The 57,671-nt window shown below is 41.0% G+C and carries 59 protein-coding genes, 1 other RNA gene and 2 other annotated features; of the genes, 11 read left to right on the top strand and 49 right to left on the bottom strand.

The genetic code is table 11. The features are described from left to right. Positions 1 to 227: hypothetical protein (locus FN960_RS23020; RefSeq protein ID WP_221936808.1), on the top strand; the 227-nt coding region annotated here is incomplete at its 5' end. A gap of 431 nt (positions 228 to 658) precedes the next feature. Here FN960_RS23020 and FN960_RS14255 read toward each other — a convergent pair. Both FN960_RS14255 and FN960_RS14260 read right to left on the bottom strand, forming a co-directional pair. Further along, positions 659 to 1,120, bottom strand: a complete 462-nt coding sequence (locus tag FN960_RS14255) for a hypothetical protein (RefSeq protein ID WP_143849415.1) — start codon at positions 1,118 to 1,120, stop codon at positions 659 to 661. 13 nt (positions 1,121 to 1,133) lie between these two features. After that, complete coding sequence (locus FN960_RS14260) at positions 1,134 to 2,165, bottom strand: phosphotransferase enzyme family protein (RefSeq protein WP_143849416.1); 1,032 nt, start codon at positions 2,163 to 2,165, stop codon at positions 1,134 to 1,136. A 167-nt stretch (positions 2,166 to 2,332) separates the two neighbouring features. Between FN960_RS14260 and lplA the strand changes: the two genes are divergently transcribed. Both lplA and FN960_RS14270 read left to right on the top strand, forming a co-directional pair. Continuing rightward, the gene (gene lplA, locus FN960_RS14265; RefSeq protein WP_143849700.1) at positions 2,333 to 3,325 is read left to right on the top strand and encodes a lipoate--protein ligase; all 993 of its coding nucleotides are present in this window, start codon (positions 2,333 to 2,335) and stop codon (positions 3,323 to 3,325) included. A 188-nt stretch (positions 3,326 to 3,513) separates the two neighbouring features. Next, positions 3,514 to 4,131, top strand: coding sequence for an NUDIX hydrolase (locus FN960_RS14270; RefSeq protein WP_143849417.1), 618 nt, complete (start codon positions 3,514 to 3,516; stop codon positions 4,129 to 4,131). 114 nt (positions 4,132 to 4,245) lie between these two features. Here the strand turns inward: FN960_RS14270 and FN960_RS14275 are convergent, their stop codons facing one another. The 3 genes from FN960_RS14275 to ku form a co-directional block, all read right to left on the bottom strand. Continuing rightward, entirely contained in the window at positions 4,246 to 4,485 is a 240-nt protein-coding gene (locus FN960_RS14275; RefSeq protein ID WP_185971044.1) for a YrhC family protein, read from the bottom strand. A gap of 86 nt (positions 4,486 to 4,571) precedes the next feature. Continuing rightward, a complete protein-coding gene (gene mtnN, locus FN960_RS14280; protein ID WP_143849419.1) occupies positions 4,572 to 5,270 on the bottom strand; it encodes a 5'-methylthioadenosine/S-adenosylhomocysteine nucleosidase in 699 nt (232 codons plus the stop codon). 64 nt (positions 5,271 to 5,334) lie between these two features. Continuing rightward, on the bottom strand, positions 5,335 to 6,162 hold the full coding sequence (gene ku / locus FN960_RS14285; RefSeq protein ID WP_143849420.1) for a non-homologous end joining protein Ku: 828 nt from the start codon (positions 6,160 to 6,162) through the stop codon (positions 5,335 to 5,337). Between the two features lie 109 nt (positions 6,163 to 6,271). Between ku and FN960_RS14290 the strand changes: the two genes are divergently transcribed. Continuing rightward, the gene (locus FN960_RS14290; protein ID WP_143849421.1) at positions 6,272 to 8,086 is read left to right on the top strand and encodes a DNA ligase D; all 1,815 of its coding nucleotides are present in this window, start codon (positions 6,272 to 6,274) and stop codon (positions 8,084 to 8,086) included. A 62-nt stretch (positions 8,087 to 8,148) separates the two neighbouring features. Here the strand turns inward: FN960_RS14290 and FN960_RS14295 are convergent, their stop codons facing one another. From FN960_RS14295 to mltG, 5 genes are all read right to left on the bottom strand, one after another. Beyond that, positions 8,149 to 8,814: a YrrS family protein gene (locus FN960_RS14295; RefSeq protein ID WP_143849422.1), complete on the bottom strand. Its 666-nt coding sequence runs from the start codon at positions 8,812 to 8,814 to the stop codon at positions 8,149 to 8,151. Between the two features lie 276 nt (positions 8,815 to 9,090). Continuing rightward, the gene (greA, locus tag FN960_RS14300) at positions 9,091 to 9,567 is read right to left on the bottom strand and encodes a transcription elongation factor GreA (protein ID WP_143849423.1); all 477 of its coding nucleotides are present in this window, start codon (positions 9,565 to 9,567) and stop codon (positions 9,091 to 9,093) included. A gap of 71 nt (positions 9,568 to 9,638) precedes the next feature. Beyond that, the gene (udk, locus tag FN960_RS14305) at positions 9,639 to 10,277 is read right to left on the bottom strand and encodes a uridine kinase (protein WP_143849424.1); all 639 of its coding nucleotides are present in this window, start codon (positions 10,275 to 10,277) and stop codon (positions 9,639 to 9,641) included. Positions 10,278 to 10,356: 79 nt separating this feature from the next. Beyond that, positions 10,357 to 10,995, bottom strand: a complete 639-nt coding sequence (locus FN960_RS14310) for an O-methyltransferase (RefSeq protein WP_143849425.1) — start codon at positions 10,993 to 10,995, stop codon at positions 10,357 to 10,359. A 68-nt stretch (positions 10,996 to 11,063) separates the two neighbouring features. After that, positions 11,064 to 12,209, bottom strand: a complete 1,146-nt coding sequence (gene mltG / locus FN960_RS14315) for an endolytic transglycosylase MltG (RefSeq protein ID WP_143849426.1) — start codon at positions 12,207 to 12,209, stop codon at positions 11,064 to 11,066. A gap of 243 nt (positions 12,210 to 12,452) precedes the next feature. Between mltG and FN960_RS14320 the strand changes: the two genes are divergently transcribed. Then, on the top strand, positions 12,453 to 12,770 hold the full coding sequence (locus FN960_RS14320) for a PadR family transcriptional regulator (protein WP_143849701.1): 318 nt from the start codon (positions 12,453 to 12,455) through the stop codon (positions 12,768 to 12,770). A gap of 4 nt (positions 12,771 to 12,774) precedes the next feature. After that, positions 12,775 to 13,551: a DUF1129 family protein gene (locus FN960_RS14325; protein ID WP_143849427.1), complete on the top strand. Its 777-nt coding sequence runs from the start codon at positions 12,775 to 12,777 to the stop codon at positions 13,549 to 13,551. A 524-nt stretch (positions 13,552 to 14,075) separates the two neighbouring features. On the opposite strand, the gene FN960_RS14330 is transcribed toward FN960_RS14325, so the two are convergent. The 14 genes from FN960_RS14330 to FN960_RS14395 form a co-directional block, all read right to left on the bottom strand. Then, positions 14,076 to 14,381 carry a DUF1292 domain-containing protein gene (locus tag FN960_RS14330; RefSeq protein ID WP_143849428.1) on the bottom strand — a complete coding sequence of 102 codons (306 nt, stop codon included), beginning with the start codon at positions 14,379 to 14,381 and terminating at the stop codon, positions 14,076 to 14,078. An 18-nt stretch (positions 14,382 to 14,399) separates the two neighbouring features. Beyond that, complete coding sequence (gene ruvX / locus FN960_RS14335; protein ID WP_143849429.1) at positions 14,400 to 14,825, bottom strand: Holliday junction resolvase RuvX; 426 nt, start codon at positions 14,823 to 14,825, stop codon at positions 14,400 to 14,402. Beyond that, positions 14,822 to 15,094: an IreB family regulatory phosphoprotein gene (locus tag FN960_RS14340; protein WP_143849430.1), complete on the bottom strand. Its 273-nt coding sequence runs from the start codon at positions 15,092 to 15,094 to the stop codon at positions 14,822 to 14,824. Before FN960_RS14340 ends, ruvX begins: the two co-directional genes overlap by 4 nt. An 84-nt stretch (positions 15,095 to 15,178) precedes the next feature. Further along, positions 15,179 to 17,818, bottom strand: a complete 2,640-nt coding sequence (gene alaS / locus FN960_RS14345) for an alanine--tRNA ligase (RefSeq protein WP_143849431.1) — start codon at positions 17,816 to 17,818, stop codon at positions 15,179 to 15,181. A 51-nt stretch (positions 17,819 to 17,869) separates the two neighbouring features. Beyond that, positions 17,870 to 18,069: a binding site (T-box leader), on the bottom strand. Positions 18,070 to 18,113: 44 nt separating this feature from the next. After that, positions 18,114 to 19,178, bottom strand: a complete 1,065-nt coding sequence (locus FN960_RS14350) for an AI-2E family transporter (RefSeq protein WP_260682020.1) — start codon at positions 19,176 to 19,178, stop codon at positions 18,114 to 18,116. 55 nt (positions 19,179 to 19,233) lie between these two features. Then, positions 19,234 to 19,422 (bottom strand): DUF3918 family protein, encoded by a 189-nt coding sequence (locus FN960_RS14355; protein ID WP_143849432.1) that lies wholly within the window; start codon positions 19,420 to 19,422, stop codon positions 19,234 to 19,236. Between the two features lie 15 nt (positions 19,423 to 19,437). Further along, positions 19,438 to 19,626, bottom strand: coding sequence for a YrzR-like zinc ribbon domain (locus tag FN960_RS14360; protein ID WP_143849433.1), 189 nt, complete (start codon positions 19,624 to 19,626; stop codon positions 19,438 to 19,440). A gap of 17 nt (positions 19,627 to 19,643) precedes the next feature. Beyond that, positions 19,644 to 20,117, bottom strand: coding sequence for a PRC-barrel domain-containing protein (locus tag FN960_RS14365; RefSeq protein ID WP_185971045.1), 474 nt, complete (start codon positions 20,115 to 20,117; stop codon positions 19,644 to 19,646). Between the two features lie 761 nt (positions 20,118 to 20,878). After that, a complete protein-coding gene (recD2, locus tag FN960_RS14370; RefSeq protein ID WP_143849435.1) occupies positions 20,879 to 23,182 on the bottom strand; it encodes an SF1B family DNA helicase RecD2 in 2,304 nt (767 codons plus the stop codon). A 9-nt stretch (positions 23,183 to 23,191) separates the two neighbouring features. Further along, positions 23,192 to 23,851, bottom strand: a complete 660-nt coding sequence (locus tag FN960_RS14375) for a tetratricopeptide repeat protein (RefSeq protein ID WP_143849436.1) — start codon at positions 23,849 to 23,851, stop codon at positions 23,192 to 23,194. 39 nt (positions 23,852 to 23,890) lie between these two features. Continuing rightward, entirely contained in the window at positions 23,891 to 24,958 is a 1,068-nt protein-coding gene (gene mnmA / locus FN960_RS14380; RefSeq protein ID WP_438799891.1) for a tRNA 2-thiouridine(34) synthase MnmA, read from the bottom strand. 63 nt (positions 24,959 to 25,021) lie between these two features. After that, positions 25,022 to 26,182 carry a cysteine desulfurase family protein gene (locus FN960_RS14385; protein ID WP_143849438.1) on the bottom strand — a complete coding sequence of 387 codons (1,161 nt, stop codon included), beginning with the start codon at positions 26,180 to 26,182 and terminating at the stop codon, positions 25,022 to 25,024. A gap of 35 nt (positions 26,183 to 26,217) precedes the next feature. After that, a complete protein-coding gene (gene cymR / locus FN960_RS14390) occupies positions 26,218 to 26,637 on the bottom strand; it encodes a cysteine metabolism transcriptional regulator CymR (protein ID WP_143849439.1) in 420 nt (139 codons plus the stop codon). Further along, a complete protein-coding gene (locus FN960_RS14395) occupies positions 26,570 to 27,274 on the bottom strand; it encodes a YczE/YyaS/YitT family protein (RefSeq protein WP_260682021.1) in 705 nt (234 codons plus the stop codon). Before FN960_RS14395 ends, cymR begins: the two co-directional genes overlap by 68 nt. 665 nt (positions 27,275 to 27,939) lie before the next feature. Between FN960_RS14395 and FN960_RS14400 the strand changes: the two genes are divergently transcribed. Continuing rightward, positions 27,940 to 29,211 (top strand): replication-associated recombination protein A, encoded by a 1,272-nt coding sequence (locus FN960_RS14400; RefSeq protein WP_143849440.1) that lies wholly within the window; start codon positions 27,940 to 27,942, stop codon positions 29,209 to 29,211. A 53-nt stretch (positions 29,212 to 29,264) separates the two neighbouring features. Here FN960_RS14400 and FN960_RS14405 read toward each other — a convergent pair whose 3' ends face one another. Then, on the bottom strand, positions 29,265 to 31,391 hold the full coding sequence (locus tag FN960_RS14405; RefSeq protein WP_143849441.1) for a sensor histidine kinase: 2,127 nt from the start codon (positions 31,389 to 31,391) through the stop codon (positions 29,265 to 29,267). A 238-nt stretch (positions 31,392 to 31,629) separates the two neighbouring features. Here FN960_RS14405 and FN960_RS14410 point away from each other — a divergent pair, with 238 nt between their 5' ends. After that, positions 31,630 to 32,265 carry an RsfA family transcriptional regulator gene (locus FN960_RS14410; RefSeq protein ID WP_143849442.1) on the top strand — a complete coding sequence of 212 codons (636 nt, stop codon included), beginning with the start codon at positions 31,630 to 31,632 and terminating at the stop codon, positions 32,263 to 32,265. Positions 32,266 to 32,317: 52 nt separating this feature from the next. Here the strand turns inward: FN960_RS14410 and FN960_RS14415 are convergent, their stop codons facing one another. Together FN960_RS14415 and ssrS are read right to left on the bottom strand one after the other, a co-directional pair. Beyond that, positions 32,318 to 33,088 carry a tRNA threonylcarbamoyladenosine dehydratase gene (locus FN960_RS14415; RefSeq protein WP_143849443.1) on the bottom strand — a complete coding sequence of 257 codons (771 nt, stop codon included), beginning with the start codon at positions 33,086 to 33,088 and terminating at the stop codon, positions 32,318 to 32,320. A 153-nt stretch (positions 33,089 to 33,241) separates the two neighbouring features. Further along, a non-coding RNA gene (gene ssrS / locus FN960_RS14420) (6S RNA) lies at positions 33,242 to 33,425 on the bottom strand. Between the two features lie 142 nt (positions 33,426 to 33,567). Here ssrS and FN960_RS14425 point away from each other — a divergent pair. Continuing rightward, on the top strand, positions 33,568 to 33,867 hold the full coding sequence (locus FN960_RS14425) for a hypothetical protein (protein ID WP_143849444.1): 300 nt from the start codon (positions 33,568 to 33,570) through the stop codon (positions 33,865 to 33,867). Between the two features lie 679 nt (positions 33,868 to 34,546). Here the strand turns inward: FN960_RS14425 and aspS are convergent. From aspS to FN960_RS14490, 14 genes are all read right to left on the bottom strand, one after another. Next, positions 34,547 to 36,334 carry an aspartate--tRNA ligase gene (aspS, locus tag FN960_RS14430; RefSeq protein WP_143849445.1) on the bottom strand — a complete coding sequence of 596 codons (1,788 nt, stop codon included), beginning with the start codon at positions 36,332 to 36,334 and terminating at the stop codon, positions 34,547 to 34,549. After that, complete coding sequence (gene hisS / locus FN960_RS14435) at positions 36,331 to 37,617, bottom strand: histidine--tRNA ligase (protein WP_143849446.1); 1,287 nt, start codon at positions 37,615 to 37,617, stop codon at positions 36,331 to 36,333. The genes aspS and hisS overlap by 4 nt, the downstream gene beginning before the upstream one ends. 58 nt (positions 37,618 to 37,675) lie before the next feature. Continuing rightward, positions 37,676 to 37,910: a binding site (T-box leader), on the bottom strand. Positions 37,911 to 37,964: 54 nt separating this feature from the next. Then, complete coding sequence (locus tag FN960_RS22855) at positions 37,965 to 38,138, bottom strand: hypothetical protein (RefSeq protein WP_185971046.1); 174 nt, start codon at positions 38,136 to 38,138, stop codon at positions 37,965 to 37,967. Positions 38,139 to 38,207: 69 nt separating this feature from the next. Beyond that, complete coding sequence (locus FN960_RS14440; RefSeq protein ID WP_143849447.1) at positions 38,208 to 39,230, bottom strand: Gfo/Idh/MocA family protein; 1,023 nt, start codon at positions 39,228 to 39,230, stop codon at positions 38,208 to 38,210. Between the two features lie 23 nt (positions 39,231 to 39,253). After that, positions 39,254 to 39,973, bottom strand: coding sequence for a ThuA domain-containing protein (locus FN960_RS14445; RefSeq protein ID WP_143849448.1), 720 nt, complete (start codon positions 39,971 to 39,973; stop codon positions 39,254 to 39,256). A 70-nt stretch (positions 39,974 to 40,043) separates the two neighbouring features. Then, positions 40,044 to 41,036 (bottom strand): LacI family DNA-binding transcriptional regulator, encoded by a 993-nt coding sequence (locus FN960_RS14450; RefSeq protein ID WP_143849449.1) that lies wholly within the window; start codon positions 41,034 to 41,036, stop codon positions 40,044 to 40,046. A 199-nt stretch (positions 41,037 to 41,235) separates the two neighbouring features. Next, positions 41,236 to 41,673, bottom strand: a complete 438-nt coding sequence (gene dtd / locus FN960_RS14455) for a D-aminoacyl-tRNA deacylase (RefSeq protein WP_143849450.1) — start codon at positions 41,671 to 41,673, stop codon at positions 41,236 to 41,238. A 12-nt stretch (positions 41,674 to 41,685) separates the two neighbouring features. Next, positions 41,686 to 43,869 (bottom strand): RelA/SpoT family protein, encoded by a 2,184-nt coding sequence (locus FN960_RS14460; protein WP_143849451.1) that lies wholly within the window; start codon positions 43,867 to 43,869, stop codon positions 41,686 to 41,688. A 198-nt stretch (positions 43,870 to 44,067) separates the two neighbouring features. Further along, on the bottom strand, positions 44,068 to 44,580 hold the full coding sequence (locus FN960_RS14465) for an adenine phosphoribosyltransferase (protein ID WP_143849452.1): 513 nt from the start codon (positions 44,578 to 44,580) through the stop codon (positions 44,068 to 44,070). Next, positions 44,580 to 46,949 (bottom strand): single-stranded-DNA-specific exonuclease RecJ, encoded by a 2,370-nt coding sequence (gene recJ / locus FN960_RS14470; protein WP_143849453.1) that lies wholly within the window; start codon positions 46,947 to 46,949, stop codon positions 44,580 to 44,582. The genes FN960_RS14465 and recJ overlap by 1 nt, the downstream gene beginning before the upstream one ends. Before the next feature lie 60 nt (positions 46,950 to 47,009). Continuing rightward, the gene (locus FN960_RS14475; RefSeq protein WP_143849454.1) at positions 47,010 to 47,327 is read right to left on the bottom strand and encodes a LapA family protein; all 318 of its coding nucleotides are present in this window, start codon (positions 47,325 to 47,327) and stop codon (positions 47,010 to 47,012) included. Positions 47,328 to 47,514: 187 nt separating this feature from the next. Beyond that, complete coding sequence (gene secF, locus FN960_RS14480) at positions 47,515 to 48,456, bottom strand: protein translocase subunit SecF (protein ID WP_143849455.1); 942 nt, start codon at positions 48,454 to 48,456, stop codon at positions 47,515 to 47,517. Then, complete coding sequence (secD, locus tag FN960_RS14485; protein WP_143849456.1) at positions 48,443 to 49,744, bottom strand: protein translocase subunit SecD; 1,302 nt, start codon at positions 49,742 to 49,744, stop codon at positions 48,443 to 48,445. The genes secF and secD overlap by 14 nt, the downstream gene beginning before the upstream one ends. Before the next feature lie 73 nt (positions 49,745 to 49,817). Next, complete coding sequence (locus FN960_RS14490) at positions 49,818 to 50,138, bottom strand: post-transcriptional regulator (RefSeq protein WP_260682022.1); 321 nt, start codon at positions 50,136 to 50,138, stop codon at positions 49,818 to 49,820. Between the two features lie 107 nt (positions 50,139 to 50,245). On the opposite strand from FN960_RS14490, the gene spoVB reads away from it, so the two are divergent. Beyond that, the gene (gene spoVB, locus FN960_RS14495; RefSeq protein WP_143849458.1) at positions 50,246 to 51,802 is read left to right on the top strand and encodes a stage V sporulation protein B; all 1,557 of its coding nucleotides are present in this window, start codon (positions 50,246 to 50,248) and stop codon (positions 51,800 to 51,802) included. A 43-nt stretch (positions 51,803 to 51,845) separates the two neighbouring features. On the opposite strand, the gene FN960_RS14500 is transcribed toward spoVB, so the two are convergent. From FN960_RS14500 to FN960_RS14510, 3 genes are all read right to left on the bottom strand, one after another. After that, positions 51,846 to 52,223, bottom strand: a complete 378-nt coding sequence (locus FN960_RS14500) for a hypothetical protein (RefSeq protein WP_143849460.1) — start codon at positions 52,221 to 52,223, stop codon at positions 51,846 to 51,848. A 248-nt stretch (positions 52,224 to 52,471) separates the two neighbouring features. Beyond that, positions 52,472 to 52,735: a hypothetical protein gene (locus FN960_RS14505; RefSeq protein WP_143849461.1), complete on the bottom strand. Its 264-nt coding sequence runs from the start codon at positions 52,733 to 52,735 to the stop codon at positions 52,472 to 52,474. An 88-nt stretch (positions 52,736 to 52,823) separates the two neighbouring features. Then, positions 52,824 to 53,270, bottom strand: coding sequence for a YetF domain-containing protein (locus FN960_RS14510; RefSeq protein WP_260682026.1), 447 nt, complete (start codon positions 53,268 to 53,270; stop codon positions 52,824 to 52,826). A 144-nt stretch (positions 53,271 to 53,414) separates the two neighbouring features. Between FN960_RS14510 and FN960_RS14515 the strand changes: the two genes are divergently transcribed. Then, positions 53,415 to 53,789, top strand: coding sequence for a TIGR04086 family membrane protein (locus FN960_RS14515; RefSeq protein ID WP_143849465.1), 375 nt, complete (start codon positions 53,415 to 53,417; stop codon positions 53,787 to 53,789). Between the two features lie 48 nt (positions 53,790 to 53,837). Here the strand turns inward: FN960_RS14515 and yajC are convergent, their stop codons facing one another. The 5 genes from yajC to ruvB all read right to left on the bottom strand — a co-directional run bounded on the left by yajC (position 53,838) and on the right by ruvB (position 57,665). Further along, the gene (gene yajC / locus FN960_RS14520; RefSeq protein WP_143849467.1) at positions 53,838 to 54,098 is read right to left on the bottom strand and encodes a preprotein translocase subunit YajC; all 261 of its coding nucleotides are present in this window, start codon (positions 54,096 to 54,098) and stop codon (positions 53,838 to 53,840) included. A 95-nt stretch (positions 54,099 to 54,193) separates the two neighbouring features. Then, positions 54,194 to 55,333, bottom strand: a complete 1,140-nt coding sequence (tgt, locus tag FN960_RS14525) for a tRNA guanosine(34) transglycosylase Tgt (protein WP_143849469.1) — start codon at positions 55,331 to 55,333, stop codon at positions 54,194 to 54,196. An 18-nt stretch (positions 55,334 to 55,351) separates the two neighbouring features. Beyond that, positions 55,352 to 56,377 (bottom strand): tRNA preQ1(34) S-adenosylmethionine ribosyltransferase-isomerase QueA, encoded by a 1,026-nt coding sequence (queA, locus tag FN960_RS14530; RefSeq protein ID WP_143849471.1) that lies wholly within the window; start codon positions 56,375 to 56,377, stop codon positions 55,352 to 55,354. 77 nt (positions 56,378 to 56,454) lie between these two features. Continuing rightward, a complete protein-coding gene (locus tag FN960_RS14535) occupies positions 56,455 to 56,667 on the bottom strand; it encodes a DUF2905 domain-containing protein (RefSeq protein WP_143849472.1) in 213 nt (70 codons plus the stop codon). Then, positions 56,664 to 57,665 (bottom strand): Holliday junction branch migration DNA helicase RuvB, encoded by a 1,002-nt coding sequence (ruvB, locus tag FN960_RS14540; RefSeq protein WP_143849474.1) that lies wholly within the window; start codon positions 57,663 to 57,665, stop codon positions 56,664 to 56,666. Before ruvB ends, FN960_RS14535 begins: the two co-directional genes overlap by 4 nt. Positions 57,666 to 57,671: the final 6 nt, after the last annotated feature.

Genomic DNA, 57,671 nt, shown 5'->3' on the forward strand with positions numbered 1-57,671 from the left:
AATTCCTCACTATATTTACTCATATAAAAACACCCCAAACGTTAGATTTGTCCTCTAACTTTTGGGGTGCACCACCTTTTCGCGCATTTTCGTTTTTATCGCGCACTGGCTTGATATTTCCGCGCATGATCCGATGTTTTTCGCGCATTTTAATTTTTATCGCGCGTCCCCGATCTATTTCGCGCATTTTCCATCCGTGGGGTAAGGATGGTGACTGGATTGGCTAAGCTTACCGACTTGCGCAATCGAGTGTAGATCGTCTTCCGAGGTATTCTCTGCACTTTGCGATGGATTCACTTTCCACCCGATGTATCTACCTCTCATCCCGATATTCCTTGTGACAAGAGCGACCTTGTTCATTTTTCACGTCACTAAACTATTATATTTAAGGTAAAACGTCTTCTTTTCAGTTACCTCGATGAAAAGGTTCATTGAGCTAAATCGACGTAGTCGGGTTAGCTCAGGTACCTCCCCGCGGAAAGCGTGCCCCCATTTTCGGGAGCGGCAGCCGAAGAAACCATACTCAGATACCCTCCCATTCCTTTATCGACGCAAGCGAAGTGTACTTTTGGAACGACAACATAAAAAAAGCTGAACAATGGAATGGATTTACTCCAACATTGTCAGCTTTTCTATTTAGTCTCAGGCTTTATATAAATCAATTCGTCTGATGAGTCTGAATTAATCTTTTTAGTCTGTTATTATCAACTACAACGTATAAATTAATAAGCAGAGCCATCACTACAACCATACCAATAAATATAGGATACGGTGTAGTAGAAAATGGATTCCCTCCTCCTATGATTGCACTAATAAGATAGAGCCCGCCTAATATAAACCATCCGTAAATGGAAAAAATATGACGATCCCACTTCTTCCATTCTGATTTACCAAGCTTCCTCTGTTTGTACTGGAGAATTTGCTTGGACCAATTAGTAAGAAAGAATTGAAAATGATGCTTAAGAAGTTGATTCACTCCAACTATAATTAGTAAAATACCCACCAACGCATGAAAATGCCATTCAAAAGGTCCAATCATTACTAAAGATAGTATAGCAAAGCAAATAAAAAGATAAGCGTTAACCAAAATTAACTTTCTACTTATTAATTGCCTTGGCATAAAAAACCGCTCCTTATTTAATGTTATTCCATACATTAGTATCCTTTACCCGATCATCCATTTCCAAAACAGATGCCCTTATTTTTTCCAAAAAATTTTCAGATAGATGAACAATCGGTTTCTGATGTAAGATCTCTTTTTTCATCTTTTCGAGTATAGGTTGTAGACTATTTTTCATTTCATTTGATAGGTTCAACTGTAAGTATACATACGAGTACAAATGACGGTATGACAAAAATTTAGGAAGCTGCTCCTTCCAATCGCCAAATTGATCAAGAGATACATGTTCGGATTCATAGCCACGAAAAAAATGAGGTAAAAATTCTAAAAGAAAGTCTAATTTATTAGCTTTTGTTTTGATCACTTGAACGGCATGATAAATAGAAACAGCAAGATCATAAAAGAAATGACTATACTGTGCATCATCAAAATCTATTGGAATGACCTGTTGTCTATGAATGAAAAAGTTCTCATGATGATAGTCATTATGAGTAATGCCAAATGTTTTTGTTGAAATTGGCAGTGATGCTGAATAGTCAACCATCTCTTGAAATTGCTGGAGCACTGATTGATCAAAATCGTCATGTGAAAATTGGACCAAAGGATTGGTGCTCCAATGGGGTAATTCAAATTCCTCATCAGGTGGGTTAAACGTTGAAGCCACTGCGTGCATCTTTCCAAGTGACTGTCCCCATAAGTAGTATAATTGCTTGTTCCATTGTTCTGGATGAACAATGGAGCCCTTCACCTTAGAAAAGGCCACAAAGTAGTATTTTTCAGATCCGGCTTCTCTCTCTAAAATAGGTTTTTCATCCTGCGTCATGATATGTAAAGGTAACAACATTCCTTTCTCTCTTAAAGCTTGCATCCATACATTTTTGGAGTGTAACTGCCTATAAGAGATTTGGTCAGCTCTATATGCTTTTAGTACAAGCTCTGTTTGACCCTGTTGTAATAAATATACTTGATTCGTGAATCCTCCCAAGCATTTTATTAGCTCTGCTCCATAGCAAGAAGCTGCGTCTTTGATTACTTTTTCTTTCAAGCGCTTCTCCCCCCCTACCCCATTATACGACCACTTTTAGCTTCGGTAGCAGGTTTTCGAAAAAAAAACGCGCATTGCGTTCTAAAAAAGTCATTCAACTCGACCATTATTAAAATTATCGCTATACTTAAAGGAAGATTTACTATATAAAGGAGATTGTTTATATGATGAAATTCATTGATAATTCAGGAATTACTGATCCAGAAATAAATTTAGCAATTGAGGAATACGCCTTAAAAAATCTGGACCCCAAGGATACATACCTACTTTTTTATGTCAATCGACCTTCAATTATTATTGGAAAAAATCAAAACACATATGAAGAAATTAACCTTGATTATGTTAAAGCACAGAACCTTTATGTCGTACGTCGCCTTTCAGGTGGAGGAGCTGTCTATCATGATGAAGGGAATCTAAATTTTAGTTTTATCACGGAGGATGATGGACACTCCTTTCATAATTTCAAAAAGTTCACAGAGCCCGTTGTTCAAGCCTTAGCTAAATTAGGGGTTACAGCTGAGCTTAGTGGACGAAATGATATTCATGTAGGTGAGCGTAAGATTTCAGGGAATGCACAATTCACGACTAAGGGACGGATGTTCAGTCACGGAACACTAATGCTTGATTCTGAAGTTGAAAATGTTGTATCTGCACTCAATGTAAAGGATGAGAAGATTCGCTCAAAAGGAATTAAATCCATTCGTAGTCGTGTTGCTAATGTGAATGAATTTCTTGAACAGCCTATTCAAATGGATGAGTTTAAACAATTGCTTCTTCGTTTTATTTTTGATTCTGAGGATGGAGAAATCCCTACGTATCATCTAAGTGAAAAGGATTGGGAAGGTATTCATGAGCTCTCTAAGCAACGCTATCAAAACTGGGATTGGAATTACGGAAAGTCACCAGCCTTTGATATTCAACGAAGCAAACGCTTTGCAGGTGGTAGTGTAGATGTTCGAATGAATGTACGACGTGGAACAATTGAATCAAGCAAAATTTACGGTGATTTCTTTGGAGTAAATGATGTAAGTGAATTAGAGGACGTTCTTAACGGAACGAAGTATGACTATGCCGCATTAGAAGAAGCTCTTAAGGATGTAAACATCTCCTCCTATTTTGGTAAAGTAACAACGGAAGAATTTCTTGAATTGATCTATTAATAAAAAAGTTGGCGGTCCGCTAAGCGAACCGCCACAATGGGGGAGAGTAGAGAGAACATTTTGGAAGCTAGGTCAATGACCTTTCCTACGTCTTACTTTAAATGAATTCATTCGAAGTTACAGTTTTTTTGTCATAAATTCTCACACCTTTTCTTCAAATATGAAAAAAGGCATTAGAAAGGACTGTTATGAAAGATATAAATCGAATTCAAACCATTTTAGAAAACCATACTCCATCCAACCATCATCATGCTGCTGTTATGTTACCTCTAATGTACGATGAACATAATAATCTGTCTCTATTATTTCAGGTTCGTTCTACAACCTTACGAAGCCAGCCAGGTGAAATATGTTTTCCAGGCGGTCGAATGGATAAAGAAGACATTAGTCCCGAGTATACAGCCGTAAGAGAGCTCTGCGAAGAATTAGGGGTAACAGCCCAGGATGTGAGCGTGTTATCTGCATTGGAACCCCGTATGAGTCCAAGAAGGGGAGCTGTTTATCCGTTTGTGTGCCATCTTTTACATCCTGAAAAACTCTCACCCAATCAAGATGAGGTCTCGTCTATTTTTACCATTCCATTAGACTTTCTGTTAGAGAATAAACACCACGAGTACCAGTCCGCTTTGCGGTTATCCTTCGCAGAGGATTTTCCGGTGAAGCAAATTGCAAACAGCGCTGCCTATACGAATCAGAGCTTTACTCGGACTGAATACGTATTTCAATATAAGGAACATACTGTTTGGGGACTAACTGCTCAGATTTTAGTTGATTTTATTGATATTTTAAAAAAGAACTCGGTCTAGAATTCATCCTATAAAGATTTCTCACTATCAAGAACCATGCAAAAAGCAGCGCAAACATTAGAAAATGTTTGCGCTGCTTTACTTTATCGTTCGGTCTATCTATCTATTTAACACTTATTCATCCTCATATAACAGGCGTGTGGCTTTTGCAGCTAATCGGTTATAGACGATTGCAATGAAAAGCGCAACACAAATTGCTGGGATCATAAACTCTGGTGGTCTTGTCGTTTGTGCCCAGCTCTCTGGTATCACTAATCCTACGTATAAAAAGGCAGCTAATGACCACAGAACAAAACTAAATCGACGATAGTCCTCTTGTTTGCCAAGTAGATTCTTCTCTCTATTACTCTCCACGAAATCAGCCTCCCTCACTACCAATCATTCTATCATCCTTTTTAGCAAATAAATGATGTAATAGTAGGATGCGAAGGAAAATGTTTCTATTTTGATTTTAAATCTTCAAGCATTAATAATACCTGCTTCGCTGAATTGACTGAGGCAGTCTCAAGAAATTGATCGTATGACATCTTAGCATCACTGCCTGCAATATCTGATAATGCACGTATAATGACAAATGGAACGGCAAATTGCTGACATACTTGGGCAATAGCACCTGCTTCCATTTCTGCACAGTAGGGTTCATTAAATAATTGCTTTATCTCTTCTACTCTTGCTTCGTCACTCATAAACGAATCACCAGAGACAATCAAGCCTTTTTCAGAGTGAATGCCTACGTTCTCGGCTGCATCCGCTGCGACTTTAATTAGGGTAGCATCTGGCTGATAGAATGCAGGCATTTGTGGCACCTGTCCGTACTCATATCCAAAGACAGTAGCATCAACGTCGTGATAACGTACTTCTGTAGAAATAACGATATCACCGACAGATAGAGATTGATAGAATCCACCTGCCGAGCCGGTATTGATGATCCGGTCCGGTGAAAACAATTGAATAAGCAGAGTTGTTCCTATGGCAGCATTTACTTTTCCTATACCTGATTTTAATAGGACTACCTTAACCCCATCAATAATCCCTTCGTGGAACTCGCAGCCTGCAATTGACAGATCCTTTCGATTCGTCAATTTTTCACGTAATAAAACGACTTCTTCTTCCATTGCACCAATAATTCCAATAACCACGTAAAACGCCCTTTCTATTTAACATATCTCCATTAGTATACACCATTCTAATGGGATAACGGTATTAGGCTTTTTTACGGGTGGTTGATTTACGTTTGACTGCAGCTTTTCTTTTTGGTTTTGTTCTCTCCAATGATTCCTGTAGGGCAGCTGTTAAGTCGGTTACGTTTGTGGCAGCTGGTTTTTTGCTTGATGCTGTAACTGTTGTATCTCCTGTTTTCTTTTTTTCAATTAACGAGAGAAGATCCTCTCTATATTCATCGTGATAGGCTGCGGGGTCAAAGCTCGTTGTTAATTGGTCGATCAGCATGAGGGCTGTTTTTAATTGCTTGCTATCCACTTGATGCTCTGCAGGGATTGAGGGAACATCCTCCACGCTGCGCACTTCATCTGGAAAATGGATGGTTTCCATTAGAAGACACTTTTGATAAACACGTACGATAGCTAGCTGTTCTTTTGATCGAATAATAATCTTGGCAACTCCAATCTTCCCAGATTGCTCTAACGCTTGATGTAAAAGAGAATAGGCTTTATTCCCTCCTTCACCCGGTGCCAGAAAGTAGCTTCGTTCAAAATAGATAGGGTCAATCTCTTCAAGCTTTACAAAATCAAGAATTTCTACTGCTTTATCTTCATTTTCTTTTTTTAGTTGATCCAACTCTTCTTTGTCTAAAACCACGAACTTATCTTTGCTATATTCGTATGCTTTTACAATATCCTCTGCTTTTACTTCCTCCTCACAATTAGGACAATGCTTTTGATACGAAATAGGCGTGTGACATTTTTTGTGAAGCTGACGTAACTTAATATCTTTGTTCTCCGTTGCTGTATGAAGCTTAACAGGGATACTAACTAAACCAAAGCTAATGCTTCCTTTCCAAACTGTATGCATTTCGTCGAGCTCCTCGCATTTTTTCTTCTTAATGTGAGGCGTTATAAAGGATTCTATGTATAGAAAAACAAAACGACGCAAAAATTACGATTAGATGAGGAGGATTTGTATGAACGTTTCGCCCATGCTTATGACACTTACGCATTCTCTGCCAACAACAAGCGACTGGTTATATGAACCCAAGTATGATGGCTTCCGCTGTTTAGTCACATGGTCTAAAGATAACGTCTTGTTGCAAAGTCGAAGAGGCAAGGACTTGTCCGCCTCATTCCCTGAAATTGTTGATTGGTTAAAGAGGCATCCTCCAAAGCACTCAGTTGTACTTGATACGGAGCTTGTTTGTTTAAGCTCAGAATTACATAGTCGCTTCTCGAAAGTGCAAAAGCGTTCTCGTCTGAAAAAACAGGCAACGATCGAGTACTATGCAGAGCAATTCCCATGTCAGCTAATGGTGTTTGATTTGCTTTTATCAGATCGAACAAAACTGACCGAGCTCCCTCTTAGTGAACGCAAGAAAAAATTGGCTGATTTCTTTCAACATATTCATTTGTATTCACACACCTCCTCCCCATTACAACTTATAAACGTTTACCAAGAAATAGATCCGTTATTAAAAGAGCTTTATTTCCAACAGGGAGAAGGGATTGTCGCTAAGCGCAAGAGTAGTTTGTGGCAGCCTGATGTTCGTACGAAACAATGGTTAAAATGGAAGCTCAAACGCCCGAGTAAGGTCCTTTTAAGAGATTATGATCATACCAATGGCTATTTTACGGGTTATGTCTATAAAGAGAATGAATTAATTGAAGTGGTTAGTGTCTCCCATGGATTTTCAACTGAGCAACGCACCGCCCTAATTGATCTGTTCAAAAAAAATGGTAAGAAAAAGACAAATGATCATTGGCAGTTGCCAGCAAGTATCTGTGCAGAAGTGGCATCTATTGGCTTCCACGACGGCAAGCTTCGTGAGCCTGAATTTTCTCATTTCTTACTTGAAACCCATCCAGATATGTGTACATTAAATAAATTACGTAGCGACCTCAGCTTTCCATCTGATTATGTTGATATCACGCATCCAGATAAGCCCATTCTGCCTCTTATAAATAAAGCTGATTATCTCTACTATTTACAGACCATCACACCACACCTGCTTCCATTTTTGCAGGATCGATTATTAACGGTTATTCGCTATCCACACGGTAATCAGGGAGAACGATTCTATCAAAAAAACAAACCTGAGTATGCACCATCCTATGTTCAGTCGACGTTTTTTGAAGGCACACACTATATTCTTTGCAATGAAATGCAAAGTCTACTATGGCTCGGAAACCAATTAGCGTTAGAATTTCATGTCCCTTTTCAAAAGCATTCACACACAGGTCCAAGTGAAATTGTGATTGATCTAGATCCACCCTCTGCATCCGATTTTCAAGCCGCAGTACAAGCGGCCAAGCTTGCAAAAGCGGCACTAGACTATTTTCAATTAACGTCTTTTGTAAAAACCTCAGGAGGCAAAGGGCTACAGCTGTATATCCCTCTGCCCCCCAATCGTTTCTCTTATAAGCAGACAAGAGTTTTCACTCTTTTTCTCTGTCGCTTTCTTACAGAGCAGTATCCTGACTCTTTTACATTAGAACGGTTAAAGAAAAATCGGAAAGGAAAGCTGTACCTAGATTACCTTCAGCACGATAAAGGAAAAACAATCATAGCTCCTTATTCAGTTAGAGGAGAAACGGGGTATGTCGCTACACCTCTTGAATGGGCAGAGCTTACTGAGGAACTGGCTCCCTCCCAATTTACGATCAGTAGTGTTTTAGAGAGATTAGAAAAACAAAAGGATCCATTTAGAGATTACGATATGGCCCGTGTTAAACAGCCTTTCTCTGAATCATTAAAAGCCATACAGAAGCAAACCTTAATTGAGTAAGCATACAAAAACCCGGGCTTCATCTAAAGGATGACCCGGGCTTTTGCAGTGTTATTTACGTTTTATCGATATGGGTTACTATCAAGCTGTTCCATAGAAACAGCCTGCCAGCCTTGTCCATCCTGCCATTCAATTCTTACACGGTAAGGAGTCCCCATTGTGTCACTATCACTAAATGTTCCCACAGCAGAGGTTGGGGAACCACCGTTTTCAAGTCTCCAAAGTGTCATTTCCGAAGAAGAGACGCCTGTCGCAGATTCTAATGCTGTAACCATCTCATTCCAGTTCTGACTACCTTGGGTGAAGTCAGGAGAAAATTCACCTGTTTGCTGCGTACCTACAGGCTCCCATTCGCCGTCCTCTTGGCTATCCTCTTCGTTTTCAGCTTCATCTTCATCCGTTTGTTGCTCATCATCTGTCTCGTCATCTTCGTCTTCTACTCTTGCACTGGAATCCGATTCAGAATCTTGAGCTGGGTCATCCTCTTCAACGGCTTCATTTGAGTCTGATTCATCCCCACCTGTAGCTGGATCACTTACAGAACCAGTGGACTGACCGTTATTATTTGTTGATTGCTCCTGAGGTGTTGTGTTCGCGGTCTCATCATTATCAGAGAATATAATTTGTAGACCAACTCCTACGATCAGAACAAGCACTACCCCAATTGCTATATTTAAAAAACGACTCATTTTTTTACGTCTTCGGCTTTCATATCGTTGCCCTTGCATAACTCTATCATCCCTTCTTGCCAAATGTATCCCTTATTATACATAGGATTATCAGAAATAAAAAGGAACCTTCTTCCCTATTATATCTTCTTAGACTGGAAGATCAACAAAGAACCATAAATCCAAGTAGTAAATAAGAACGAGAGAAAAAACGAGACTGTGAAAGAAAGACCTAGCTACAAAAGAGCCAAACCATTATGTAGTTAGACTCACATCATCGTTTGGCTCTTTATACTATTGAATTAGACTAGCTTCGGTCTGTTTCATCAAAGACAATTATTTAATTTCAAGAATTTCGATTTCCATATCTCCGCCAGGTGTACTTACCGTGACACGATCTTTTACATTACGGCCTAATAAGCTTTGAGCCAAAGGTGAATCATTTGAGATCTTACCTTCAGATGGATTGGACTCTGCACTTCCTACAATAATATACTCTTCTTCATCGCCATCAGGTAGTTCAAGGAATCGAACCGTTTTCCCTAAGGATACAATATCTCCAGGAGCGCTTTCTTCTTCGATAAGAATAGAATCACGAATCATTTTCTCTACTTGAAGGATTCGCCCTTCAACAAATGCTTGTTCTTCTTTAGCGGAATCATACTCAGAGTTCTCAGAAAGATCTCCAAAGCTTCTGGCTACCTTTATACGTTCAACGACTTCTTTACGTCGTTCTGTTTTTAAATAGTCCAATTCCTCTTCAAGCTTTTTCTTACCATCCAATGTCATATAGTGCTTTTTCTCTTCTGCCACTTGACTCACTCCTCATAAGATACAAGTTATAATAAATCCTATACTAGATAAGAGAGGCTAAGCCTTCCTCATTAAGTTAGCAATGATTTAGCTTCAATAATTGCCCGAATCTTAGTGACCATTAAATCTATGGCTACTTTATTCTGACCGCCTTCAGGTACAATTAGATCGGCGTAACGCTTTGTAGGTTCAATGAATTGTAAATGCATGGGTCTTACCACATTTGTGTACTGATCAATAACTGAATCAATAGAGCGACCACGTTCTTTAATATCACGTGATAGCCTACGGATAATTCGAATGTCAGCATCTGTATCAACAAACAATTTAATATCCATTAACTGACGGAGCTTTTCATCCTCTAATATTAAAATCCCTTCAAGGATAATAACATCCTTTGGATCAATTCGAATCACTTCAGCAGATCGGGTATGGTTTGCATAATCATATATCGGCTTATCCACCGGCCTTTTTTCCCGTAGCTCCTGCAGTTGCTGCAGTAACAGATCATTATCAAAAGCAAGTGGGTGATCATAATTCGTATGCAGTCGTTCCTCCATACTCAAATGACCTTGATCCTTATAATATGCATCCTGCTCAATTAAAACAATCGATTGTTCATTAAACTGACGAAATATTTCTTTGGCAACGGTTGTTTTCCCGGAGCCAGTTCCCCCAGCAACACCAATGATGATAGGCCTGTGATTCATAATACTTTCCTCTTTTCAATAAATCTAATCTCTTGTTTCTTCGACTTATCTAACAAAAAACCCTTTTTGCGCACATGATTTATTTCTTCACACTTACGGCTAGACCATCACCAATTGGAAGGATTCGTGTGTGGAAGTCCGGATGATCCATAATATATTGATTATATGTTCGGATTTTGCTTGCAAGCTTTGAAAGTCTTTTACTATCTACATCCTGCTCTGCAACCAGACCTCTAAATAAAACGTTATCAGAAAATACCACGCCACCAGGAGCAACCAATGCTGCGTACTGATCAAAAAAACGCTGGTATTGTCCTTTTGCCGCATCAATAAATAATACATGAAACAAAGGCATTTTTTCAAGTAATTCTACCTTATTTAATGCATCTCCCTCAATGAGATGAATGCGGTCCTCGAGTCTGGCTTGTTTTATGTAGTGTTTGGCTAGTTCAATCCGTTCTGGATCTCGTTCGATAGTAACGATCCCCACATCTGGAAATGCCTCAGCCATACGAATAGCTGAGTAACCAATCGCAGTACCAATTTCAAGTATTCTTTTAGGTGCATAAAGCTTCATAAGCTGAAGTAAGCTTTCCATTCCTACAAGATCCATGATTGGAATCTCATGTTCTGCTGCATATTGTTCCATCTCAGTAAGCAGATCCGTTCGCTTTGGTGTAATCTGTTCCAAGTAGTCCAGCGTCTTTTGATCAAACATGTGCTTTTTAACTCCTCACGATAAAAAGAGGAAGGAATGAGCGATCATCCCTTCCAAACCTTATAATTTTAGCTTTCTGCCTCTTCTCCTGCATCGATCCATTCTTGCCTATACGTCTCTACCACTTCTTGGTGCTCTTCATAAGAGCTATTATATATTACTTCACCATTTACTCGCGCATAGAAAAACAGATAATCTGTCACTTCTGGTTCAACAGCAGCTTTTATGGAATCTTCCCCAGGGCTTGCAATTGGACCAACAGGAATCCCCTCATACATATACGTGTTATAAGGTGAATCTTCTTCTAAGTCCTGTAATGAAGTCATATAAAGATGCGAACCAATCGCATAAGCAACGGTCGGATCAACCTGAAGTCTCATATTATCATCAAGTCGATTGTACAAAACACCTGATATTAAATAACGATCCTCAGATGTCTGTGCCTCTCTTTCAATGATAGATGCAAGTGACAACAACTCATGTACGGTGTAATTACTATTGCCGATCTCAGCCGTATAATTGTCCAAAACAGATTGGGTTCGTTCAAGCATTGACTCAATGATGGTTTCAATAGATGTGTTTTCATCCGTAAAATCATATCTTGCAGGAAATAAATAACCCTCTAATGGATATCGAATATCTTCATCTAATATCTGATTACCAAGCATTGGATACTGCTCAATTAATGACTCAATGTATTCTCTATTTTGTATGGTTTCCATGATTTCTTCTTCACTATGTTGTGTTACTTCCGAAATTCGAGAGACGATATCCTCTAGCCAAAATCCTTCGGGTATCGTAAAAGAAAACACTGGCTCTTGCATGACTTTACCGTCTTTCATAGCATGAATCATTTCTTCCATCGACATTTCTGTCGATAGAGTATAGTCTCCAGCCTGAAAGTTACCTTCATTCAAATAGCGAACATAATATCTAAACACTGTACTATTTGAGATCAACCCTGCTTCCTCCAGTATTTCTCCAATTGTACTAGGTGTTGATCCTATAGGAACGGTGATTTCAATTTCCTCACCATTTTCATTATCCATTGGCTCAAGTGTACTTGATAAATAAGCATATCCGCTTACTGCCATTATAGCACCAATAATGACAATGGCAATCAAGGAAATAAATACCCATTTACGTACAACCTTTGCCTGAGAAACACGATCTTCATACAACGTATTCCGTGGTTTTTCTTTAGAATCAGACATGATTCTCCTCCCTCCGCCGTTCCCATTATACTAATACATCTGGGAAATGTCAGTATTGTTTTTTAAAGCATGGGAAAAAAATGAGAATTTGTTCACAAAATAGTCTTTCCTATTATTTGAATCTAACTACAACTTTGGAAACCATCCTAAATAACTCTTGCATTACAAGGTAGCAAATTGTATGATAATCGTATACCTTGTAATACAAGAGTAATGGGAGGCATCTTTTTGACAAATACACAAATGATGAAAGGCATAATAGACGGTTGCCTGTTATCCATCATAAACGAAAAAGAAGTGTACGGCTATGAGCTCGCTGAACAGCTTGAAGCATATGGTTTTGAAGCTTTTAGCGAAGGCACAATATACCCTCTGCTTTTACGAATGCAGAAGGAAGAGCTTGTTACCTCCACCCTTCGAAAATCAACAGCGGGTCCAAAAAGAAAATATTACTCATTAACAAAAAAGGGGGAAGAAGAATTAGCTCAGTTTAAGAGCAGATGGACATTACTTGAGGCAAACGTAAATCGAGTCCTACAAAAGAAGACAAAAGGAGAATAGAACCATGGTGAATACCGTTTATTCCACTACACTTTCAAAGGAAAGCCAGACATTTTTAGAAAATCTGCGTTTATATTTATTTTCAAGCGGCAAACAATCTGATGAAATTGAATCGATTATTGATGAATTAACTGATCATTTACATGAAGCTGAAAAAGCAGGAAAACCCATCAGTAAGGTTGTAGGTCATTCACCTCGTGAGTATATGGAATCCCTTTCGAATGAAATGAAAATTGATGTAAAGACGTGGATGAAATATATTGTGGTGATTTTGTTTGGGGCGTTTTCGTTTCAAATAATGTTGGACCTTGTTAGCGGGTATATGGCTTATTCTCTTTATAAGATTGTCTCTGATATCGCCATAACGTTAGTATGGCTCATTCTTTTATCCGTTGTATTTAAATATATTGCCGCGAATAAACTTTCAAAGAAAAAAGAAATCGCTATTCTGGCTTTGGTTAGCGCTTTTCCAGTTTTACTATATGTTATTGTTTTATTTACAGATCCGTATATAACATCACCAGTCATTGAAATAGATACGATCGGTATGATTACATTAGGAATTCTCACTTCATTTTTTATTATAGCTATCTCATTATGGGCGAAAACCTGGATTTTGGTTATTGTAATGGCATTTCTCATTTTACCAGAATATTTACTTTCAACTACTGGCCTAGAAGAGTCAACTCAATTGATGGTTGGAGCGAGTATCACTTATGGAGGCATTCTATTATATATGTTATTAAGTATTTGGATGGCGGGGAAACATGCTTCTGAATAGGGTGATTGACTTAGGGGAGCATGAATAGGCTCCTTTTTTGTGCGAAATCCGTTTTTTACATGGATAAAATTATGGTCAGATGCTTGAGACGCTCTGACCACATGCGGTGGCTCTCTAATTACATGCGGCTGACCCCTATCGACATGCGGTGCCCTCTAATTACATGCGGCGCTCTCTATCGACATGCGGCGCTCCCTATCGACATGCGGCGCTCTCTAATTACATGCGGCTCCTTCCTATCGACATGCGGCGCTCTCTATCGACATGCGGCTCCTTCCTATCGACATGCGGCGCCCTCTAATTACATGCGGCGCTCCCCATCGACATGCGGCGCTCTCTAATTACATGCGGTGCCCTCCTATCGACATGCGGCGCCCTCTAATTACATGCGGCGCTCCCCATCGACATGCGGCGCTCTCTAATTACATGCGGTGCCCTCCTATCGACATGCGGTGCTCCCAAAAGCTCCTTGCACAAATAAAAAAAGCTCCCAAAGCCATTGAAACGGCCTTGGGAGCTTTTCTTTATTCTTCTTCGTCTTCTTCAGAAAACGTGTTTAGCATTTCTTCAACAATTGCCCATTCTTCGTCGGTTTCAACTGGGAATAGGGCGATGTCGTTTTCTTCGCCTTCACGATCCTCGTAACGGAAGGCAAATACTTCTTGCTCTTCTTCCTCTTCTACTTCGCTGTCTTCGTTTTCGCCAACTGGTACAACTAGTAGGTATGACTGACCTGTTGTGTCTACGGTAAAACGGAAGAGTTCATCAAATAGATGCTCATTACCGTGCTCATCCGGGATGATAATACGTTCTTTTTCTTCTTGTGCCATGTAAGGACACCTCTCTATCTACAAAGTTTTGCCTGCACGATCAAGATAGCCTTGCAGGATCAAGGTTGCGGCCATTTTATCAATGACTTTTTTTCTTTTCTTACGGCTTACATCTGCATCTACAAGTACGCGAGTGGCTGCCATCGTTGTGAGTCGTTCATCCCACATCACGATGTCTGCATCAATGTACTCTGATAGTGCCTGTGCAAAGGCTTGGCAATACTCTCCATTTGCACCGATGGATCCGTCCATATTCTTTGGGAGACCTATGACTACTGTGCTCACTTCATTTTCTTGAACAAGCTTGGCAATTGCTTGATAATCTTGTTCAGACTCTCCCTCTTCACGGCGTAGTGTATTGACTCCCTGGGCCGTCCAGCCAAAGGCGTCGCTAAGGGCCACGCCGATGGTTTTGGAGCCAACATCAAGACCTAATGATTTCATTCATTCTCCTTACGGTGATGTGTTAAATAAGACTTTACAAGAGCTTCAATCAACTCGTCCCGTTCAAGCTTACGAATTAATGTTCTTGCCTCCTGATGCCTTGGAATGTACGCAGGGTCTCCTGAAAGAAGGTAGCCAACAATCTGATTGATAGGATTGTAACCTTTTTCTTCTAGGGCGGCATAAACCGTAAGCAGCACCTCCTGGACATCTGCTTTCACAGAGTCATCATGGAAATCAAACTGCATGGTTTTGTCCATAGAGCTCATCACATGCACCTCTTTCTGGAATTTCCGGACTTAGCCAAATATACTTATAGGCTTGTTCTGTTTATTGTACATCAAAAAGCTTTATTAGGAAATTGATTTTACGTAATCAGATACAAAATTGAGAGCTTCATCTAATTGTTCCGGATTTTTTCCGCCCGCTTGAGCCATGTCTGGACGACCACCTCCGCCGCCACCACAACGAGAAGCAACTTCTTTGACTAACTTTCCAGCATGGTATCCCTTTTCAATCAGATCTTTTGTGACCCCAGCCACGATTGAAACTTTCCCATCTGTTTCCGCACCTAAAACAATGATACCTGAGTCTGTATCCTGCTTTAATTTATCAAGGATGCTTCTTAATGCATCCATATCACGAGCATTCACCTTTTTAGCAAGTACAGACACTCCGTCAATATCTACGATGTCATCGGTAAGATTAGATGCTTCCATATTACCAACTTTCGCTGCTAACGATTCGTTTTCACGCTGCGTATTTTTTAACTGCTGCAGCGTACTTTCGATTCGCGTAGGCACATCACGAACATTTTTCGCTTTGATTAAAGATGCTGACTCTTGCAGTATGTCCAACTGCTCTTGAACATATAAGTAAGCACCCTTACCTGTTAAGGCTTCAATTCTTCTAACACCCGCACCGATACCTGTTTCTGAGACAATTTTTAATTGACCGATCTCAGCTGTCGTACGAACATGGATTCCTCCGCAAAGCTCAAGGCTGTAATCTCCTACCTGAACAACCCGAACAAACTCACCATATTTTTCACCGAAAAGTGCCATGGCTCCCATTTGTTTTGCCTCATCTAGGCTTTTGGTAGAGATCGAGACAGGTAACGCTTGCCAAATTTTCTCGTTTACAATTGTTTCAATTTGAGCGAGCTCTTCTTGTGTAACCTGTCCAAAATGCGAGAAATCAAATCGCAAACGGTTTTCGGATACAAGGGATCCTGCCTGGTTAACATGGTTGCCTAAGACATCCTTCAACGCCTGATGCAAGATATGTGTAGCTGTGTGGTTTTTAATGGTGCCGCTTCGCTCAGAGTGCTCAACGATTGCTTTGACCTGGTCCTCATTTTTTAAGCTTCCTTCTATTACTTTCACGGTATGAAGGTGCTGTCCATTTGGCGCCTTTTTAACATCAAGTACCTGAGCAGTCCCTTTGCTACTGCGGATGACCCCTCCGTCAGCAACCTGTCCCCCGCTCTCTGCATAAAATGGCGTACGATCTAACAGCAATTGTGCCTCTGTTCCAGCTTCTGCTTCTTCTACAATAGTGTGATCGACGATAAGAGCATGTATAGTGGATTCGGCTTCCATAGTGTCATAGCCTACAAAGTCACTTGCAGTGGTCAAGTTACTTAATAAATCACTTTGCACCTGCATCGATCCAGTATCCTGTCTTGCTTGACGAGCGCGATCTCGCTGTTTACTCATTTCCTCTTCAAATCCTGCGCGATCTATTTGAAGTCCTGCTTCTTCAACATACTCCTCAGTCAAATCAACTGGGAAACCGTACGTATCATATAGCTTAAATACATTTTCGCCATTAATAACGCTATCCGTTGCGGCTTTGGCTTCAGCCACCATTTTATCTAAAATGCTAAGCCCTTCATTTAATGTCTCGTGAAAACGCTCTTCCTCCGTTTTGATGACTTTTTGAATAAATTCGGACTTCTCATTCACATCTGGGTAGAATGCCTTCATTACATCTCCAACAACAGGCACAAGCTCATACATAAATGGGCGATTAATATCAATCTGCTTTGCAAAACGGACGGCACGTCGTAATAATCTTCTTAATACGTATCCGCGTCCTTCATTTGAAGGAATGGCTCCATCACCAATGGCAAAAGCAACCGTTCGAATATGATCGGCAATGACTTTAAAAGCCACATCTGTTTGTTCCTGTGATCCGTATGATACCGTTGTGAGTTTTTCAACAGCCTTAATAATCGGCATAAATAAATCTGTTTCAAAGTTTGTAGGAACATCTTGAATAACAGAAACCATACGCTCAAGTCCCATACCCGTATCTATGTTCTTCTTAGGGAGTGGCGTATAGGTTCCATCAGGATTATGGTTAAATTGTGAGAAAACCAGGTTCCATACTTCTAAATATCGATCGTTCTCACCGCCAGGATAGAGCTCAGGATCGGTAGGATCGTTTCCGTATGCTTCCCCACGGTCATAGAAAATCTCCGTGTTTGGTCCACTTGGTCCCTCACCAATATCCCAAAAATTCCCCTCTAAACGAATAATTCGTTCATTTGGCAGGCCAATTACCTTTGTCCACAGCTCATAGGCTTCTTCATCCTCAGGGTGAATCGTCACCGATAGCTTATCTGGATCAAAACCAATCCACTGGTCACTTGTAAGAAACTCCCAAGCCCATTCAACCGCTTCTTTTTTGAAATAATCTCCGATCGAAAAATTCCCCAGCATTTCAAAAAAAGTATGATGACGCGCTGTTTTTCCAACGTTTTCAATATCATTTGTACGAATGGACTTTTGCGCGTTTGCGATACGTGGATTCTCAGGAATCACTCGACCGTCAAAGTACTTCTTTAGCGTAGCCACCCCACTATTAATCCAAAGTAATGTCGGATCCTCAAACGGCACAAGCGGTGCGCTCGGTTCAATATCATGTCCTTTTTCCTTAAAGAAATCCAAGAACATCTGCCTAACTTCAGCAGAGCTTAAATGCTTCATTCTACTCATCTCCTTATTCATTTGCATAACAACAAAAAAACTCCTCCCTCAAAAAGGGACGAGATTCTCACGCGGTACCACCCTAGTTATGAGCAAAGCGCTCATCACTTAACACCTTAACGCGGCATACGGCTGCTGTTTTCAGCAACACTTAGGAATAGCATTCATCGACCCTTCGTTAAACCTCTTCCAGCTAATGAGGTTCTCTCTGAAAACGGACTGCCGACTACTCGTTCCATCAATGATTTTGCAATATGGTTAGTCCATCCTATTATAAAAATCTTCCCCTCAAAAGTCAATTGCTCTGAACATACTCCCTGACATGCAGAAGAGTCACTTTCAGGACTGCCAGACCAGGCACAGCTAACAACATCCCCCAAATGCCCCCTAGCTCTACTCCAATTAAAAGGGCCAGAACAATCATCATCGGATGTAAATGAAGCGTTCTTCCCACAATGATTGGCGATAAGACATTTCCTTCGAGCTGTTGGATGACGACAAGCACAATGAGCGTATATAACCCTTTTTCCCATGAGATGAGAAAAGCTGTTATTAAGGCGGGAACCGCACCAATAATGGCGCCAAAATAAGGAATAATGTCAGTGGCTCCGATAAATAATCCTAATAACACAGCATAAGGAACACCTAAAAGCCATAAGCCAATGATTGATAACAGTGCAACGATTAACGCCACGAGAAGCTGCCCTCTGATAAAGCTTCCAAAGGAATGATCAACATCCTTTGCATACAAGCTTAAACGCTTCCTCCATTTGGGAGGAGTTACATACCATACGACCTTTTTAAGAAGAGCATGGTCCTTTAGAAAATAAAACACTAAAAATGGTATGACGACCAGTGAGGGTATGGACCGAATAAGGGTAATAAGAATGCTCTCAAGCTGATCAAAGCTTTGTTCTAAAAAAGACTGGAGATTACCTGACCACTCATCCATATGATCCTTTAAAAAAGCTGGCATTCGATTTAAGGTGGGTTCAAAGCTATGTAGGAACGAGACAATGCGATCGATCTGAGCTGGCAGGACATCCATCGCACTTTGAATTTGCTTTGAAAAGGCAGGCAATCCAAAAACAAAAGCTAGGGTAATCAAACCTATAGCAGAAGCGAATACAATAAGGATGGCCTGCAGGCGAGGAATACCCCACTGATTGAGTCCTTCAATAAACGGATGAAGCAGATACGCCACCAAACCTGCAATTAGAACGGGAATTAAAATAGACCAAAGCTTCTGAAATAGTGGTGCTACAAATGGCCAAAGAAAACAGACTACACCAATGATAAGAATCCAAATGAATAGAAGTAAGGAATAAACAAAAAAAGTCATCGGCTTTTTTGATTTCAATGTTTGATCCTCCTGAAAAAAATACCGGAACACTGAAGCGCTCCGGTTTAGATTCTTATCTAAAAGACTTTTTTATTCGCTTTATTGTTTTTTTCCATTGTTTTTTAGATAATAGGCGATCAACATCTATTTTTTGTATTGAGTTCAGCAAATCCATTCTTTTATTAGATGTTTTGGATTGGTTCATGGAGTACACAGCAGCACCAATCCCAAGCATGACTAGTGGCTTCACAGCTCTTCGCATGCTCTCACCCCCTGATTAATTTTCTAGGCGTAGCTGTTCATCTTCAAATAAATCATCAAGTGAGCTTAGTGAACCATCCTCTTCCACTTGATGAAGAGACAGCTTTCCTTGTATGATGCTCATCTCTACAAAACAGCTCCAGCAATAATATTGATTTGTTCCAATTTTTCCTATGTCAATACTGCGACAATTTGGGCAGCGCATTTTGGGGCCTCCTTCTATTAAGAGAGGATGGCTCGCTCCTTGCCAATAACCAAATGATGACCTTGGAGCATATGTTGCCCTTTGGTCAAATCTGCAAGCAAACCGTCCGTCACTTTATACCCCTCAATCATGCCCAACGGATCAGAAAAATATACGTCCTCAACCAAGCCCAGCAAATCTCCCCTTACCGAAAACAGCTCCATCCCTCTTAACTTTGGCTTGCCCAAGACCAAATGAATGGATTCTTGATAAATTGGCTGAGAGTGACATGTTTCAAAACATGTTTCTGATTGTACCATCACTGCCTGTTCGCCTATGCTGAATATATGTTGCATCTGCAAAAACTGGTGTCTGTTTAACCAGCCCTTCATATTTATCAGCAGACCGGTAATATGATTGTCGAGTAACAACGCGTCAATGACCCGCCCATATTCATATCCTGTCTCTGTATGAACAACTGGCAGTCCTTGTACGGTGGCAAATGTCCGCAAACGGATACACCTTCCTTCCGAACACACATAGTTTGCCCAATTCATACACGTCTATGAAGGAAGATTTCATAAAACACATTACTACGAAGAATTATATCTTTCTGATAAAGAGACGAACGATGTAACTGCAGTAGACTGATTTATTTTCACGGGCACGGCTTAGCCATTAAAGTGGAAAGCCACACCTTCATTGTTGATCTGCCTTCTTTCACTTGTTAAATCCTTCATTAAGAACTAAAAAACTTCTTGGGTTAGATCTAGACTTTGCATTTGGCATCACTCATATACTTGTTGCCAGCCACTCACCAAGCGTACGAAAATGGAGGGCCGACGCCTGCGGGATAAAAAAGACGTCACTGAAAAAGTCATCTAGAAATGAGCTCATGCACCGCTACAGGAGAAAACTTCGCTTTCCACGGGAACGGCCTCAGCCCTTGAAGTGGAAGGGCGCCACTTCAATGTCTTCAGACTCGTTCTGTTCCGTAGGAGTCTACGTTTTCTCCTTCCGCTTATATTTCTGATTAAACAAATTACTACCATTCTCATTTAAGGAAATCAAGGTTAAAAAACTTCTTTTTCAAAGACCTCGATAAAAAGGTTCAATCAGCTAAATCGACGGAGTCGAGTTAGCTCATTACCTTGCCTCAGGTAAGTGCCCCCATTTTAGGGAGCGTCATTCACCACCGTTATTTATTTTATACAATAAAAAAGCTGAAAAATGAGTGGAATGACTCCAACATTCTTCAGCTTTTTATTAATTATTATACTTCTGTACCAGCATCTTTACTTTCAGGATGTATAATGACTTGAAGCCTTGATACAAGCTGAGTTTGTCTGTGAAGATCATCTCCATTTGTAATAGCTACTTCAAATGTTCTCAGCTCTCCACATAACAATAAAAATTGTTTAGCACGTGTGACACCTGTATACAACAGATTACGGCGCAGCATCCGACTATAGTTTCTCACGACTGGCATGACCACAATCGGAAATTCGCTTCCTTGCGCTTTGTGAATAGAGGAACAATAGGCATGTGTCAGCTGGTTGAGTTCATTTTTGTTATACGTGACTTCAATGCCATCAAATGAAACGACAAGCTGATCCTTTCGTTCCGTGTTTTCCTTCGCGAAAAAGATGGCGACAATTTCACCACGGTCTCCATTAAAGACTTTTTCCTCAGGATTGTTGACCAGCTGCAAGACCACATCACCTGTTCGGAAAACGACCTCACCAAAAGGGATCTCTCGTACTTTATCTTTTTTTGGATTAAATAATTGCTGAAGCATCACATTTAATTCTGTAATTCCTGCCCCGCCTTTATACATTGGGGCTAACACTTGAATATCTCGGGCTTCGTATCCTTTTTTAATGGCGTTCTCACAAATTTGCCAAACGACATCTTTTACTTGATCGACATTACATGGAAAAAAGCGACGATCTGATTGAGCATTTGATAAATTCGGTGGAATCTGACCGTCTTTCATGGCATGAGCTAATTCAATAATGGATGAGCCTTCCGCCTGGCGATAAATGTCGGTTAAAGCGACAAGTGGAATAGTCTCTGACTGGATGAGATCACGAAGCACCTGTCCTGGTCCCACAGAAGGCAATTGATTCTCATCGCCAACAATCACAACCTGCATCCCTTTAGGAATGGCTTTTAATAACGAGTTAGCTACCCAGCTATCAACCATAGACATTTCATCAATGATTAAAAGCTCTCCATTTAATGGCTCATGCTCTCCTTTATCAAACCCGCCTGCTCCTCCTTTCCAGCCAAGCATACTGTGAATGGTTGAGGACGGCAGCCCAGTTGCTTCAGACATACGTTTTGCTGCCCGACCCGTTGGCGCAGTAAGTAAGATGGGGAAAGGATTACTTGCAGTGTAGGCTCTTGCATCCAGAGACAATCCGTGTAATCTGGCGTAAATTTCTACGATGCCTCGAATTACCGTTGTTTTCCCGGTACCAGGCCCACCGGTAAGAAGCATGAGTGGTTTAGAGATGGCCTCTTGAATGGCTTGTTTTTGAGAAGTGGCATATTCAATGCCCCACTCCTCTTCAAGTTCACCTAATGCCTTTAAAAATTCAGCTTCAGGGAATTCATCCTTAATTTCACTAGATAACAGCCTACGAATATTTGAGGCAATTCCTTTCTCCGCTCCATATAAAGACTTTGTATAAACGCGTGTCTCTTCAACAACGAGCATACCCTCTTCGTTCATTTGCACGAGCTGCTGCTGAATTTCTTCATGTTTAATTCTCATGCTCGGTGAGGACAACAGGGCTACTGCTTGATTGGTTAACGGATCAGCTTCTATGTAGGTATGACCTTCTTGAACACAAAGCTCATGAACTAAATAAAGACAGCCTGCTCTTAATCGGTCAGGGTGATTTCCTGTTAACCCAATGGATGCGCCAAGCTGATCTGCACGTCTAAATCCAATCCCTTCGACATCATGAATTAATCGATATGGATTTGTCTTAATGATTTCAAGGGCTTGTGTTTTGTATGCCTGATAAACCTTGAGCGCTAATTCGACACCAAAACCGTGTTCAGATAAAACAATGAGAACCTGTTCAACCCCCTGTTGTTCATAGAGATTTTCATATAGGATAGCGGCTTTTTCTTGCTTTAATCCAGGAATATCTTTTAGAACATCTCGATTTTCTACAATACGTGTTATGGCCGTTTCTCCTAGTTTCTCGACAATTGTTTCAGCGGTTTTGGTACCAATGCCAGGAAATCGATCACTCGCTAGATATTTAATGACGCCATGCTTACTTTGAGGCAAATCACGGCGACTTTGTTCTACCTTGTATTGGATGCCAAACCTCGGATGATCAGCCACACTTCCAAAAAACAAAAAGGTCTCGTCCGGTTCCACATGCGGCAACACACCAACCACAGTTAGTTTCTTTTCTTCAATCTCTTCATTTGTTTCACGAACTCTTACGACGGCAACAGTGTAATAGTTCTCTTCATTACGAAAAATCACATGTAGAATTTCACCTTTAACATACCCTCGCTGTACCCCTAGATTACGTTCTGCCGATTCCTCCACGTTCTCACCTCACTTTAAGGCTTGCTCAATAATCTTCTTTCCATTACCAGCTAATAAATGATCTGGCTGACTAGCTAATGCACGCTCAAAGGACGCAAGAGCTTCTTCTCCCTTATCCATACTCGCATAAGCTACTCCCAAATTATAATGAGCATCTGCATGATTTGGCTGAAGCTCAACCGCTTTTAATAAATGGGGCAGTGCCGCTTCTAGCTGCTCCAGCTGGGCATATGTTAAGCCTAGCTGAAAGTGAGCATCAACATCCATTTCATTCATTTCAACCGCTCGTTGGAAGTTTGCGCAGGCATGGGGTAATGATCCAAGCTGATAATAACTCATACCTAGCATAAAATAAAGATCGGCCTCATCAAGCTTTTTGATAAGAGCTTGTTTAAACATTTTCACTGCCTCTTCAAACTGATCTTGTTTGTAATAAATGGTCCCAGCACCATAGTAAGCGGTGGCCGCCTCCTCATCCAGTCCAATGGCGCGATCAAAAAATACTAATGCTCGCTCCTGTTCATCTAGGAGTGATAACAAATTACCAAAGTTTATATACGCTGCAGGATCTTTAGGGTTCTGTTCAATCGCTTCGGTAAACGCTTTTCCCGCTTCTTCATACTTTTGCTCTCTCATGCAGGCAATGCCTTGTTCATTTAAATTTGTCATATGTATCTTCTCCTCACTTGAAAAAAGGGAAAACACCGCTCAGGCATTTTCCCAGTTTGTTAGTACTACATCAATCGTTCCTCCACCAAGACAACGTTCACCATCATATAGCACTACTGCTTGTCCAGGGGTAACTGCTCGTTGGTCCTCATCAAATGTGATAGAAGCTGTTCCATCAGCATGAGGATGAACGGTAACCAGTTGATCTGTTTGACGATAACGAAACTTAGCGGTACAGGTAAAGGTTTCGGTTGGGGCTTCATTCATAATCCAGTTCATATTTATTGCTTCAAGCCCTTTAGAGAACAGACCATAATGATTTGATCCTTGTCCTACATACAAGACATTTCGTTTTAAATCCTTGCCAACAACAAACCAGGGCTCGCCCGCACCACCGATGCCAAGACCTTGGCGTTGACCCAATGTATGATACATTAAACCATCATGCGTTCCCTTTACTTCATTTGTTTCAAGTGCGCGTATTTCCCCAGGTGTAGCGGGAAGATACGTACTTAAGAAGTCTTTAAAATCACGCTCACCTATAAAACAAATACCGGTGCTATCTTTTTTAGAAGCGGTAGCGAGATTTGCTGCATGTGCACGCTCTCTCACTTCAGACTTAGGCATGTCACCAATGGGGAACATCACCTTTCTTAGCTGTTGCTGACTTAACGCATTTAAGAAATAGGTTTGATCTTTATTACTGTCGACACCACGAATTAATTGAAACACACCATTAACTTCCTCAACGCGTGCATAATGTCCAGTAGCTACATAATCTGCTCCAAGAGTCATGGCGTGATTTAAAAACGCCTTAAACTTAATTTCTTTATTACACATTACGTCAGGGTTAGGCGTACGCCCTGCTTTATATTCATCTAGGAAATAGGTAAACACCTTATCCCAGTACTCTTTTTCAAAATTCACTGCATAATACGGAATGTCTAACTGATTACAAACTCGAATGACGTCATTATAGTCCTCCGTTGCTGTACAAAAACCAGTTTCATCTGTATCATCCCAGTTTTTCATGAACATGCCGATCACATCATAGCCTTGTTCCTTTAACAAAAGCGCTGTGACAGACGAATCCACTCCTCCAGACATCCCCACAACAACGCGGGTATCCTCAGGACGTTTACTCACCTTGCTCACCTTCCTGTCTCTTTACTACACAATAAAAGGCTGCTGTTGTTGAAATCGTTTCACAATTTTAGCCGTTTCATACGCTGCTTTCTCTATTTCTGATAGATCATTACCTAAACCGAAACTATAACGAATTGCTGTTTTTGCGCGTTCTGTTCCTTCTCCAAACATCGCCGTTAGAACATGGGAAGGCTCGATTGATCCTGCCGTACATGCAGAACCACTTGAGGCCTCTATACCGGCTAAATCAAGATTTACGAGCATGGACTCCACATTTACATTTGGAAAGCTTAGATTAAGAATATGAGCGAGCTTTTCAGTTGAATGACCATTGATATAAAAATCAATACCTTGCTGCTTTAGAATAGCAGAAAACTGTTCAGCATAGCTATTATATTGCTCGTTCTTTTCCACTCGCTCCTGGCATGCACGTCGGAAGCTTTCGGCTAACCCCTTAATACCAGCTACATTTTCGGTCCCTGCTCTTCTTTTCCGCTCTTGCTCGCCACCAAACGAATACGGGGCGACCGTTATACCTTCAGCCACATATAAAAACCCGACACCCTTTGGTCCATTGAGTTTATGAGCGCTTACTGATAGCATGTCCACTTGTAGCTGATGGATAGAAAGGTCGACACTACCAGCTGCTTGAATCGCATCTGTATGCAGCACAGCCTGATGGTCACGCAGACTCAGTCCTACTTCTTGAACCGGTTGTAGAGTGCCAACTTCATTATTACCAAGCATTAGGGATACAAGGACCGTATCTGGTCGCAAGGCAGCATAAAAGTCTTCAATGCGAATTTTGCCCGTTTGATCAACGGGCAGATACGTGACTTCATATCCAAGTTGTTCTAACTGTTTACATGCATGCATTACCGCATGATGCTCTACCTTTGAAGTAATAATATGACGCCCTTTATGCTGATTAGCTTCGGCATAACCTAGAAGGGCTAAATTATCTGCTTCAGTCCCCCCACCAGTAAACAAAATAGTTGAAGGAGCCACATTAAGCTCCGTTGCAATAACCGCCCGTGCCTCATCTAAAGCTTGCCTTGCACGTCTACCCGTATGATGAATACTTGACGGATTGCCAAATACCTCGGTTAAATATGGCATCATGGCTTCCAATGTATCCGGATGAAGAGGAGACGTAGCTGCATGATCCAAATAGATCCTTTCCATATTGATCACCTGCTTTTTTTAGAAAAAAATTATCCTTAAATATAGAACATGTAATACTCTTGTTCTCCTTCTGTTTTGAAGTTCGCTAAATCATCAAGAGTGGTGTTATCCAGTACATCCTTTACTGCATCACGAATCTTAATCCAAAGATCACGCTTCGCTGGCTCCTCATCCTCCAATACTTCCACTGGACTAATGGGGCCCTCCAATACACGAATAATGTCACCCGCAGTAATTTGTTTAGCTTCTTTTGCCAGCATATAACCACCATATGCTCCTCGTACACTTTTAACAAGTAACGCATTACGTAGTGGTGCAATAAGCTGCTCAAGATAGTGCTCTGAAAGGTCATGCTCTTTTGCAATTGACTTCAAAGACACTGGACCTTCACCTGATTTCTTTGCGAGTGCCATCATAATTGTTAACCCGTAACGTCCCTTTGTCGATATTTTCATAAATAATCCCTCTTTCAATCAGTTTTGTCACCATTCGTTTACAATGGGGAAGTGATATGCCCACAACATACCCAATCCCAACACAATATATAAGTGTACCCAGAAATACCGGCCCGCCAAGCAACCAGCCTGCCGCTAATACAACTAGCTCTAGCAAAATCCGGACCCGTTGCACTTTCCAGCCTGTCAGCTTATGTAAGGCAAGCATTAAGGAATCACGAGGTCCAGCTCCGAGCCCTGGAGCAATATACAAACCTATTCCATACCCATTTATTAAAATACTCGCTAGTAACATAATCCAGCTAATCACAGCGAGCTCTGAAGATGGTAGAATAAATAAAAACAAATCGATAAATACACCAACAATTATCATGTTTACAACGGTCCCAAGCTTAGGCCACTCTTTAACCAGCAAACATGAAACAAATAACACAAGGAATCCTGTTATGATTGACCAAGACCCTACTGTTAATCCGATCTGTTGCATTAACCCTACATGAAGAACCTCCCAAGGAGCAATACCCAGCTCTGCACGAATCATGAGTGCAATACCAAATGACATTACCATCAAACCAACAAGAAAAAACAGCCACCTTAGTCCTGCTGTCTGTAAGAACCGAGCTTGTATGACATTCAACAGAAAATCCCTTCTTCCCTATAATTCCAAGCTATTATATCATGATTTATACGAATGATGGTAATGAATCCACTGCATCTTAAAGTGGTTTCTTTTGCGATTTTATCATAATACGCTAGACTTAATAGCACAAACCCTCACAGTTCTGTTGGACAGAGTCCATGCTTATGTGTAAATGACATTGGTGTAAAGAGAAGGTGGACGGATCATGTTTTGTCTCTTCGGCTGCCGCTCCCGAAATTGGGGCACGCTTACCGCAGGGAGGTACCTGCGCTAACCCGACTACGTCGATTTATCTCAATGAACCTCTACATCGAGGTCACTGAAAAACGATCCTTATAAGACTGAGAATTTACTTCAATTGTTTAAATCATACTGTTAGCGGAAGGAGAACCCGTAGACTCCTGCGGAACAGAACGAGTCTGAAGCCATCGAAGTGGTGGGTTTCCACTTCGAGGGCTGAGGCCGTTCCCGCGGAAAGCGTAGGGTTCTCCTGTAGCGGCGCTAGTAAGCTCATTCTTACATGACTTTTTCAATGGCCACCTATACAGCCCGCAGTTGTCTGCCCTCCATTTTCGTCAGCTTGTTTAGATAGTTACTAGTATCAGCATTTACACAATTATAAGGACTTAACAGTTTCTTTTGCCTTAAGGAGATGAAGAAAAATGAAAAAACAACCTCTGGCATATCGTATTCGCCCAGCGGTCATTGAGGATGTGATTGGTCAGGAGCAGCTGCTTGGCAAAGGTGAGCTACTGAGACGTATGGTTGACGCTGGACACTTAAGCTCAATGATTCTATATGGTCCACCAGGAACCGGAAAAACATCCATTGCCAGAGCGATATCCGGAACCATGGGTATTCCGTTTCGATTATTAAATGCCGTCATGCACAATAAAAAAGACATGGAAATTGTTGTAGAAGAAGCTAAAATGCATGGGCAAATGATTATGATTATGGATGAGGTTCATCGTTTGGATAAGACAAAGCAGGATTTCTTGCTCCCTCATCTTGAAGAAGGACTTATCATTATGATTGGTGCCACTACAGCTAACCCTTATCATGCCATCAACCCTGCCATTCGTAGCCGGTGTCATATATTTGAGCTCGTATCATTAACTCCAGAAGATATAAAACAAGCATTGATTCGAGCTCTAGAGGATACAAAAGAAGGCTATGGAAGTCAACAGATTCAAGTAGATGATGATGCATTAGACCATTTGTCCAGAGCATGCGGTGGTGATGCACGCTCAGCATTAAATGGACTAGAAATTGCAATCCTTTCAACCGCGAAGCCAAAAGACGGACCAAAGCATATTACCAAACAAATAGCGGAGAAAAGTATACAAAAGAAAAGCTATCAGCACGATAAAGATGGGGATGGGCACTACGACGTTCTTTCTGCATTCCAGAAATCCATTCGCGGTAGTGATGTGAATGCTGCACTGCACTACCTAGCTCGCTTAATTGAAGCCGGGGACTTAGTCAGTATATGCAGACGGTTACTTGTTATTTCATATGAGGATATTGGACTCGCAAGCCCCCAAGCAGGCGAACGAACCTTATCCGCTATTGAAGCAGCAGAACGTCTTGGCTTTCCTGAGGCACGAATTCCTCTAGCGAACGCCGTCATTGAGCTTTGCCTTTCTCCCAAATCTAACAGTGGCATCTCCGCCATTGATCTTGCTTTGGCTGACCTCCGTGAAGGAGGAATTGGAGAAATCCCAGCCTATTTAAAGGATGCCCATTATAAGGGCGCAGCTCAGCTTGGCAGAGGTTTAACATACAAGTATCCTCATGATTTTAGCAGTGGCTGGGTGAAGCAACAATATCTACCCGATCCCTTAAAAAATAAGAGGTACTACACGCCTAAAAAGACAGGGAAGTTCGAGTCTGCCTTAAGTGATATCTATAACAATTTAAATCAGAAATCATAAAAAAGCTTGTCGGCTGTTTCAATGAATGAAACGGTCGACAAGCTTTACTTTATTTATGTTGTATAGATAGGCAAACTAAGTGTAAAAGTCGTTCCTGCGTCTTCCTCACTTTTAACAACTAAAGATCCTTCTAATTCTTCGGCAATGCGAAAGCAGGTCATTAAACCAAGACCAGTCCCTTGATTTTTTGTGGTAAAAAAAGGTGTGCCAATTCGCTCTAATGTTTGCTTACTCATTCCGACGCCTGTGTCCTGTATTATGATATCAATAACCCCCTCGTCTTTTGCAAGGGCATGGATGTTCAGTTTTCCACCTTTAGGCATAGCCTCGATAGCATTCCTAACAAGATTAATGATAATTTGCTGAACCTTATTTGCATCCACCCAAGCATGTGGGATATTATCTACGAACATTGATAACTCTATATTTTTAGCCAATGCCTCCGTATAATACATTTGCTCGGTATCTTGGAGGATTTGGCTGATATCTGTTTCTTTGCGATTCACCTCTGAAGGGCTGGCCATGTTTAGTAAATCTTTAATGATATGGTTTACTCGATCAATTTCCCTCACCAGTAATTCAAATTGATCTTTTTTGCCTTGATCCTTCTCATCTTTTTCAAATAGCTGCAAAAACCCTTTAATGGTGCTAAGTGGATTTCGAATCTCGTGCGCAAACCCAGCTGCAAGCTCACCTACAGCTTTTGACTTCTCTGAGCGTAAAAGCTGTTGCTGCATCATTCTTTTTTCTGTAACATCATTAAAAACAACTAATGTGTCCTGTTCCACTGAATCAGGCGAACAATCACCTTCTAGCCTAGATACACTCACAAAAAAAGTATACGGTTGTTTATCAAGGATACACGTACATTCGTAACGGCTAACATGCTCTCCTTTTTCAATGATGTTAGCGCCATTTAAAAAGGCCTTTAGTCTTTTATGATTTGATGCCGCAGTCTGAAGGCTAACACCAAGAACCTCCTCCCGTCTCACATGAAAAAGACGTTCACAGCTAGAATTAAATGTAGTGATGAGCTGGTCCTTCTTAGTGAAAGCAAATACACCATTATCTGTTGTTTCCACTATCAAACTTGATTTTTGAAGGATTTGTTCCCTTTCAATTAATTTAGCTGTCATCATTTTAAAAGCTCGTGATAACGTATCCGCCTCTTGGTAATAACCATAAGTCAGTGGCTCAACTTTCTTACGGAATGTGAAATTCGCTGTAGCAATCACCAGCTTCTCAATGGGAATTACGATAAAATGTGATAGCTTAAAAACAGCAAACAGAGTTACAAGAAATACAAAGGTGAACAATGCTAAATAAGTTATTAACAAATACTGTTGCGGCGTTTCCAATTGATGTTGAGGCACTGAAACCCCTACAAACCAACTACTTTCATCTTCTTGAGAACGTATCTCGTGAAAAAATTGAATCATTTGGTTTGTAGGATTAAAGTAAGCTTCTCCAGAATCAACTAGCTCCTGAAATTCCCCATCTCCAAAATCATTCATCTCAAAGTAATTGTTATGTAAAACAAGCTCTCTATTTGGATGGGAGATAAATTCACCTTGATGATTAATTAAAAATGCATAGTCCGTGCGATCCATTTCTATATGAGTAAAATTAGGGTGATTCAGCTTTTTTCTTACTTCAGTAACATCCACAAACCCTGCTAATCTACCTATTAATTCATCCTGATGATTATATACGGATTGACTCATAATAAATGTAGGTTCTCGAGGAAAGAGCATCGTACTATCTTCTAGAGTGATTAACTCGCTATCTGTTATCTGAAAAGGAGATTCAAACAGCAAATCGCTAATTGACTCCTGTTTATGTATAGAAACTACTTGTTGATTTGTAATAAGCATCACATCTAAAAAGTAAGGGTAAGATGATTGGAAAGCTAACAACTCACTACGAATGGCTTCCTCGTCTGCTTCAACATCACGAATTGTGGAATCTAACGCAAAACGCTCAAGATTACTCTTACGCTCAGATAGAAAATCTTCCAAGCTTTCAGCGCGACTTCGAGAGAGCAACATCAGAGTTTCTTCCATTTGTGAGGATAAGTTATCCTTTTGATGGAGATACATAACGATACCCACAAGTATTAAAGGCACAAATGTTACACATGAAAAAAAGAGTATTAATTTGGATCGTAATGTATAAAACATAGGCACCTCATTTTACCTTCCAAAACGTGAAAATCTATGACTATTGTCTTAGTTTACACTTTTTTCGACAAAAACAAAAGCGACCACTGCACCCGTAACGCTATCGCGGATTAGAATTTACTTATTTTTTTCTATGACACTGGTATACATATGAAGTGATTTGGAAAAAGTAGTATTACACATGCAAACGCAACAAAGACATTTGCTTTTGTACGCAATGGATGAAAGGATGATATATATGAAAGTCAGACAAGATGCTTGGTCTCATGAAGATGATGTTCTCCTAGCAGAGACTGTATTAACTCACATAAAAGATGGAAGTACGCAGCTTCGAGCATTTGATGAAGTTGGGGATGCATTAAATCGGACGTCAGCTGCATGCGGTTTCAGATGGAACGCCGTAGTTAGACAGAAGCATTTAAAGGCAATTGCAGATGCAAAAAGGGAGCGAAAAGAACGCAAACGAGCAGCAGGATTCACCTATTATTCCTCTGATCGAACTGTTTGGGCTCCGCCCTCAATGTTATATGCACCCGTCGAACAAACAGAGCAATCTATTGAACAGCCAAGCCTTGATCACATTATTAAATCATTACAGCAATTTGCTCAATCTCTAAAAAAACAAAATCAAACAAGCCATGCCATGCAGGACGTTCTAGCAGAAAATGAGCAGCTTAAACAACAAACCTATGAATTAAAGCAAGATCTGCAAAAAATGAAACAGGATAATAGCATCATTGAAGAAGATTACCAGTCCCTTATTCAAATTATGAATCGTGCAAGACGGATGGCCATTTTAGAAGATGAAGAGGCTTTATCTAGTGCAGCATTTAAAATGGACAAAAACGGCAACCTTGAAAAAGTAGCCAAATAAGCAGATAAAAATAAACCCCGTACCTCTTTTAAGAGATACGGGGTTTATTTGTTTATTTATCTGTGCGATTAATTTCAATTCCGTCCAACAGCTTTGTAATGACATGCCCCGCCATAATTAACCCACAAACGGAAGGCACAAATGCATTAGAGGAAGGAGGCATTTTCGCTTTACGAATCGGTCCATGCTCTGCCTTTTCAGGCACGATTTCTTTTCGAATATCCTCTCTGATACGGATAGGCTGTTCATCAGAGAATACTACTTCCACACCTTTATAGATCTTTGATTGTTTTAATTTTCTACGTACAACTCTTGCTATAGGATCATAGGATGTCTTTGAAATGTCTGCAATTCTCAGCTTGGTGGGGTCCATTTTGTTTGCAACTCCCATGCTTGAAATAATTGGAATCCCTCGCTCAAGACACTCTTTCATTAAATGAACCTTATAGGAAATGGTATCACTAGCATCAATAACATAGTCAATGCCTTGTTCAAAAAACTGTTCATAGGTTTCTTCAGTATAGAACATTTTTAATGCGATAACTTCACACTCAGCATTAATATCAAGGATTCGTTCCTGCATTAACTCAACCTTTGGGCGACCAACTGTTGAAAGCAAGGCATGGATTTGACGGTTTACGTTTGTGATATCTACATCATCTTTGTCGACAAGAACCAATCGACCGACTCCAGAACGTGCTAATGCTTCAGCAGAAAAGGATCCAACTCCCCCTATTCCAAGTACGGCAACTGTTTTTCCTTTTAACTGGTTCAATCCATCGTGTCCGATGGCTAATTCATTTCTCGAAAATTGGTGCAGCATGCTGTTAAGAAGCTCCCTTCAATTACAAATCTTTAATTCTACTATTTATATAACCCGATTAACTATATCATGAGGCGCAAAATAAAGAAACGCCTATAAATTGACAAATAAAAAACGCCTCCTAAAGGAGACATTACGGTCGTCTAATTAAATATAAATCCCGAATATGCCGTAGATCTATGGTTTTTGAACCTGCGAAGCAGGTGGGTGCCATGTATTTATGCTTTTACGTCCTCAAATCGTACGAGGCTTGTAATCCTATAAATAACGATCAGGCTCCCTATCAAAAGGTGTTGGCTCAAAAAAGAACAAGAGAATACGAGCATCTCAGGATTTATTTTATTGATTCAATTGTACCACGAGAGCTTTCACTGTGCAATAAATACGCTTAAAAAAGCATGAATAATCTACAGTTTAGAACATTTGTTAGTTAGGGTATGATAGTGCATAAGGAGTTTAAAGACAGGAGGATTCTACCTATGGAACCACTTGCTACACATCGGTGCATTGAAGTAAAACAAGAGATTGGCTGGATTGAGAAACGAACGGTTGAAACGTCCTTTGATCTTCATCTATTTGAAGATCGAATTGAAGTGAAAGACACCCATTATCCAATTAAAACCGTACTCGATATATCCTACCGATTAGAGAAGGATAAAATCGGCTTTTTGTATTTGCATACAACTGGAGGAATTAGAACTTACTTTATTAAGCAGGATCCTTCTAAATTGATAGAGGAATTTAAGGTACTAATGCCTTCAACTAAACATCGGATGTAGTCTAAAGACCATGGTATCAGCCATTCTTTTGAATAAATAACATCGATGTATCGATGTGAAGAGAAGGAGCAAGGCTAATGTGTTGTTGCTCCGGCTGCCGCTACCGAAAATGGGGGCACGCTTCCCGCGGGAAGGTAATGAGCTAACTCGACTTCGTCGATTTATCTCATTGAACCTTTTCATCCCGCAGGTGTCGGCCCTCCATTTTCGTCCGCTTGTTTAGAGAGGTATTGGAATTAGGATTTATACATGCTTTTTCATAAGGCAACAACTCTCTGGGTAACTTCCTTTAATTCTTGGCAAACTGCTCATTTTGTCTAATCAAAATGAGCGGAAGGAGAAACCGTAGACTCCCTACGGAACAGAGCGAGGCCGACCGACATTGAAGGAGTGTTCTTCTCCTTCAAGGGCTGAGGCCGTTCCCGTGGAAATCGTAGGTTTCTCCTGTAGCGGGCACGTAAGCTTAATACTAGATGACTTTTCCTAAAACTATTCATACCTGGTGCCTACTAATAAGCGGACAAAATAGAGGCTACTGAAAAAAGCTTTATAGAGTATATACATAGTTATCTACATTACGCGCATCGGTGGTTCTTCTTCGGGTGTTATCCATTTTTTTCGTACACTAGTCACTATTTTGAGCGTAAAAAAAGACGCAGCTCTCTGCGTCTTTTTTTACTTATAGCTTTACTTCTTCAGACCGTTTCTTTCCAATCACAGAAAGGTTTAAGTCGATAAGCTGTTCTACACTTACTTCTGCTGGTGCGTTGGTTAACAAGTCGCTGGCGCTTGCTGTTTTTGGGAAGGCAATTGTGTCGCGTAGGTTGTTTTTGCCTGCAAGCAACATGACCATACGATCCAATCCTAATGCAATCCCGCCGTGTGGTGGCGTGCCGTATTCAAAGGCTTCCATCAAGAATCCGAACTCCTCACGAGCTGCCTCTTCGGTAAAACCTAAAGCTTTAAACATTTTCTCTTGCACGTCTCGTTTGTAAATACGCTGTGAACCTCCACCAAGCTCATAACCATTAAGAACAAGGTCATAGGCTTCTGCACGAACCTTTTCAGGCTCACTTCCTAATAGATGCATATCTTCTTTTAATGGGCTCGTAAATGGATGATGAGCTGCGACAAAACGGTGTGCATCTTCATCGTATTCAAGTAGTGGGAAATTCATAACCCATAGGAAATTAAACGCCTCTTTATTGATTAAATCAAACTCTTTGCCAAATTTCATTCGCAGGGCGCCTAGGCTGTTCTGAACAACACTTGCTTTGTCGGCTCCAAAGAATAACAAGTCACCTGCTTCAGCATCAAGCGCAGTCTGCAAAGAAGCTGCTGCTGATTCATCAAAGAACTTCGCGATTGGACCTTTAAGGCCTTCTTCTTCAACCTTTAACCAAGCAAGGCCTTTTGCTCCGTATGGCTTTACAAATTCGCTTAAAGCGTCAATTTCTTTACGAGACAGCTTTGAAGCTCCACCTTTAAGATTTAGCCCTTTAACCATTCCACCTGAGTTTAAGGCGTTTTGGAACACTTTAAATTCAGTACTTTTAGCTACCTCATTTAAATCAATTAATTCCATACCAAAGCGTGTATCTGGCTTATCAGAACCAAAACGATTCATCGCTTCATCATATGAAATCCGCTTAAATGGAGTCGGAATATCGATGCCATGAATTTTCTTTAAGAGTCCAGACATCATCTGCTCCATCATAAGGATTAGCTCTTCTGTTCCCATAAACGATGTTTCAATATCCACTTGAGTGAATTCAGGCTGACGGTCTGCACGTAAGTCTTCATCACGGAAGCAACGAACGATCTGATAATAACGCTCAAAGCCGGACACCATTAATAGCTGTTTGAAAATTTGCGGTGACTGTGGCAAAGCATAAAAGCTACCGTGATGAACACGACTTGGTACTAGATAATCACGAGCTCCTTCTGGTGTGCTCTTAGTCAGCATTGGTGTTTCAATTTCGTAAAAGGTTTGCTCATCAAGGAAATCACGGATGAATTTAGTGGTTTGATGACGCAACTTGAAAACCTCTTGCATGTCCGGACGGCGAAGATCTAGATAACGATATTTCAAACGAACGTCTTCTGAAGCGTCCGTATCTGCTTCAATTTGGAAAGGTAATGATTTAGACGCATTTAATATTTCAATGTCTGAAACATGAATCTCTATTTCACCTGTCGCTAATTTTTCATTAATTGTTTTTTCGTTACGTTTCACTACTGTACCTGTTACAGCGACAACATATTCATTTCGTACCTTTTCAGCGATAGCCAGTGCTTCTTGATTGTCTGGACTAAATACTACCTGTACCAGGCCAGAACGGTCCCGCACATCCAGGAAGATAACCTGACCTAAATCCCGACGTCGTTGCACCCATCCTTTTAACTCTACCTGTTGTCCTTCAAGCTGTGCATGTAATTCTCCACATTGATGTGTTCTCCCACTCATCTTACTTGCCCTCCTTCAATCTCTTTTTTAATGTATTGAATAAAATCAGTCAGCGGCTGTGAAACCTGTTCGCCTGTTTGCATATTTTTTATGACAATACTGTTATCAGCCAATTCATTTTCACCTAACACTGCTGTAAAACGAGCATTCAAGCGATCTGCTGTTTTAAACTGGCCCTTCATCTTTTTATCAAGATAATCCTTATCCGCACTAATTCCCGCCTGTCTTAACTGATATAAAAGTTCCACGGATTTATTTTTGGCTTCATCACCTAATGCCACAAGATAACAATCAATGGATGGCTCCGCCTCTTTCACCAGGTTCTCTGCTTTAAGAGCCATAATAAGTCTTTCGATACTAAAAGCAAAACCGATTCCAGGTGTGCTTGGACCGCCTACCTCTTCTACTAAACCGTCGTAACGACCCCCACCACATAAAGTGGTAATGGCACCAAAACCTTCTCCCTCGGCCATCACCTCAAAAGCTGTGTGATAGTAATAATCCAGTCCACGAACAAGCGTTGGATCAATTACATAAGGAAGTCCGATTTGATCAAGGTGTGCCTTTACCTGTTCAAAGTATTGGCGTGACTCTTCATTTAGATAATCCAAGATAGATGGAGCTGTTTTCATTAACGGATTATCACGATCTTTTTTACAATCAAGAATCCGGAGAGGGTTCTTCTCTAATCGCATCTGACAGTCTGAGCAAAACTCATGAATGCTTGGCTTAAAGTGGTCAATAAGTGCTTGACGGTGAGCTTCTCGACTTTCTTTGTCCCCTAAGCTATTTAGAACAAGCTTTGTATTTGTGATGCCTACTTCCTTGTAGATATCCATCACAAGTGCTAATACCTCTGCATCAATAGCTGGATCGGCACTACCCATAGCCTCTACACCAAACTGAACAAACTGACGCATCCGACCAGATTGAGGACGCTCGTAACGGAACATGGGTCCGTAATAATAAAGCTTGTTTGGCTGAGTTGCCCAACCATGTATTTTATGCTGAACATATGCACGAGCAACGGAAGCTGTACCCTCAGGTCGAAGCGTTAAATTCCGATCACCGCGGTCCTTAAAGGTGTACATTTCTTTTTGCACAATATCTGTTGTATCTCCAACCGTGCGAGTAAATAATTCAGTGTGCTCAAAAATCGGAGTACGAATTTCTCTAAAGTTGTAGCGGCGGCAAACCTCCTGCGCCTTCGTCTCAATAAATTGCCAAATTTCGCTCTCCCCAGGCAAAATATCCTGAGTGCCGCGTGGAATTTGAATGTTCATGCTCTTCTCCTCCTGGTTCTGCTCAAATAAAAAACTCCCGTCTCTGATGAAATGAATCATCAGGGACGAGAGTTAAATTCCCGTGGTGCCACCCTAGTTGAGACTACATACTAGTCTCCGCTTTAAACGCAGGTATCGTCTGCAAACGGCTTTTCCTACTCAGTACATCGTACCGTTCAGAAAGCTCCTCTAAGGTGTTCTTTCATTAAGACAGACAGGAGGGCTTACAGCCAAGGCCACTCTTCTCTGAATATCTGCTTCTCTTAATTACTCTGCCTTTTCATCGGACTCATATATAATTGCTAATGCTATCTATCATACGAATGAATAGTCGGGCTGTCAACTACCTAATTTCGTTCTGCCTTTTTCTTTATTATATTTTTTTCGTTTTGAGCATAGCCATGTTCCAACATTCCCAAGCTTACACCTAAAGGTTGTACATTCTCTTCCTTATGTAGCTGATCTATATTGTTTAGGTATAATTGACTAAGGTGTTGGGCCATTTTACTATTCATCCGCATGTAGGCATCTCCTAATAAATTGATCGTTTTATTAGGATGACCAACAAAATATGCTTTTAAACAGTGAATTTAGTTTGGAGAGCTGCTATCATAGATCGCTGAAATAATTTCCGATGTTTTCATTGCTTGCTCTGCGGTTGTACGTGGTTGTTCAAGTCCCAAACAGCTTCTCACAAAGTTCTGAGCCTGAGCAAGTCCCGCATCCTTCTCTCCAGGAAGCCATTGTGCTTGAGAGGTAGTAAGCATCCCGTGTTTACTTGTGTTCACTGAAAATGGGAAGACTTCAATTCCACCCTGAGTACCTGAAATACTTAGAACTTCCTTATCCTCAAGAATGTTCGCTGCCCAAGAGGTTTCAAATAGAAGTGTTGCTCCCGATTTAAATTTAATATACGCCGTAGCATGATCCTCCACGTCAATCTTATCTGGATCAAACACTCCCCATTCATTCACCTGCTCTGGGTCACGGCTAATTCGCTCATAGGTTTGGCCGAGTACTTGGTCCACATCTTCAAAGTCTGTTAACCAGAGTGCCAGATCAAGAAGATGGCAGCCATAGTCCATCAAACAGCCTCCACCTTGAAGAGAACGGTTTGTAAACACACCCCAACCTGGTACTTTTCGTCTGCGTAGGGCTTGTACGCGTATCACCAATGGATCCCCGATTTCACCGCTTGAAAGCAGCTTCTTCGCTGCTTGGGATTCCCGGTAAAAGCGGTAATGATATCCTATCATTAGAATCTTACCCGATTCCCTTGCCGCGTTAACCATCGTCTCACAGTCTTCTACACTTGTAGCCATTGGCTTTTCACATAAGACATGTACCCCAGCTTCAAGTGCTTGCTTCGCTAATTCCGCATGAAAAATATTAGGGGTACAAATCGTGACAGCATCCACTTTTTTTAATAGTTCTTCATATGATTTCGCAACATGTGCAATGTTGAATTCATCCGCAGCTGCCTTAGCAGCTTCCTGATTCTGATCAAACACGCTTGTTAGCTCTACCTGATCTTTTTGCTGTACATATGCTGGTATATGACGGCCACGAGCGATGCCGCCCGTACCAACGATCCCCATCTTTAAAGCTGACATGACAATAACAACTCCCTTTTTACTTACTCACCTGGTACTTCTTCTAAAGGTTTTGCATTTCCGTAAACTGGTTTTTCTCGATCAACTGGAGCTGCCCATTTGACTCCATTTACAATGACACGCTGTACTTGTTCATTGTAATAGGTTGGGTGTGTCTCATGACCAGGTCTGAAATAAAAAATCTTACCTTTTCCACGATTAAACGTACATCCACTTCTAAAGACCTCCCCACCCTGAAACCAGCTGACAAAGATTAGTTCGTCTGGAGCTGGAATATCGAAATGCTCTCCATACATCTCTTCTTGTTCAAGCTCAATATATTCTCCAATACCTTCTGTTATCGGATGACCAGGCGCAGTAACCCAAAGTCTCTCCTTCTCATTAGCCTCTCTCCACTTTAAGTCACATGTTGTTCCCATCAATGACTTAAAGATTTTTGAAAAGTGTCCCGAATGCAAGACAATAAGCCCCATCCCATCTAAGACTCTTTGATGCACACGTTGAACAATGTCATCTGCCACTTCATGATGAGCCACGTGCCCCCACCAGATCAATACATCCGTTTGATTTAACACTTCTTCTGTTAGTCCATGCTCTGGTTCATCCAGTGTAGCTGTTTTACTTTCATAACCCGCCTTCGCAAGGAAAGCAGAAATAGTTCCATGGATTCCATCCGGATAAATTTCTTTTACCTTTTGGTTTGTTTGTTCATGTCGATGTTCGTTCCATATCGTTATATTCATTTTTACGACTCCTTTAAAGATGATATTTAGAATGTGGTATCGTTCTCATATTTAATGTATAAATAATGACTTACGTGTCACGCTTAATGAATTTATATTGAAGGACTTTCTCTGTTCCAGCTAGCTCTTTTTGCTTGTTAAGTATTTGTAGCATATATGTCATTGTTTCGCGCCCCATTTGCTTAATTGGTTGTTTAATCGTTGTTAATCCAGGCTTTAATACTCCTGACATCTGCTGATCATCAAAGCCAATCACGGATAAATCCTGTGGAACGATGATGGAAGACAGCTGTGATTGTGCAATAATACCCATTGCCACTTCATCGCTACCTGTAAAAATTGCATCAGGACGATCGTCCATTTTCTCGATACGCTTTAGAACACCTCTTCCATCCTCAACACTGCTAACATTTTTAAAATACCATTCATCTTGAAATAATAAATCATGCTCGCTTAACGCTTGAAAGAAACCCTTCTCTCTATCAACCCCCAAATCTGATCCAATTGGTTCGTCCCCGCAGCAAAAAGCAATTTTCTTTCTACCATTTTTTATAAAATGTATGATGGCTTGAAACGTCGCTTCGTAATGGTTAATTTTAAAAGATGGAATATCTGTTTGTGCGGTATATTCATTACAAGATACAATGGGGCCATAGCCTAAATAGGGTTTAATGTCCTCCCAATTGTTTTCAACAGATGCTAAAATCACACCATCTACCTGCTTTGTTTTCAATAAGTCTAGATACTTCAATTCACGTTCTCTGGATCCTCTTGTATTACATAAAATGAGTTGATACCCAGACTCCGTGGCCACCTCATCCATCGCATCAACCAATCCACTAAAGAAAGGATTAACGATGCGTGAAATAAGAACAGCAATCGTTCTTGTTTTACTTCCGCGAAGACGTTGTGCCGAAGAGTTAGGAAAATAACCTAGTTCCTTCATAGCCTGTTTTACCCGTGAACGTTTTTCATCATTAACATATGGATGGTTATTGATCACTCGAGAAACTGTTGATCTAGATATACCTGATAGTTTTGCCACATCTTTTATTGTCGCCAAATAGCAGGTCCCCCTTCCTACTCATGAAAGCGCTATCAGATATAGTGTAGTATGCTCTAAATTAAAAATCAATGAATTTTTTGATTATGCTGTAATCTTTTAATATTTCAGTGATGAAATAAAATTCGAACGGGCGTTTATCGTTTTAACAGTAACGTTGCCGTTCGAATTTTATAGCTTGTAATGTTTTAGTGAGAGATTATCTCTCTACCAAGAGAGTGACAGGACCATCGTTTACAAGCTGAACCTTCATATCTGCACCAAATTGACCCGTCTCCACATGTACTCCCTTTGCAACAAGTCTCTCATTAAACAAATCATATAATTGAGCGGCAGCTTCTGGCTTTGCTGCCTCTGTAAAGCTTGGACGCCGACCTTTTTTTGTATCTCCGTACAAAGTAAATTGCGAAATCGAAAGAATTGAACCCTTTGTATCTAAAAGAGAAAGATTCATTTTGCCTTGTTCATCATCAAATATGCGAAGGTTAATGACTTTCTCAACAATTTCATTTACCTCTACTTCCGAATCCTCGTGAGTAATACCGACCAAAAGGACTAGACCATGGGTAATCGCTCCTACCCGCTCCCCCTCAATCGTTACACTCGCTTCCTTCGATCGTTGTAGTACAACTCTCACCTATTCCACCTCTTAATGCATCATTCTTCTTACTGAATAAATATCCTTCAGTTGTTTTATCTTTTCTACTACCCGTTGTAAATGACCGAGATTTTGGATGGAAATACTCATATGAATTGTAGCCATCTTGTTTTTTTGGTCAGACCGTCCAGTTACTGCATTAATGGATGTTCGCGATTCCGTCATCGTATGAAGAATTTCGTTTAATAGACCGTTACGATCAAAACCTGTAATCTCAATATCCACAGGATACGCTTTATTCTCTTGCTGGGCCCCCTCCCACTCGACGTCAAGGAAACGGCTCTCCTCTTCCGATTGAATGTTTGGACAGTCCGCTCGGTGAATAGATACACCGCGTCCTTTTGTAATAAATCCTACAATTTCATCACCTGGAACAGGTGTACAGCAACGCGAAATCCGGATTAATAGGTTGTCTACACCTTTTACACGAACACCTGAGTTGGTTTTTTTCTTGGGTGTAAATGACTTTATATCCGACAAAGCGTTATCGAGTGTTTGCTCCTCTTGCTCCTGATCCTTTTTCTTGCGGATTTTTTCCGTCAATTTATTTACAATTTGTTTCGCGCTAATTCCACCGTATCCAGTAGCTGCAAGCATATCTTCTTCACCTGCAAAGCTAAATTTATTCGTGGCTTCAGCAATGTTTTCAGGTGTGAGCACCTCTTTAGGGTCAAACTCCAGCAGTCTGACTTCCTTTTCTAGCATCTCCCGTCCCTTTTGAACATTCTCTTCACGTTTTTCCTTTTTAAACCACTGCTTGATCTTATTTTTAGCATGTGAGGATTGCGTGATCTTAAGCCAGTCTTGACTTGGACCATAAGAGTGCTTGGATGTCATAACTTCCACTATATCGCCCGTTCGCAGCTCGTGGTCCAGCGGCACCATCTTACTGTTTACTTTAGCGCCAATACATCGGTTACCAATCTCACTGTGTATGCGATAAGCAAAATCCAATGGTACGGATCCACGCGGAAGCTCAACAACATCGCCTTTAGGTGTAAATACAAACACCATATCTGAAAACAAATCCATCTTCATGGATTCCATAAATTCTTGAGCATCATTTGTATCATTTTGAGATTCTATAATATCCCTAAACCACGTCAGTTTATCCTCAAATGAATTTGATTGGTTGGAAAGGACTTTACCTTCTTTATAAGCCCAATGTGCTGCCACCCCAAATTCAGCGACCCGGTGCATCTCATCGGTACGGATCTGTACTTCAAGCGGGTCTCCATAAGGTCCGACAACCGTTGTGTGTAATGATTGATACATATTGGCTTTTGGCATCGCAATGTAGTCTTTAAAACGCCCAGGCATGGGCCTCCAACAGGTATGAATTACACCTAAGACGGCATAACAATCTTTAATATTCTTTACAATAATTCGCACGGCTAAAAGATCATAGATTTCATTAAATTGCTTATTTTGAAGAACCATTTTTCGATAGATACTATAGATGTGTTTAGGACGGCCGGAAAGCTCACATGTTACGTCCATATCCTCAAGCTGATCCTGAATCTTTTCTATCACTTCTTCTAAATAGCTCTCACGCTCTGCGCGTTTTTTCTTCATGAGATTAACAATGCGATAATATTGCTGAGGATCAAGATAACGTAACGCGATGTCCTCTAATTCCCACTTTATAGCTGAAATCCCTAGTCTATGTGCTAAGGGCGCAAAAATCTCCAGCGTTTCATTAGAGGTTACCCTCTGCTTAGCTGGAGGCATAAATTTTAAAGTTCGCATATTGTGCAAACGATCCGCAAGCTTTATTAAAATGACGCGGATATCCTTAGCCATGGCAACAAGCATTTTACGATGATTCTCCGCTTGCTGCTCTTCCTTAGATTTATATTTAAACTTTTTAAGCTTAGTGACTCCATCAACAAGCATGGCCACTTCAGCATTAAATGTTAATTCAATATCTTCAACCGTAACCTCTGTATCTTCAACGACATCATGCAAAAAAGCAGCTGCAACTGTATTTGGATCCAACTGCAGACCCACAATAATTCCAGCTACTTGTATGGGATGAAGAATGTAAGGCTCTCCGGATTTTCTGTACTGGCCACTATGATGCTTTTCAGCGTATTCATAGGCCCTCCGGAGAAAGGCTATGTCTTCCTCTCCCAAATATTCACTCGCCTTTTCAATCACCTGTTCTATGGTCATTCCATCACCTTATTCACGAAACAATATTTCCTACTATTATCCTTGATTGTCACCATTCCTGTAAAGTCATAAACCGAAGAATTTTGACGAATTCATCCATTAAGACTGGAATTCACCCTGCATTCTGTATCCAAAGGAAAATAAGGGAAAAAAAGAATGACGAGGTATCAGATAACCAAGCCATTCTTTTGATGCTATTTAGTATGTAACTAAACTAAATGTATTATATTGGGAAAGTCGATCGCGACCGTTAAGATAAGATAGCTCAATAAGGAATGCAATTCCAACCACTACGCCACCAAGCTCTTCTACCATTTTGATAGTAGCTTCAATCGTTCCACCAGTAGCTAGCAAATCATCTGTAATTAAAACCTTCTGCCCTTTTGTGATGGAATCCTTGTGAATTGTTAGGCTATCCTTCCCATATTCCAAACCATAATCTACTGATAAAACTTCTCGAGGTAATTTCCCTGCTTTACGAACAGGAACAAAGCCCTTTTCCATTTCAACAGCCAATGGACAGCCAACAACAAATCCTCTTGCTTCTGGTCCCACAATCACGTCTACATCAAGCTCAGAGGCGTACTTCCCTAATTCCTGAATAGCCGCTTTATATACTTGGCCATTCTGCATTAACGTTGTAATATCTTTGAAACGAATACCTTCCTTAGGGTAATCCTCTACGATTGTAATATATTGTTTAAAGTCCACTATACCTGCTCCTTCACGTTTTGGTTAGTCGCTTCCACTTTAGAAAAAACGGAATCAAACCATTCTCTTAATTGGTCAAAAGATGAGTATACATACTCATTTTCCAACTCTCCCTGTTGAATCTTGCTTCGATAAATCAGTGATTCATTTAAATCTTTTTTTGAGGGTTTTTCAGATACAGCTGCTACACCATTTTTGGTCTGAATAAATCCTAACTCCTCAAAAACGTCCGCCATAAACTTTACGGTACCACTTGACCAACCCTTATATGCTTCAATCTTCTTCTGCTGTTGATGGTAAGCTAATGTTTGTCGTTGTTTAATTAATGCGTAAAACCATTTAAAATCGTCCCTCGTCGGGTTTGACGAAAAAAAGGAATCCGATTCTTGATAAAAAATGGCATAAATACGGCTTGGCTTACTCATCGTCTTTTGAAAAAGAAGTTCCAGTTGATCCTTGTCTCTCGGTACATCTAATAGCACTAGATACTTGTCTTCAAATGACTCGATGGGGAATGGTTCCGCACCTATATGATGAACATTCATACCTGGAACTAGACTCTCAGAAGGACTGCCTCTAAATGCAAGACACACTCGTTGATCTTCAGGTAGTTCTTGAACCTTCTCTAAGATACGTGGCGGTTTCAGGCTTCTCCAATCAAATAATTGCCACTCAGACACAGCTAAATCCTCAACCATTAATTGAGGTTTAATATGACCATTCCATTCGTTCACGGATAATGTGCCCAAAGCATGAACAGCAGCGGAACGGGTTATTTCATCATGAAGATGTCCCATACGAAAAGCAATGCCATCCAGTGCGGCACCTTGCTCAGTTAAACTGATTTTCAAATGAGAGGAATCACTGCCTATGCGCCTAATTTGCCCTAACTGCACACCTTCAAACATAATCTTTGGTTTGGGGTTTCCCACTCCAAAAGGAGCAAGCTTATCTAATTGCTTCACCACAGATAAACTCACTTCTCCGACCTTTGCCACTACGTCAACACGAGCAATGGGACTGAAATCTTCTTCTGTGAGAACCTCATCAGCCTGTTGATGAAGCTTTGCACGAAGCTCGTCTACTAAATCAAGCTGCATTGTTAAGCCTGCCGCCATCGGATGCCCGCCAAAATGTGGCAGGATATCTCGATTTTTTGAGAGCTCCAAAAACATATTAAACCCTTCAATACTTCTGGCAGAGCCCTTCGCCGTTCCCTTTTCACTATCAAAGCTCATGACGATAACCGGTCTATAGTAACGCTCAACCAGTCTTGATGCAACAATACCAATGACCCCAGCATTCCAGCCTTCTTTACCTATGATGAGCACATGGTTATCAGAAATAGGGTAGTGATCATCAACCATTTTAATTGCTTCTTCAGTCATCTCGTTAACAATAGCCTGCCGTTCTTTATTTAGCCCATCTATTTCCTCGGCAAGCATCGTCGCTGTGGCTAAATCATCCGACATAAGCAGATCAACGGCCGGATCAGCCGAGTCAAGTCGACCCGCCGCATTCATCCTTGGTCCAATACCAAAACCAACATGATCTGCCTCCATCACATCTGCACCGAAGCCACATACCTTTTTCATTGCCCGAAGACCCGGTTTCTCCGTTTCTTGTAAAGCAATGAGTCCAGAGCGAGCAATCAATCGGTTCTCATCCACTAGCGGCACAAGATCTGCGATCGTACCTATCACAGCTATATCTAATAAATGCTCAGGTATGCGTTTCAGTAGGGCGTGAGCAAGCTTAAAGGCAACCCCGACACCTGCCAGCGACTTAAAGGGATAAGAACAACCCGGTTTTTTCGGGTTCAAAATAAATAAGGCATCAGGCAAATTCGGCGGCGGCTCGTGATGATCTGTAATAATAAAATCAAGACCTATCTCCTTTGCCACAGCTGCCTCATGAACGGCCGAAATGCCCGTATCAACTGTAATAACTAGCTGAATCCCATCATCCTTAGCACGTCTTAATGCTGGTTCATTTGGACCATACCCTTCCGTAAAACGGTTAGGAATGTAATATGTAGCCAGAGCACCTAGCTCATTTAGTGCATGCATTAACACAGCCGTACTACTTACCCCGTCTGCGTCATAATCTCCAAATACCATAATATGCTCTTCTTGTTCAATCGCATTGTATATACGCTCAACCGTCTCTTTCATCCCATCCATTAAATATGGATCATGAAAGTTCAGTCCGTCTGAATCGAGGAATTGGTGAACATCCTTTTTCTCGCGCAATCCACGATTCAGTAACAATTTCGCTACTAACGGTGGAAGCTGACAACTCTCCGCAAGAGCGTCTATCGTAGCTTGGTCCTGAGTTTGAACCTGCCATCTTGCTCGTGGCTTTAACATGACAACACCCCTTGACCCTCCTATTATACAAGAGGGAGCAAGGGGTGACAATCTCTACATTTATGACTGTTTTGTAGTGTCTGATACAGAAGGATTTGTTTCCGAACGATTGGTTGACGCCGGCGTATCTGTTTTATCAAGACGGTGACTAGCTCGTAGCCTCTTCACTTCTGATTGAAGCTTCACTACTCTCATCATGCCTAAAGCCCCAGCAACCGCAGCTCCTAAAAACACTGACCCTAATATCACTAAGATTAATGGCCAGTTGGTCGTGCCAAATAAATAATTCACAGGTACAGCCTCAACGTTTATAACAGCAAAAACAGCAATGATAATAGCAGCAATAATTCCTATAATAAATGCAGTTTGTCCTTTCATCTTGTTCACTCCCTTTGATGTATATCTTTTAGTTAATACCCCAAAACGATCATCTTTAAAACTGGTGCAATGAAAGAAAGTGATAGACACAAAATGGAACTAGCTAAAAAAAGAGTCGAACAATTATGTGGTGAGACTAACATAATTGTTCGACAGGAGTACTACTGTCTAAGCGCCAACTTATGAACTAAATTGTTGGTTCGTCTTCAGTCGGATCTGAAGGCTTTAGCTTCTGCTTCTGGATATATCTAGCTTTCCACACAAGCCATAGCTGAGCAGCTATAAACATGGATGAATATGTTCCAGCCACTAGCCCAATGACAAGAGCTAACGAGAAGGAGAAGATTGCATCCCCACCAAAGATAAGTAGCGCAAGAGCAGCAAATACAACCGTTAATACAGTATTAATTGACCTCGACAACGTTTGAATCAGACTCCGGTTAACAATTTCAGCAAGATCATCAAATCCGTTAATGACCTCAGCCTTTTTCACATTTTCTCGAATCCGATCAAATGTAACAATGGTATCGTTAATGGAGTACCCGACAATCGTTAATACGGCCGCGATAAACGGAACATTTACCTCCACTTGCAGGAAGCTAAATACGGCTATGATAAAGAATGCATCGTATAGTAAAGCAACGATAGCCGCAGCACCATATAGAAACTCATACCGAATCGCAAGATAAAGCACAATTCCAAAGGATGCGATAAGAACGGCATAGATTGCATTTTGTGCAAGTTCCTGTCCAACTTGGGGAGAAACCGTGCTTACTGTTGGTTCTGCATCATAATGCTCTTGGAAATACAGCCTCACATCTGCTACTTCATCATTCGAAAGAACATCAATAAAACGAGCTGTGGCAATTTCGTTATTTTCTCCAGCCAGCGTAATGGTTGGATTGAATTGACTATTAATGGCCTCGAAGTCTTCGTGTATTTGTTCATTTGTTAATGATTCATTTGTTTCAATTGTGATGTTAGATCCACTTTCAAAATCGACACCCAGATTTAATCCTAATGTAAATAGAGAAAGGATACCAGCCAGCACAATGATAATGGATACAGCAAAAAACTTATTCCGATGGGTGATAAAATCCAGCTTCCATTTCTTATCATTGAAGCTCATTAATATCACGCTCCTTTACACCGAACCAGCCTGGACGTTTATTTAAAAATTTACTTGAGACCCACATACCTAGCAATAAGCGAGAACCAAGTACAGCCGTCAGGAAGCTCGTCAGGATACTGATTATCAATACAATTGCAAATCCTCGCACAGAGCTTGTTCCGAAGTAGAACATAACGCAAGCTGCGAGAATGGTTGTTAGATTCGCATCTAAGATCGTTGTAAATGATCTTCTAGTACCCGCTTTAAATGCTGACATCGTAGACTTTCCTGCTCGTAATTCTTCTCTAATCCGCTCATAGGTGATAATATTCGCATCAACAGCCATCCCTACCCCTAAAATAAGCGCAGCAATACCCGGTAAGGTTAATACAGCATTCATTAAATTAAAGATTAGTAAAACGAGATACGTGTACACACTTAATGTAATCACTGCAATGATACCTGGAAAACGATAGTAGACCAGCATAAATACAAAGATTAACGCAATCCCTATGATTCCCGCATATACGGTTTGGACCATTGCCTGTTCACCCAAGGATGCACCCACAGAGTTAGAAAACAGTTCATCTAATTGAACAGGTAAAGAACCGGCATTCAGAATTTCTGAAATGTGACGGGTCTCTTCAGTGGTGAAATTACCCTCTATCATGACATTACGACTATTAATGGTTTGATTAACATTGGCTGCTGATAAAAATTTAGGTTCTTCTTTAGTAGCTTCTTCCACATAAGAGTCCCCTTCTTCAAAGTCCAACCAAATGACTAATATATTTTCACCCATAGGACGTTGTGACAAGTCCCTCGTCACCTCAGCAAAACGCTCCGCATCCTGCATGGTTAAAGTAACAATCGGGCGGTTCGTCTGATCAAATTCACCAGCCGCTCCATTTTGTTGGAGATCACTTCCGTCAAGCAATACATTATCATCAACATCACGGAAAGTAAGCTCTGCCTCTGTAGCTAAAAGCTGTCTTGCTGTTTCCTGATCATCCACACCAGCCAATTGTACCCGAATTCTGTTATCCCCTTCAATTTGGATAACAGGCTCTGATACACCTAGAACATTCACACGCTGATTCAATGCGGTGACCGTTGCAGATAATGTTTGTTCCGTTATTTCCTCTGTTTCTTCAATTGGGGTTACCTCATATAAAACCTCAAATCCCCCTTGAAGATCAAGCCCTAGCTTTGTTTCCTTAGTTACACTCATCGCTGTAGTGCCGATGACGCCAGCGAATAAAAGTACAATCAGAAAAAAAGCAAAGATGCGGCCTTTTTTCACCATTTCTTTCTTTGCCTCCTTATGTATAAAACACGTTCTTTCTATCCTACCACAAACTGATGCGAATCAAAAAAGTCTATTTTTTTGATTCAGTTTCCTCAAACTCTGCAAACCAATCCTCTGGCTCTTTGTATGAATTGACAGTAAGCCAGGTCATATATACGGATGCCTTTAAATTTAATAGTTCATTTGTAAATGCATAAAATGGAACGTAATGCTTTTTCTTATTTAATCGCTCTGTGACACAGCGCCAAATGTCTTCCTTTGTCGCACGATTATATCCAAGAAGATGAAATTCATCTAGCTTGCTATCCAAAACAGGCTCCATATCCTCTTTCCAGACATCAAATTGTTGCTTCTCCGCCACCATGAAACCACCCTTCTTTTTCTCTTTCATAAGAATTCCCTCAGGATCTCTAATGACTTGTCATGCTTGACCACTTCCTAAGCATATAAATAATCTAGAGAAATTTCCATCATTTTTTTAGGAGAGTCGGGTGGCATATGTCAAAACAAACATTTTTAAAAGGTACACTTATCTTAATTATGGCAGGGTTTGTCACCAAAATCCTTGGCTTTATCAACCGTATGGTCATGGCACGAATTATGGGATCAGAGGGTGTTGGCCTTTATATGATGGCAGTTCCAACCATGCTTCTTATTTTAACACTTACACAAATGGGCCTTCCCGTCGCTATTTCAAAGCTAGTAGCGGAAGCAGAAGCCAAAGGTCAAACTAGTAGGATTAAGCAGATATTAGTCGTCTCCTTAGCTATCACCATTAGCTTAGGTGCCGTTTTTACGACCATTATGATTCTAACAGCCCCACTCGTGGCTACCACTCTTTTAACTGATGAACGCGCCTACTATTCACTTATAGCTGTTGCGCCTATTGTACCAATTGTAGCTGTTTCAGCAGTAATACGTGGATATTTCCAGGGTCGCCAGAATATGAAACCAACTGCGTATTCACAAATGCTAGAACAAATCGTCCGCATCACATTAGTAGCCGTCCTCTCCACTGCATTTCTACCTCTTGGCATCGAATACGCTGCAGCGGGAGCCATGCTCTCCGTCATTGCTGGAGAATTTGTTTCGCTTCTTTATATGCTCTTTTTATTTAAACGAAGAAAAAGCTTCAAGCTACGTAAACGGTTTTTTTCCTATTTAGGCGAGGGAAAAGAAACCTCTAAGCAACTATTGCGAATTGCTTTACCAACTACAGGAAGTAGACTAATTGGAACCGTCTCATTATTTTTCGAACCGATTATCGTCGCTCAAAGTTTAGCCATCGCCGGAGTCGCGACAGTGGTGGCTACCAAGCAATACGGGGAACTAGCAGGGTATATCATTCCTTTGCTAACCTTACCTACCTTTATTACATTCTCATTATCAACATCCCTGCTTCCATCCATTAGTGAAGCCGCCGCAAAAAATCAACAATACCTTATTCATGCACGCCTCGAACAAGCCATGCGTCTTTCCTTTATAGCAGGAGGCTTGGCAATGGTTGTTCTGCTAGTCTATGCTGAACAGATCATGTCATTTATGTATCAAGCACCAGAAGCATCTGGTTTCCTAAAAGTGATGGCACCCTTTTGTTTATTTTTATATATTCAAGGACCACTCCAAGCTGCGCTACAGGCACTTGACCTAGCTAAACCCGCGATGTATAACAGTTTAACTGGAGCACTTGTTAAAACAGCCGCCATCTTTGCACTAGCAACCCGGCCAGAATTCGGAATTATGGGAGCTGCACTCGCGATTGTGATTGGCTTTGTTCTAGTCACACTACTCCACCTCGCCACCATCGCCAAAAATGTAGGATTTAGTATAGAGCTAAAGATGATCGCTAAACTCGTTGTTCTAATCGGAGGAACCATCTATGCAAGCCAGCTATTTGAAGCCTATACTCACCTATCAAGTAACAGCCTCATTCAACTATTATCTGAACTATCCCTCACTAGCGCATTTTATGTAATGCTCATGTTTGTCCTACAATTGTTGAAGCCAAGTGAGATTAGACACTTTCCATTCTTTCGCCGATGGAGTAAGCAGTAGTTGGTAGTTGTGGCGCTTCATCTATAAAAAAGCGCCTCCTTTCCTAATATAGGCTCTTATTCCCAATATCCGACACTCTTTCCCGATATCGGCTTCTCTTTCCCGATATCCGACCCTCTTTCCCGATATCGGCTTCTCTTTCCCGATATCCGCTCTTCTTTCCCGATATCGGCTTCTCTTTCCCGATATCGGCTCTTCTTTCCCGATATCCGGCTCCTCTTTCCCGATATCCGCTCCCCTTTCCCGATATCGGCTTCTCTTTCCCGATATCCAACTCTCTTTCCCGATACCGGCTCCTCTTTCCCGATATCGGCTTCTCTTTCCCGATATCCGCTCCCCTTTCCCGATATCGGCTTCTCTTTCCCGATACCGGCTCCTCTTTCCCGATATCCGGCTCGCTTTCTGATGTGAGCTTGCTCACCTAAAAGAACTCGAGGATTATCATTTGCTAAAGGGCTCGTACCTTTCCAATCGAGACCTGCGTACTTTTTTAAACATTCACTCTCCGCAGCTAGCACATTCTATTCTTACCTTCGCTTGCAAAAATCATCATGGCTCCTTTAAAAATAGAACCTACCAAATACACTAACCAAACTCTAAACCTCCCCCTACAAAAAAAGCTCATCGACATATGTCGACAAGCTCAAATTTATTTCAACTATTAATTCCTTACCAAAAGAAAAAGGCTCCTGCTAAAGCCAGTCCAGCGATGGCTCCAAAGGCGAATGGTACGACATTTGAGCCGTAGCCTCCATAGTAACCATAGCCTCCGCCATATCCATAGCCACGGCTACCTCCACGTCCCATGTCGACATATACGTGGCGCTGATCTACATCCACGACTCTTCCATAGTAGCTAGTTCCATTTTTATGTTGAATATTTACATATCTTCCTTTATAGCTGCAGCATTGATTGTATAAAGATGAACTCATACAGTGCTCCCCTCCTCACAATTACGTTCATGAGTAGCATATGGGAGTTCTGGATGAATGGTATCCACGTTTCCCCTCGTCCAAATACCTATTTCTTGTCCGAGAAGTCAATATAATAAAGCTGGTCTCCTTTAATACTGCAATAGGAGATGCCTTTAATATCTTTATAGCCTAGGTCACGAATTTTTCTTCGTAGCCAGAATTCATTTTGGTTCATCTGCTCTAGCTGAGAGTATTGTATTTCTCCGTCCATAATGACCGGAAACGGCAGTAAGTGCTCCTCTTCTTGCTTCTTTTCGGATAACCTCGTTTCCCGGCGGAGATTTTTCCATATTGCACCTAATAAAAATAATAGAATACACATAAAAAAAACGACTGCAGGTAAAGAATACAAAATAATTAAATCATTAACGAGAAGAATAGCTAATGAAAATGGAAAAACGATGAATAGTGGTCTTTTCTTGGTTTGCACTATATATTGAAACCATACTAACAATCCAAGTATAGCCAATACTCTCGTAGCGTCTATTAACATCACGCTCCTCCTCCTTTTTATTCTACTGTGCCCCTAATACATAGAAGCATGAGATGAAGCTTTTTCCATAAAAGAATTCTAACAATAGCCAAGCCTGAATATAGATAAAACAATCATTATTTCAAAAAGGAGAGGTTAAAATAAATGAATAATCGTCCTTTTCTTCCTGCTATATTCTCAGGTTTAGTTGTGGTGATGGCCGGGGCCATCCTTGCTAGCCTGATTCTTGCCAGCTTTTTGAGTTTGACAAGCTATACAGAACATTCCATTAAATGGCTCATCTTATTTTTATCTTTTTTGTGCTTATTTATTGGAGGTTTTGTTTCAGGGGCTAAAGCTAAATCAAAGGGATGGATTGCTGGTGGATTAACAGCACTTCTGTTTACCATTATTGCTTACAGCGTATCGACGTTAGGCTACAATGAGCCTTTTACTTCCTCACAAATTTTATTACATGGAGGCTATCTTATCACCGGTGCTATTGGAGGCATGCTTGGCGTAAACCTTTTGAGATCATAAAAAAAGAAGCACGGGCCCATTCTGCTGGCTCGCGCTTCTTTCATGTCATTAATCTGCTTTCACTACGTCTCGTACGGATGAACGATCAAACGTCAATTTACGGTTATCGTTCACTAGTAGGATAATGGTATCCTCATCAATTGCATCAATCGTACCGTGAAGCCCTCCGATTGTAACAATCTTATCTCCGCGCTGTAATGAGCTATGCATCTCACGTACTTGCTTCTGACGCTTCTGTTGTGGTCTGATTAAGAAGAAATAGAAAACCACAATCATAAGCACTATGGATAGTAATGGTGCTAGTTCCATTTAAAATCCCCCCTTTCTGGTGCATCATGATGTCAGCTTGCATCGCTTTTTTATAGAAAGTCGATAGGGCTATCATCTGTTTCACTTAGTTGGTTTTAGAAGTTTTTTGCATCCGCCTTATTGAAACCATACTGCTCAAAAAACTCTTCCTTAAAGTCGAGCAACCTGTCCTCCATAATCGCCTGGCGAACGTCCACCATTAAGTTTAACAGGAAATGCAGGTTATGATAAGTAGTAAGTCTAAATCCGAACGTTTCTTCACATTTAATCAAGTGACGAATATACGCTCTTGAATAATTTTGACATACATGACAGTCACAATTCTCATCAAGTGGTCCAAAATCACGTGCATATTTTGCATTTCTTACAACAAGTCGTCCGTTGCTTGTCATACATGTACCATTTCGAGCAATACGTGTAGGTAACACGCAGTCAAACATATCAATGCCTCGTATTGCACCATCAATTAATGAATCCGGAGAACCTACTCCCATTAAATAACGCGGCTTATCAAAAGGAAGAAGTGGTGTTGTAAACTCCAATGCCCGGTTCATAACATCCTTTGGTTCCCCTACGGATAAACCACCAATGGCATAGCCAGGAAAATCAAGAGAGACTAAATCACGAGCACTTTGTTTACGAAGATCCTCATATTCTCCCCCTTGTACAATCCCGAACAACCCTTGATCCTGCGGTCGCGCATGAGCTTCTAAGCAACGCTCCGCCCACCGGCTTGTTCGTTCAACAGACTTCTTCATGTAATCATGCTCGGCTGGAAACGGTGGGCATTCGTCAAATGCCATCATAATGTCAGAGCCAAGTGCATTTTGAATCTCCATCGCCCCTTCAGGACGAAGGAAAAGTTTTGCCCCGTTTAAATGATTACGGAATTCAACGCCTTCTTCAGTAATCTTACGCAAATTACTTAAACTAAATACCTGAAACCCTCCAGAATCTGTTAAAATCGGACGATCCCAATTCATAAACTTGTGCAATCCACCCGCCTCACGAATTATCTCGTGCCCGGGACGAAGCCATAAATGATACGTATTACTTAAAATAATCTGAGCGTCCATCCGGTGTAAATCCTCAGGGCTCATCGTTTTTACTGTTGCTAGTGTTCCAACCGGCATAAACATCGGCGTCTCAAACGTCCCATGTGGCGTGTGGACACGACCAAGTCTAGCTCCAGATTGCTTACATGTTTTAATGTGTTCATATCTAATTGCAGACATTCTTTTATCCCTTTCTCGTTACTTAATCAGCATGGCATCGCCAAAGCTGAAGAAGCGATAATTCTCTTTCACGGCATGCGCATAGGCTGATAGAATGGCTTCTCTGCCACCAAGTGCACTAACAAGCATAACCAACGTTGATTTCGGTAAATGAAAATTTGTAATGAGGGCATCAACTGCTTTAAAGGTATAACCTGGATAAATAAAAATATCGGTCCAGCCTGATGCTTCAACAAACGTGTCATGAGCTGACGCAATCGTTTCTAATGTACGAGCAGAGGTTGTCCCTACAGCGATAATTCGCCCATTTCTCTCGCGTGCCTTTTGCAAGATGGAGGCTGTATCAGCGCTCATCTGATAAAACTCTGAGTGCATTTGGTGCTTTTCAATTGTATCCACACTTACCGGTCTAAATGTTCCTAATCCAACATGTAGAGTAATCGGTGCGATCGTCACTCCTTTTTCTTTCAAACGAGTGAGTAACTCTTCAGTAAAATGCAGTCCTGCAGTTGGTGCTGCAGCCGATCCAATATGCTTAGAATAAACGGTTTGATACCGTTCGCGATCATCAAGTGTTTCCTTTATATATGGAGGCAAAGGCATTTCACCTAGCTGATCTAGCACTTCATGAAATATACCACTGTAGCTCATCTCAAAGTCGCGCCCGCCTTGTTTTCCTTCAGCTATACAGGTTGCTTTAAGCAAACCACCGCCAAATTCCACTACGGTTCCAACCTTTACTCGCTTAGCTGGTTTAGCTAATGTCTCCCAGCGGTCACCTTCGATTTGCTTTAAAAGCAAAAGCTCGATCGCACCACCTGTATCCTGCTTTGTTCCATGTAAACGTGCAGGCATCACACGGGTATCATTTATAACAAGGCAATCTGCAGCTTGTAATTCATCATAAATATCAGAAAACATTCTATCCTCTGTTTTAGAGGTTTCTTTATTTAAGACAAGCAAACGAGACGCCGTTCGATCAAGAAGCGGCGTCTGCGCAATAAGTTCTTCCGGAAGTTCAAAATCAAAATCTTCTACGTTCATATCTATACGTCACCTTTTAGTCATGTCATGCGTAATCCTTACTTAGGATAACGGACTTCTCCCTACAAATCAAGCAGTTAACGGCGAAATAATAGGAAGAGTAAGCTTAAAACAATACTTAGAATAATGGAAGTCATTAATGGAAAGTAGAACGTCATATTCTCTCTTTTTATTAGAATGTCACCCGGCAGTCTACCAATCGGTAAAAATCTACCGCCAAAGTGCCATAGCAGCCCAACCACAATTAACACGAGTCCGCCAATAATTAAGAGCTTTGGAATTTCACTCATTTATCTGGCACCTCTAATTGAAAATGTTCATAACACAAATGTGTCACAACCCTTCCTCGTGGTGTCCGTTGAAGAAAGCCTATTTGTAGTAGATACGGTTCATACAAATCTTCAATCGTGTCCGATTCTTCTCCAATTGTGGCAGCTATTGTGTCTAAACCAACCGGTCCCCCGCGAAACTTTTCAATCATGCCACGGAGTAGCTTGTCATCAATATGATCGAGACCAAGTCGATCTACTTGAAGCCTTTCTAAAGCTGCAGCTGCTAAATCATAGGTAATGACCCCTTCACCCTCAACCTGGGCAAAATCTCGTACTCTTTTTAACAGTCTGTTTGCAATCCTTGGTGTACCCCTTGCACGTCTAGATAGTTCCTCAGCAGCCCCATCCTCAAGATCCGTTGCAAAGATGTCTGCCGTCCTGCGGATAATATCTGCAAGCTCCTGCTCATTATAATACTCTAAACGCTCCATTACCCCAAATCGGTCTCTTAGCGGCGCAGACATCATGCCCGCCCGAGTTGTTGCGCCTACCAGTGTAAAAGGCGGTAGATCCAATCTGACAGATCGTGCTGTTGGTCCTTGGCCAATAACAATGTCCAGGCAAAAGTCCTCCATTGCCGGATATAGGACCTCCTCTACTGTGCGATTCAGACGGTGAATCTCATCAATGAACAACACATCTCCTGGCTCAAGAGCTGTTAAAATGGCTGCCAAATCGCCTGGTCGTTCAATGGCTGGCCCTGAGGTTGTACGCATCTGTACCCCCATTTCCGAGGCAATAATGGCTGAAAGGGTTGTTTTTCCTAAACCCGGTGGCCCATGCAGTAAAACATGATCAAGGCTTTCCTCTCTCATCTTAGCTGCTTGGATGTAGACCTCTAGGTTACGTTTTACCTTCTCTTGTCCAATATATTGGCTAAAGCTTAATGGCCGAATGCCACTCTCAATCGCATCCTCCAGTGGCTGGCTTTCAGCAGAAACTAAGCGGTCTTCCATAACATA

This window comes from Alkalicoccobacillus porphyridii (genome assembly GCF_007293315.1).
In the GTDB taxonomy this organism is placed as follows: domain Bacteria; phylum Bacillota; class Bacilli; order Bacillales; family Bacillaceae_D; genus Alkalicoccobacillus; species Alkalicoccobacillus porphyridii.

Coding starts and splice junctions, on each gene's coding strand:
- FN960_RS14255 (WP_143849415.1), bottom strand. CDS start 1,120: ATGCCAAGGCAATTAATAAGTAGAAAGTTAATTTTGGTTAACGCTTAT.
- lplA (WP_143849700.1), top strand. CDS start 2,333: ATGAAATTCATTGATAATTCAGGAATTACTGATCCAGAAATAAATTTA.
- FN960_RS14270 (WP_143849417.1), top strand. CDS start 3,514: ATGAAAGATATAAATCGAATTCAAACCATTTTAGAAAACCATACTCCA.
- ku (WP_143849420.1), bottom strand. CDS start 6,162: ATGCATACAGTTTGGAAAGGAAGCATTAGCTTTGGTTTAGTTAGTATC.
- FN960_RS14290 (WP_143849421.1), top strand. CDS start 6,272: ATGAACGTTTCGCCCATGCTTATGACACTTACGCATTCTCTGCCAACA.
- FN960_RS14295 (WP_143849422.1), bottom strand. CDS start 8,814: ATGCAAGGGCAACGATATGAAAGCCGAAGACGTAAAAAAATGAGTCGT.
- udk (WP_143849424.1), bottom strand. CDS start 10,277: ATGAATCACAGGCCTATCATCATTGGTGTTGCTGGGGGAACTGGCTCC.
- FN960_RS14310 (WP_143849425.1), bottom strand. CDS start 10,995: ATGTTTGATCAAAAGACGCTGGACTACTTGGAACAGATTACACCAAAG.
- mltG (WP_143849426.1), bottom strand. CDS start 12,209: ATGTCTGATTCTAAAGAAAAACCACGGAATACGTTGTATGAAGATCGT.
- FN960_RS14320 (WP_143849701.1), top strand. CDS start 12,453: ATGATGAAAGGCATAATAGACGGTTGCCTGTTATCCATCATAAACGAA.
- FN960_RS14325 (WP_143849427.1), top strand. CDS start 12,775: ATGGTGAATACCGTTTATTCCACTACACTTTCAAAGGAAAGCCAGACA.
- FN960_RS14330 (WP_143849428.1), bottom strand. CDS start 14,381: ATGGCACAAGAAGAAAAAGAACGTATTATCATCCCGGATGAGCACGGT.
- ruvX (WP_143849429.1), bottom strand. CDS start 14,825: ATGAAATCATTAGGTCTTGATGTTGGCTCCAAAACCATCGGCGTGGCC.
- FN960_RS14340 (WP_143849430.1), bottom strand. CDS start 15,094: ATGAGCTCTATGGACAAAACCATGCAGTTTGATTTCCATGATGACTCT.
- alaS (WP_143849431.1), bottom strand. CDS start 17,818: ATGAAGCATTTAAGCTCTGCTGAAGTTAGGCAGATGTTCTTGGATTTC.
- FN960_RS14355 (WP_143849432.1), bottom strand. CDS start 19,422: ATGCGAAGAGCTGTGAAGCCACTAGTCATGCTTGGGATTGGTGCTGCT.
- FN960_RS14360 (WP_143849433.1), bottom strand. CDS start 19,626: ATGCGCTGCCCAAATTGTCGCAGTATTGACATAGGAAAAATTGGAACA.
- FN960_RS14375 (WP_143849436.1), bottom strand. CDS start 23,851: ATGACAAATTTAAATGAACAAGGCATTGCCTGCATGAGAGAGCAAAAG.
- mnmA (WP_438799891.1), bottom strand. CDS start 24,958: ATGTCTGGAGGAGTGGATTCGTCTGTCACAGCGCTTTTGTTAAAGGAA.
- FN960_RS14385 (WP_143849438.1), bottom strand. CDS start 26,182: ATGGAAAGGATCTATTTGGATCATGCAGCTACGTCTCCTCTTCATCCG.
- cymR (WP_143849439.1), bottom strand. CDS start 26,637: ATGAAAATATCGACAAAGGGACGTTACGGGTTAACAATTATGATGGCA.
- FN960_RS14400 (WP_143849440.1), top strand. CDS start 27,940: ATGAAAAAACAACCTCTGGCATATCGTATTCGCCCAGCGGTCATTGAG.
- FN960_RS14405 (WP_143849441.1), bottom strand. CDS start 31,391: ATGTTTTATACATTACGATCCAAATTAATACTCTTTTTTTCATGTGTA.
- FN960_RS14410 (WP_143849442.1), top strand. CDS start 31,630: ATGAAAGTCAGACAAGATGCTTGGTCTCATGAAGATGATGTTCTCCTA.
- FN960_RS14415 (WP_143849443.1), bottom strand. CDS start 33,088: ATGCTGCACCAATTTTCGAGAAATGAATTAGCCATCGGACACGATGGA.
- FN960_RS14425 (WP_143849444.1), top strand. CDS start 33,568: ATGGAACCACTTGCTACACATCGGTGCATTGAAGTAAAACAAGAGATT.
- aspS (WP_143849445.1), bottom strand. CDS start 36,334: ATGAGTGGGAGAACACATCAATGTGGAGAATTACATGCACAGCTTGAA.
- hisS (WP_143849446.1), bottom strand. CDS start 37,617: ATGAACATTCAAATTCCACGCGGCACTCAGGATATTTTGCCTGGGGAG.
- FN960_RS22855 (WP_185971046.1), bottom strand. CDS start 38,138: ATGCGGATGAATAGTAAAATGGCCCAACACCTTAGTCAATTATACCTA.
- FN960_RS14440 (WP_143849447.1), bottom strand. CDS start 39,230: ATGTCAGCTTTAAAGATGGGGATCGTTGGTACGGGCGGCATCGCTCGT.
- FN960_RS14445 (WP_143849448.1), bottom strand. CDS start 39,973: ATGAATATAACGATATGGAACGAACATCGACATGAACAAACAAACCAA.
- FN960_RS14460 (WP_143849451.1), bottom strand. CDS start 43,869: ATGACCATAGAACAGGTGATTGAAAAGGCGAGTGAATATTTGGGAGAG.
- recJ (WP_143849453.1), bottom strand. CDS start 46,949: ATGTTAAAGCCACGAGCAAGATGGCAGGTTCAAACTCAGGACCAAGCT.
- FN960_RS14475 (WP_143849454.1), bottom strand. CDS start 47,327: ATGAAAGGACAAACTGCATTTATTATAGGAATTATTGCTGCTATTATC.
- secF (WP_143849455.1), bottom strand. CDS start 48,456: ATGAGCTTCAATGATAAGAAATGGAAGCTGGATTTTATCACCCATCGG.
- secD (WP_143849456.1), bottom strand. CDS start 49,744: ATGGTGAAAAAAGGCCGCATCTTTGCTTTTTTTCTGATTGTACTTTTA.
- FN960_RS14490 (WP_260682022.1), bottom strand. CDS start 50,138: ATGAAAGAGAAAAAGAAGGGTGGTTTCATGGTGGCGGAGAAGCAACAA.
- spoVB (WP_143849458.1), top strand. CDS start 50,246: ATGTCAAAACAAACATTTTTAAAAGGTACACTTATCTTAATTATGGCA.
- FN960_RS14505 (WP_143849461.1), bottom strand. CDS start 52,735: ATGAGTTCATCTTTATACAATCAATGCTGCAGCTATAAAGGAAGATAT.
- FN960_RS14510 (WP_260682026.1), bottom strand. CDS start 53,270: ATGTTAATAGACGCTACGAGAGTATTGGCTATACTTGGATTGTTAGTA.
- FN960_RS14515 (WP_143849465.1), top strand. CDS start 53,415: ATGAATAATCGTCCTTTTCTTCCTGCTATATTCTCAGGTTTAGTTGTG.
- yajC (WP_143849467.1), bottom strand. CDS start 54,098: ATGGAACTAGCACCATTACTATCCATAGTGCTTATGATTGTGGTTTTC.
- tgt (WP_143849469.1), bottom strand. CDS start 55,333: ATGTCTGCAATTAGATATGAACACATTAAAACATGTAAGCAATCTGGA.
- queA (WP_143849471.1), bottom strand. CDS start 56,377: ATGAACGTAGAAGATTTTGATTTTGAACTTCCGGAAGAACTTATTGCG.
- FN960_RS14535 (WP_143849472.1), bottom strand. CDS start 56,667: ATGAGTGAAATTCCAAAGCTCTTAATTATTGGCGGACTCGTGTTAATT.
- ruvB (WP_143849474.1), bottom strand. CDS start 57,665: ATGGAAGACCGCTTAGTTTCTGCTGAAAGCCAGCCACTGGAGGATGCG.